This window comes from uncultured Pseudoteredinibacter sp. (genome assembly GCF_947500695.1).
GTDB lineage: Bacteria > Pseudomonadota > Gammaproteobacteria > Pseudomonadales > Cellvibrionaceae > Pseudoteredinibacter.
The window spans coordinates 1-57671 of sequence record NZ_CANMSS010000004.1 but is presented as its reverse complement, the minus strand read 5'-3'; the positions used below and the strand labels follow the sequence as shown (position 1 = coordinate 57671).

Here is a 57671-nt window from a genome sequence, read left to right as displayed (position 1 = left end):
TCGAGTTATAACCAAAACCTTTCTGAAAGGCGTGCAGCCTCCGTTAAAACTTATCTATCACAAAAAGGAATTGCCTCATATAGGGTCAGCACCGAAGGCCGAGGCGAAGACGAACCAAGAGCCAGCAATACCACAGCTGAAGGGCGTAGCTTGAATCGCCGCGTTGAAGTATTTGTAACTAGCACTGGCGTGTAGGTTTATATCTGTTTTCTGGCGACTGCCTATTCCCTGTAATTCGTCCCTCTTAATCTCCCCCTTGATTAAGAGGGTACGCTAGCACTGTATTCTCTCCGAGCAGTTGCTTAGCTACCCTTCAATCGTTTTACAATGGCAGCCGCCAGACTTTAATTTACCATAAGAAATTTCGATTCAAGACATCAGCACGACTCTATTTCTACCAAGACTCTTAGCTCGATAAAGTGCCTCATCTGCCTGATTGATCCAATTATCATAACTGTTCGCCAAACTACAACACACGGCCCCGACACTTGATGAAGTGCCGATCACATCACAGCTCTCTATTCGTGCTCGAATTCTCTCCAGCATCTCCTGCGCCTGTACAATACTGACATCACGAATCAACAATAGCATTTCATCGCCCCCCAAGCGAAACACCATATCACTCTTGCGACTGTTTTCTTTAATGAGCTTCACCAGTTCCACTATCGCCACATCGCCTGCCTGATGCCCTCGCTCATCGTTTATCTTCTTAAAAAAATCAATGTCAAATATAGCAACCACCGAACGTTTAGCATTGCGTTCATAACTGCCTAGGGATTCATTTAGGTAATCGTCCAACAAACGTCGATTGAGCGCACCTGTCATTGCATCTTTGTTCGCCAGCTCGCTAAGCAGGAACTGAGCTCGCTGTATTTTTCTCGCCAATAAACTTACCAAGTAAAAATTTACAACGAGTGCAATCAAGACTCGTATCGCCGGATAAGGCTCTAAGCTATAGATGCTCACCCCGCCATAACACAGCAGAACCACCAGCGACATTGCGAAGGCCAACTGCCTTGAAAGCAAAAAGTAGAAGGCTGTAGTGATGGTAAAGGCCCACAAAACCGATACCAAGCCGTGATAAGCAATGGGAATTGAAGTCGCCAGTACCAGCAGAGTCGTCACCAACACTATTACCCACGTAGGTAGCGGCTTACCCTCTCGAAACATGTACCACATGCTCGGCACAAAGGCTGCCAGAAAAAGAAGATTAATGATCAGCAAGGGCCAACGTTCATGAAGGTAATTGTGAATAGAGAAAGGTATGAATATCAATAAACAAAAGACTGCCAGGCCTTTTACAAGCCGCTGCTTGTGAATATTTGCCGCCGCCAGATTATCGCTTGATTCCCACTCTGAAAGATCTAGGTCGTATAGTATTTTTCCCTGTGACACTCAGCAGCCCCATAGCTAAAGTCGAGTTTAGTTCGCGATTGTTGTTCTTCAACTCTAAATCGAGCTGGGCTAAGCGCCATTTTTCTCTGCCTCCTAATACAACATGGCAAGAACGCTGCAATGCCAATCTTACTAAAGCCATACCGTCTAATAGAGCCGTATGCTAAGTATTGAAGACGAGGAAATTAAGAACTTCCTAATACTTTAACCAGAGTTGAGCCAGCAATGAATCACACTATAGTTGTAATTTTCAGGGTTTCAAAAGATTAAATGAGATTATTATTTAGACTTTCAGCAGCGGGCAATCAACAACTTTTGGGCAATTATATTGTAGATGAAGTTTGAGGCGCTCACGTAATGTTCTACTTTAAGCGCAGCTGTAACCCAAACACCGCTAGATTTTCGCCATGGAGGCTAAGGAAGTTTTCGGTTTTCTCTATAATTTCAAAACCCTGCTTTTGCAATATATGTAAAGAAGCGGGGTTATTCTCTAAAACCTTCGCCTGTAATAGCTCTAGGCCCAATTCTTTTCGGGCCACTTGAAGCAAACACTCTAAGCAATAACTGGCCAAGCCTTGGCCGGTATAACTCTTCGCAACACGGTATCCAATCTCTCCTCTACCATTATCAATGCTCTTAATATTGGCTCGGGCTATGATGTTGTTAGAGTGACAAAGCACATAGGATCGCCCCCGCCCTTCTTTGAGCATATATATTGCCTGCTGAATATGATCAGCAACGGCATCTATTGAATAAAAACTTACAGGACGAGCCTCGATAAGCGATTCAAACCAAGAACGGTTTTGAAGCTCAAACTGTAGTAAGGGCTCAACATGATTGGGAGCAAGGGCTTCAAATTGGTAATCAGCACTCATAGCAATGGAAACATATAATCGAGAAAACAGTGGGCTAGGCTTAACTTGCACCAGCCCCATTATTATCGACCGCTTACTAGAGATTAACAACCGAATTGGGCGCCCATTTACCCTGCCAAGGTAAAGCCGCTTCGAGCTCATAAGCTAAGGCCAACAGCTTTGCCTCTTGACCATAGCCTGCGGTGAATAGGCTACCTATTGGCAAGCCGGCATCACTCCAATGTAGGGGCAATGACAGTGACGGTAAGCCTGTGGCATTCGCTGTTGGCGTATGGCTAACATAGGCGACGCTGCTTTCTAATAGGTTTTTAGGATCGACCTTAGGGCCATGCTCACCCAGTTTAACTGCCACTTGGTTTAATACAGGGCTTAAGTACACATCATATTGTTGATAGAACTTAGCGGCGCTTTCGGCGAGTGTTTTAAAATAGGCCACTGCCTTTTGGATGCTACCTTCGGGGCGGTTTTTATACATCTCGATCAGATAAAAACTCATAGGCTCAAAATCACGTGAATCAATGGCACGCCCTAGTAATGCTTCCGCTTCTACTTTTTTGGTAGCCGGTGATGAAGACCACAAACTTAAGAAGTGGTACATCAACTCTTCGCCATTGAGCTCAAATTTTTTCTCTTCAACATGATGCCCCAAGCCCGCCAAAAGCTTCGCGGTTGATTCAATAGCCTGCTTGACCTCGGCATGGGGTTGTAAACCATTAGCATCCTCAGTGTGGTAGGCAATTCGTAAACGCTGCTTACTGGCAGCCGTTACATAGCCAACCTTACCGCCTTTGAAATCTGGTCTTTCAGTAACGGCTAAGAAGGCTGCGGTGTCTCTTACGCTATGACTTAAACAACCTTTAGAAGATAAAAAGCCAGTTTTTAAACTGCTGTATTCACGATAGCGACTGTACTTTAAACCCACCAAGCCACATTGACAGGCCGGCACTCGAATAGAGCCACCACCGTCACTGGCCGTAGCAATGGGTACAAGACCAGCCGCAACAGCAGCTGCAGAACCACCACTGGAGCCACCAGGGCTGCGAGTTAAATCCCAAGGGTTATGGGTAGCGCCATATAGCATCGGCTCTGTCGTTGCCACTAAACCAAATTCAGGGGAATTGGACATCCCCATTAGCACAGCGCCCGAGCCATCAATGGATTTTTGCAAATCATTAGCTGTTTTTGGAATACGATTTACAAAAGCCCGAGAACCACCCGTAAAAGGGACATCTTTATAGGGTGCAAGATTTTTATAAACATAAGGAACCCCAGCAAAAACACCTTGAGGCTTGGCCTTCGACGCTTGCTGCCTAGCAATATCGACTGTTTTGATCACCACCGAATTGATCTTTGGGTCAAGTGCTTCAATACGAGCGATGGTGTCATCAAGCACCTCTAACGCACTCACCTGTCCTGACCGGATGGTTTCTGCAAGACCAAGCGCATCCAGTTTAGCCAGTTCTGAGCTGGCAAGTTTGGGCTGACTCTTTGCCAAAGCATTCGCTGCAATCCCTGTACTCGCGCCAGCAGCCATTGTCGCTACTGCACTGTGTCCTAAGAAATCTCTACGTTTCATCATGGTCCTCGCTTAACTCTATTATTCTCGGCAGCTCATCGATACGCCGGTTGATTTGTCACCACAGATATTGCTGCAAAAACACACAACATGAGCAATTGCTCAGATGTTAAAATGCAGCTAAGCTAAAGTCAATCTTTCGAGCGACCAGAGCGCGAGGTACACTAGCGATTGAACGCTATTGGATAAAATGATGAGTAAGAAATCTACCGCCGTTGTGCGCCGAAGCCCAAGCACTCCAAGAGGCGAAGAGTCAGTCGCAAAGATTTTGGATGCCTGCCGCGAACTATTAGCAAGCGATGGCTTTGCCAAACTCACCACCAATCACGTCGCCCAACAGGCTGGACTGAGCATTGGCACTCTATACCAATATTTTCCCAATAAAGAATCCATGCTATACGCCTTGGTAGAACGCTGGTATCAGGCCCTGAACAAGGAGTTCGAAAGTGCCGTTGCCAGCACTGAGGAAAACGGAAAAGAAAGTGATGACATCTACGAGCTGATGCGTCGCATTTATATTCAGATATTAGAGCGGCAATACCAGCACTATAGAGCCTACGCCGACATCGATAAGATCGCCGCCTCTATTCCCGAGCTAGCGGATCTACAGCGCAGTCATAATCAGCAGTTCGCAGAAAGATTACTCGCTCTTTTTGAGCGCTTTGGTTACAGCAGCAACAAGCAAAACCTTAAGCAGCTCAGCGTTTTCTTTCATCAACTAGCCGTGACTATGCTGAATCAAACCGCTTTACAAAAAGGAAAGGCTCGTGAAATCAATTTAGAACTTTCACTGAGATTGAGTGATGAAATGGTTAAAGCGGCGATTGAAATGAGCCAGGAATAATAAGCGTGTAGCAGAGCGGTAAAAACACCAAGACCAACTAGCAAGCATCACTCAGGTCTTTTTGCATAACATCCAGTGGGTAGCCTTTATAATTACAGCCTTGCAATTTAATCCAGCCAAGTTTTTCATAAAGTGGGCCGGCATGCTCCGTCGATAAGTACAATGTGCTAAGCCCTAAGCAACTGGCCTCCTGCTCGCAATGTTGCACCAACAAACTAGCTAAACCTCTGCCGCGAGCTTGTTCTTTTACATAAACGGCCGCAAGCCATGGGCCCATATGAGCAAAACGCTCATCTAGATCAGACTCTACTAAGGCTGCCGAACCTAATAACTCGCTGCCCTCTATCGCTAAATATAGCGACGGGATACCACTTTCTTTCGCAGAATCCATTAAAGACTGCTTTTGATCGGCTACGGTTGATTCCGGGCTAAAATGACGCCACTCCTCGTAATGCAAAGCCGCAAGCTCATCAATAAATTCTAAGTGATTGGAAAGTGGAACGATTTGAATCATTGGGTAGACCTTCTTCCAATAAAAAGGGCTCTTGCCACTAACAAGAGCCCTTATTTTAGAGCCAAATTACTTAAATTTCTCAATAAAGTAATCTGTAATTTCAGTAAACACGTGTGTACGCTGACCATCACCGGTAATGCCATGTTTTTCGCCCGGGTAAGTCATCAAACGGAACTTAACACCGTTTTTCTGCAGCTTGGCCATCAAGGTAGTGGCGTGGGTAAACAGCACATTATCATCCGCCATGCCGTGGATCAGGTATAAATCTGAGCTTAAGCCATCTAAGTGCGGGAAGATCGCACTGTTTTCATAGCCCGCGGCATTTTCCTGAGGCAAGCCCATATAGCGCTCGGTGTAGTGTGTATCGTATAGCATCCAGTCAGTAACAGGCGCCACTGAAACACCGGCCGCAATTTGATCAGAGGCTTTAGATAGCATCATTAAAGTCATGTACCCGCCGTAGCTCCAACCAAAAACACCGATACGTTCTGGATCAACAAATGACAGAGTTTTCAGATATTGAATACCCACTAATTGATCCACCACTTCTGGATCACCCATATTTTCGTAAATTGGATCTTCAAACTTTTTACCACGACGCTCAGAGCCACGGTTATCTAGGGTAAACACCACAAAGCCCTGCTGCGCCATATATTGATCGGTCAAACCCCAACGGCCATCCCAGCGACGCTGCACCTGCTGCGAACCTGGCCCACCATAAACACGTAGGAACACTGGGTACTTTTTGTTTTTGTTTTGCGGCTCATCAAAACCTTCAGGCTTTAACATCTGGTAATAAAGATCACCACCCAAGCTGGTATTTAGCTTGCCATATTCAGGCTGTTGCAAACCTTTAAAGTAAGGAAATAGGGCATGGCCATCCTTCACTTGATTCGCCGCTAGATTAGTAATCAATTTACCGCTGGCTTCATGCAAACTCACCTGACTTGGAATCAAATCGTCTGACCATGAATCGATATAAACGCTGGCATCTTTAGCAAAGCTGACATTATGCCAACCGCGCTTGCGACTGATAGACGTTAGGTTTTCACCATTGAAGTCAACACGGTATAGCTGTTTTTCCAAGGGTGAAGATTTAGTCCCGGTAAAGTAGATTTGTTGCTGCTTTTGATCAACGGCCTCGATCTCATCAACCTGCCAGTCACCTTGGGTGATGGTATTTTTCAACTTACCTTTAGCATCATACAGATACAGATGTTTAAAGCCGCTACGCTCACTGGCCCAAATAAAATCACCATTTTTAAGAGGGCGTAAATCTTCATGTAGATTTACCCAAGTCGTTGATTCCTCACTCAATAGAGTTGTCGGCTTACCGCCTTTTGCGGAATACAGCAATAAATCAAGACGCTGCTGCTTACGGTCCTGACGTTGAACCAAAACACCTGATCCATCGGCCAACCAGTTCACTCGAGCTAGGTAGATATCTTTGTTTTCACCAAGATCCAACTCAATCGGGGCACGCTTATTTTCTGGATCTAAAATCGCCAGGCTGATTAATACATTGTTAGTACCAGCTCCTGGATAGCGCTGTGAAATAACCTCAGTGCGATCGGCATAGATTTCTGAGCGCTTGGCAATTGGCACAGGTGACTCATCAAACTTGGCCGCAACGATGGCATCTTCATTTGGAGACCACCAATAACCCGTCATGCGCTTCATTTCTTCCTGGGCAACAAACTCTGCCATTCCCCAAGCTTCATCCTTGTTTTTTGTACGGGTAAGTGGTCTGGCCTTGCCACCTTTAGTATCTGCAACCCATAAGTTGCGCTCACGAACAAAGGCAACATATTTACTTTTCGGTGACAGCTTTGGATCAGTCGCAAAGCCCTCGCCATTGGTTAGCGCTCGGGTATTCTTCTTGGCAATATCGTAAAGGTATAGATCACCTGATAAAGGAAAGAGCAACTGCTGGCCATCGTTTGAAAATTGATAGCTAACAATGCCCGACAAGCTAGAAATACGAGCACGCTCGCGACGAGCCTTCTCTTCATCCGACAGCTCTTCTTCAGCTCCACCACGCAGCTTTAAGGAATCCACCAACATATTGGTTTCACCACTGGCGATATTGTATTGCCAAAGATCCATTCGGCCGGCATCATCTTCCCTACCCTGTAGAAATGTGGCTCTTTGGCCATCAGGGGAGAGTTTTAAGCTTCGTGGTGCCGTACCCGATAAGTCAGGGTCGTCAAATAGACGCTCGATGGTCAAAGGCTCAAACGCCATGGCCTGCACACTGCTCATTAAGCCCACCCCCAATAGCAACTTTTTCATAGCTTTTCCTAGTAATAGATTAACTGGCCGAGCATAGCGCTTGGGGTTTTGGCAGGCAAGCTCCTAGGTAACTTCAGTAAACAAGTTCGTCAAATTTTGGAATCGATACCATTTCTGGCAGATCCGACCGGCTGCAATGGCTAAGGTAGGCTCTGCTGGGTACGCAAAAAGCTGGGTCCGTCCAAGCTCGCCTCCTCCTGGATTCGCACCGTCCAGGTGCTCAGCCTTCGGTCAAGCCCAAAATCCCTCCAGGGGATTTGGTCAAGTCGGAGACGCCCCAGCAGAGCCTACCTTAGCCATTACAGCCTACATATGATTTAGATAGCCAGTTACGACGGTTATACCAACAAGGGATAGCAAAGTGGCTTGCCTAGAGGAAGGTTCTTTGTGGAACAATAAAGAGCGAGCGCTGAGTGAGCTAAAAAGACAAGCGTCTTTTTGCTTGGCTTTTTAGGGAACGAAGGTAGCCGGGAGGGCCGCCGCTCGTGGAACAAAGGACCTTCCTCTAGGCAAGCCGCTTCGCGGTTCAATTCACCTCCGCTCCTCGTGCAACAATGCTTCATGATGGGGAGAACAAACTGAGGCTCAGAAAACAATAACCGTCATATCTACTGAAATGCCATTAATTCCAAGCTGTATTTACAGAGATATTGCAAGCTAGCCCAAAACAGGCCAAGCTAAGCGCCGAATTAACCTAGGATGTGCCATTTAGTGGCCACTCTAGCGGGCCCACCGAATTGGAGACCATTATGCAACTGACATTACGTCATACCTGCCTGGCCGCACTTGTCGCGGTAGGCGTAGGCTGTACAGAAAAAGATCAAACACCAGCCACCGTAACTGTTGAAGACAACCAAGCTGCCGAACAAGCCGCCACCACAGCGACAGCAGCCATGGAAGAAAAGGCTATCGAATCTGGCGTCGATTATCACTCCTACGCCAACATGCAGGACTATCGCGTACAGCATATCGCCCTAGACCTAGATGTAAATTTCGACAACAAAAGCATCTCTGGCACCGCAACGCTGGATATTGATGCCTTAAACGACAGCGGCAAACCATTGCTGTTGGATACTCGCGCACTGAGCATCAATGCCGTAGACGGTTTAGATGGCCCACAAACCGCCGCCCTAAAATTCAACATGGGTAAAAAAGACGATCACCTGGGTACCCCACTATCCATTGATTTGGCCGGCCAGAAGAAAATCCGCATTAGCTACAGCACCGCCCCAGAAGCTTCCGGTGTGCAATGGCTAACTCCTGAGCAAACTGCCGGTAAAAAGCACCCCTTCCTATTTACCCAGGCTCAAGCTATCCACGCACGTAGCTTTGTACCGCTACAGGATTCACCAAAAGCTCGTATCACCTATAGCGCCACCATCCGTACACCAAAAGATTTGCTAGCGGTAATGAGCGCCAACAACGACCCTAAAACCGAGAAAGATGGCGAATACCAGTTTGAAATGCCACAAAAAGTGCCTTCCTATTTGATCGCACTGGCCGTTGGCGACCTGGAATTTAAAGCCATGGGTGAGCGCACTGGCGTTTATGCAGAGCCAAGCGTTTTAGAAGCCGCCGCCAAGGAGTTTGAAGACACCGAAGCGATGCTGATCGAAACCGAAAAGGTTTATGGCCCATATCGCTGGGATCGCTACGACCTATTGATTTTGCCACCTAGTTTCCCATTTGGCGGCATGGAAAATCCACGTCTAAGCTTTATTACACCTACCGTAATTGCTGGTGACAAAAGCCTTACCGCTTTGATTGCACACGAACTGGCACACTCTTGGTCTGGTAACTTAGTAACCAATGCTTCTTGGCGCGATCTATGGTTAAACGAAGGCTTCACCACCTACTTAACCAATCGTATCATGCAGTTAATTTACGGTGATGACCGCTACCGCATGGAAATGGCTCTAGGCTACGAAGATCTAAAGTCAGATATGGCCGACCTGCCAGATTCTGCCGAGATTATGGCGATTGATTTGCGTGGCAAAGATCCAGATGCAGTATTCTCAAACGTACCTTACGAGAAAGGCTCGCTATTTCTATACGAGTTAGAAAACACCATCGGCCGTGATAACTTCGACAAGTTCCTACGCAGCTATTTCGATCACTTTGCATTCCAGAGTATCACCACAGAAGACTTCTTAGCCTATGTGGAATCAACGCTGATTGCTCAGTACCCAGACAAGCTTTCAAAAGAGCGTTTCGAACAGTGGATCTTCCAGCCAGGCTTATTGGCTGATGCACCGAAGCCTCAATCACCAGCTTTCGACAATGTCGATAAGCATCGTAATGGTTGGTTAGAAGGCAAGCAGGAGCTAGCCGCTATCGACATTAGCAAGTGGACCAGCCACGAGTGGAAGTACTTCCTAAATGGTATGCCTGAGACGCTAAGCCAAGAACAAATGGCAGCGTTGGACGGTGCATTTAATCTAACACAGGCAGGCAACAATGAAGTCGCCCACAGCTGGTTAATGTTGGTTGTGAAGAATGACTATCAGCCGGGCTTTGAACGCGTACACAGCTTCCTAACCAGCATTGGCCGTAACAAATTCTTGCGTCCTTTATACCGAGCTTTAAAAGAGAACGGTAAGCTAGAATTGGCCCGTGAGATCTTTAACGAAGCTAAAGTGGGTTACCACCCACTAAGCGTTAAAGTGAACAGCGCGATTTTGTATCCAGAGCAGTAAAACTACTCAGAAATCGTTAACAAAATACCTAGAAGATTAACAATAAACCCCAGTCAATTGACTGGGGTTTATTGTTTGGGGTACTTGTATTCGCATCAGCGTGCTGAAAAGTTGAAACTGGTTGTAATGCAATTTATGGATTACCCCCATTCCTGACGGTCATTAAACATAGTTCTCTATCTAAGCCACGGATGTAAGAGTCTAGCGTGGAGCAGTGATTTGGAGCGACTAGGCTCCTGGATGGAACGGGTGGCTGCATGGATGCAGCGTTGGAGCGGAAAAGCACTGCTCCACGCTAGAATCTGGTCAGATAGCAAAACATAAAAGCGGACGCGTATTAATCAATCTTCTCAATCGTAGTAGTAGCAATAGGCGATTGCACCATACGCTTTTTGCCATCTATGGTGGCGTAGAATACGTAATAGCCTTTTTCTGGAACAGATGTCACCTTACCATTGCGCACTAAGTAGACCTTATCATGGCCCGCAATATAGACCTTAAAATCACCGCCTAGCATGGTATCCATAGTGCGATTGGCATTGTTGATTTTATCGCAAGCTGCCAAGGTCAAAACGGTTATTGCTACCAAGGCTATTCGCTTAAAGTATGTGTTCATATCCTAATCCCTTCCTGTATAGATTCTGTTATTTGATCGTTAGCTCTATTAAAGACTACGCTTCGGGTTCACCAGCAAATTAGAGAAGATAAAACCTGCAACTAGAGACATCAGAATTAAAAAAGCCTGGCTGCCAATTTGATCGGAAGGCACGATCTGCTGCCCACTAACCACAGTATTAATACCAATATAAATCTTACTGCCGGGTACTAAGATCACCATGCCTTGCAAGGTCACGACAATAGCGGGCGACTTTAACCAGCGAGCATAAATGTTGCCGTAAATACCCACTGCTAAAGCACCAAAGAAAGTCCCCAATGCCACACCAAAAACTTCAGCCGCCATGATACTAACGCCATAGGCAATGATGCCCGATAAAATACCCCAAACACCATCGCGCAAACGTGCTTTAAACATAATAACGAGACTGGCCGAAAGCATCAGTACCGCCGTCCAAGAAGTCCACCATGGCAGTGGTGCACTGGCTTGATAGCTTACTTCTCCCCAGCATACATAGGCCAAAGCCATACCTAGTACCGCACCGAAATACAGCTTAAACATTAGCATCAGGGCATCCATTACCCTAGCTGTTCCAGAGGTGAGTTCTCTTACGGACAATTCAGCTAAGCCCACGGTTAAAGCCAAGCCCGGTATAAAGGCGATGATGCTGGCCAAGACCACCAAAGATGCATTGAGATGAAAATCGAGTTGGGAAATACCAACAGCAATAAAGGCCGCCAACATGGCAGATAATGGTTCGAGTGCGTCCGCTAAGCGTTTTGAAAACTGGGCAGCGTAGATCAAACCGTAAACCAATAGGCTGATGCAGAAGGCGACGACTACATCGTCCCAGCTGGTACCCATTAGCATTGCAAAAGCACCACCAGATACGCCAAAGGCGATGAGGTTTAACCAATGGGGGTACGGAGGTGGCCGGCTGGTAATATCTTCCAAACGCGCTAAGGCATCCGCTAAATCGCGTTCGCCATTAATTAACTCATCGACCAATTGATCGGTACGCGCCAAAGAACCCAAGTCGAGCTCACCGGGTTTTACCCGAACGGTGTAATGATACTCTTGATTGCCCCGCTCGCCCTTCGGCCACAATACAAAGGTTAATGCCGTAGGGGCCACCAGGAAAGAACCCTCTAGTTCCATCGCGGCTGCCAGATTATTAAGGTGAGCCTCCAAACGATGGGCAGGCGTACCAAATTTGTGCAGCGCTTTTGCCAAGCGGATCAAAAACTTACGTTTGTTTTTAAACGAAGCGGACGTCATAAGCTAACTCAAACTGATTCTTGCAAGGTTTTGCGAAAGACTAAAACCCCACATTCGCTGCTGTGGGACCATTGTAACAGTGGCGGCGATTGTAACGAGTTTGCTATAGGGGTCAATGTACTAATGAAAAATCACTGACTAAGGGCCTATTAATACTAGTCAAGTATCAATCGTCAGTGAGCCATCCATTAGCTAAAGCTAAATCTATCTGCTCTAGGGCATATGCCCACAAGCGTGGAGCGCTATGCTCTAAATACTGATTGCGCTTTAAGACTTTGCTGCGGCTCACTTGATGGCGGCGCCAACTGCCGCCTTCATTGTTCATATTCTGAATCAATGGCAGCAAGCAATCCATCGCTTTCGCAAAGCGCGCATCTGCCGATTCGGCATCTTCATACTCTTGCCATAGAGCCCGATAATCCATGGCTTGTGAGCTGGGTAGCAAGCCAAATAAGCGATCGGCGGCCTCACTTTCTTTATCAGCTTTGGCCGCAATATCAGCGGCGCTGGCGAAGGCAAAGGTATCGCCAGCATCGATTTCAACAATATCATGCAGGAGCAACATCAAGCAGGCTCGATTGATATCAACCGGTTCACCCACTAAGGGCGCAAACACATGTGCCATTAACGCGATATGCCAGCTATGCTCGGCGCTGTTTTCAAAACGATCACCATCTTCCTTTACCGTCGTTTGACGATACACGGCCTTTAGACGATCCATCTCTGCAATAAAGGCTAGCTGTTGCTGTAATTGTTGTTGAAATTGTGGTTCTTGCATAAATCAGGGTCCATAAATAACACTGCCTACAGTGTAGCTTATTTAGCCTACAGATTTCTTACGCTTTGCTAGATTTCAGTTAGCTTTCATCTAGCTTAGGGCTAGGTAAACTTCGGCGTAACACGAAGAAACCTAAGAGCCCCGAAAGCAGTGAACCAAATATAATTCCTAAACGCTCATCAAACAGTAGGTTTACACCCGTTTCTTCGAAGGCTAAGGAGCCAACAAATAAACTCATGGTGAAACCCACGCCACATAAACAGGCTGTGCCGTACAGTGCCCACAAATTCATACCCTGGGGAAGCTTCGCCAAGCCGGATTTTACCGCTAACCAACATAGGCCAAAGATGCCGAGCTGCTTGCCCGCAAATAAGCCCAGAGCGATACCCAGTGGCACAGGGTGCAGGAGCTGCTCAAAGCCAATACCTGCTAAGGGCAAGCCAGCGTTGGCGAAGGCAAAAACCGGCAAGATAAAAAAGGCCACCGCACTGTGCAGATCATGCTCTAGATCTTTCGCCGGAGAGCTTCCGTCTTTTGCCGTCATGGGAATAAAGAAGGCCAGCAATACGCCAGCAATACGCCAGCAAGAGTGGCGTGCACACCAGACTTTAGCAAGGCCACCCACATCACCAAACCGATAGACAAATAAATACTTTTGCTCTCTACGCCCGATTTATTCACCGCGTATAAAATAACAAGGCATACAGCCGCAATAATTAATGCTGTAGCTGAAATTTTTGCGGTGTAGAAAAAGGCGATAATTAAAATCGCACCAATATCATCAATGATCGCCAATGAGCTCAGAAATATTTTTAAGCTAAGGGGCACTCTAGGCCCTAGCAAGGCTAGGATACCCAATGCAAAAGCAATATCGGTAGCGGCGGGAATAGCCCAGCCTTTCAATGCGATAGGATTCTGCCAATTTATCGCGGCATAGATTGCTGCTGGAACCAACATCCCACCTATGGCGCCAAGTGCCGGTAAAAGAATATTAGCCGGCTTTGAAAGCTGCCCTTCCAGTAACTCTCGTTTTAACTCCAGCCCTACCATAAAGAAGAAAACCGCCATCAGACCATCGTTGATCCACAGCAATAAAGGCTTGGCAATGCCGTACTCACCTAACTGGACACTAAAGGGTAATTGCAAAATACCTTGATAGTATTCATTCAGTGGCGAATTAGCGGCCACCATTGCCAGCACGGAAGCCCCCATCAGCAGTAAACCTGCTAAAGCCTCCATGGAGATAAAGGATTGATCGTCTTTTAAAGAGTTATAGCTGTTGTGTTCCATGGCTTTCCATTCATTAGGCATATCACTTCATAGAATGCCTGAAGTTTATGCTTCAGCAGAGGAAAACCGGGCAAATTTTTGTAAATTGGCCCTACTGCTTATTTGGTTTAATTCAGACCAGTAAAATGATTGCGCTAAGCCCGCCATGCTAGGAAGTTCGGATGAGTTTTCTTGGACTTAAATGACCAAATTTTATCCTACTCGGCCATACTTCAATGAGTTCAAGCTTGTTAGCATAAGGCTATCTAGGAGAGCCCCCTCAGACAACTATAAGAAAAGCACGATATGAAAACAGCTTGTGAAAGTACAGTAAGGCAGCTCAACATAGATGGCCGCCAACATTCCTTTATCGACCAAGGTGAAGGCCCTGTCGTTATTCTCTTGCATGGCTTCCCGGATATTGCTGCCACCTGGCAGGCACAAATTGATGCGCTGGTGCTTGCCGGCTATCGTTGTATCGCACCGACTTTACGTGGATATGAAGAAAGCTCGATAAGCCAGAGCTATTTCGTTTTGGATTCCGTGGAAGATATTCGTGCCATACAAAATCAGCTGCACATCGGCAAGTTTCATCTCATTGGTCACGATTGGGGCGCAATTATTGGCTACGCTTTTGCGGCGCAGTATCCAGACGCCCTTCTTAGCTTAAACTGCCTAGCCATTCCTCATCTCTCGATTTTTAATCAGGGGCTAAAAGAAGTCCCTAAACAACGCCGAAACAGTGCTTACATTGCTTTCTTTCAGCTACCATGGATATCTGAGTGGTGGTGCCGTCGTAACAATTTTGCATTTATCGAATGGCTATGGCGACGCTGGTCGCCCAGTTGGGATTTTTCTCAAGATGATATCGAGCCTGTAAAGCAGGCACTGTCACAGCCAGGCGTACTTAAGGCAAGCCTGAACTATTATCGGCATTTATATCGCAAAGGCCGTGAAGCTAGCCAAGTAGCCAGCGTTAAAAAAGTGTCCGTCCCCTGCCTAGTTCTCGCCGGGGAAAACGATGGCTGTATGGACGTGCGATTGTTTGAAATTTTACAGCGCAAGAAGCCATTTTGGGCGGACTATCAATTGCATATTATCGATGGCGCTGGGCACTTTATGCAAAGAGAACAGCCTGAGAAAATCAACCGCTTAATTTTAGAGTGGATCAGAAAATTTCAAACTTAAGCACTCGAGGAATTTAGAATCAGCCACCGAAACAATATTGCTAAAAGAACCACATCCATAAAGCCACAGCGATCATCAAACTACCTGAGATTCGATTGAGATATTGCGCCCCATTATCCCTCTCTAAAAGATACCGCAAACTGCGCCCGCCGCTGGCATAAATAGTCATAGAGACAAACTCACAAATCGCAATTAAAACCAACATAGTGAGCAACTGAAACGTTATTGGGCGATCGAAATCCAAAAACGGCGGTAGAATAGAGATATTAAAAGCCCAAGCCTTTGGATTGGAGCAGGCGGTCAGTAAACCCTGCATAAATAGATCGCCCCGCCCGGGTGAACGCGCTTCGCCCTGCACAAAAGCTAACTTGCCTTTGGATAGCCAGCATTGAAGTCCGATATAAAAAAGATAAGCTCCACCGGCAATTTTAATCAGCGTAAAAGCTGTGGGCCAGCGCATAAGCAACTGAGCAACCCCTAACACTGCCAACGCTGCCACAGAGATCACACCGAGCAACTCACCGGCCATCATCCACATAGTACGACGCACACCAATCGCCATGCCCAAAGTGAGGGCCAGGGTCATACACATTCCTGGGCTAATCGACACCAAGAAAAAGGTGGGTACAAATACCGCTACTAGCGCCCATTCCATCGTATTGAACTCTCGAATTCTGTAGTCTTAAGCACGCTGCAATTGATAATAGCCATTGTGCTGATGCAACTGCAATGACAGGCCATAAAGCTCACTTAATAGTTCAGCCTTAAGTACTTCGTTTTTAGGAGCATCGGCTATAATTTCTCCATTACGTAAAAGAATGACGCGCTCTATTTCAGGGATTATCTCTTCAATATGGTGGGTACAAAGCAATATACCCTGCTCTAATCCAGCTTCGTTTGCTGGTCCGTTTTTACAAAGCGCTGACAGCTGGTCTAACAACTCATAGCTGGCCTTTACATCAAGGCCGGCGGTTGGCTCATCCAACAATAGCGTTTTGGGCTGGTGAATCATGGCTCTTGCCAACAATACTCGGCGCTGCTGGCCGGTGGATAAATGGTGAAACTTACGTTCAGTCAACTCCTCCAAACCTAATAACTTCAAGCTCGCCAGAGCTTGCTGATAATGATGTTCTTCCAATGGATAATGTTGGTATAGCAATCCTATAGCCCCCACAAAACCAGAAACCACCACCTCCAAGGCAGTACTCACTACATTATAGGAAGCCTGAAGATCGTGAGAGACCATGCCTATTTTCTGACGGAGCTCGTCAACCTTAACGGTTTCGCTACCATTGATTTTTACATAGCTACCCGCATTCACTTTTGGGTAAATCTCTCGGCTTAGTAGCTTTAATAGGGTAGATTTCCCCGCGCCATTTGGGCCCAAGATTGCGATTCTTTCGCCTTCTTCAATGGTTAAGTTTAAATCGGCAAACACCTGATGGCTGCCTTGATAGGCGCTCACATTTTTAATTTCTAGCAAGGCGGGCATTGAAGACGTGACCTGAATCGTTTTAAGCAGGCCGCATAGTAACGAATTTTGAAGCTTGCGAACAGCCATCGAGCGCTTACTCTCTAGCAGCGATGGCTGTGCTTGTAGTTGTGATTGTAGTTGTAGTTATAGCGAGCACATAAGCTGATGCCGACTTACTGCTGAGCTGACTTAATTTTTTGCGTCAGCATCAGCATGTCCCAACCCTTAATCAATTCAAATTTCATAAATGCCAGCACCCCATGCATTAGAACCAGAACTCGCTCATAGTTCTTCGCTGGCTGAGAAAGACGATCGATAGCAGCCTGGTAACCCTGCTTTTCATATACAGCCAATAAATCTACTGCATGCTCCTCAGCGGTTCTAACACGCGCTACAGGCTCATAGCCTAAGGCTTCCACTGTCGCTTCTGCCAAGGTCCATACCGACCAGGGGTTCTGCCCGGAAATAATCTGACCATCTCGCACAACCAACTCCAGATAGTCCGCACCGGCGATAAAGTTTGCACCCTGTTCGACTAACTTTGATTCCAATAAAAATGGAAATATTTCACGAGCCTCCGGGATCAAAAACAACTCTTCACTATTAGTAAAGCTGCTGACTTTCTTATCAGCTATCAGCCAGCTGCCATCGCTAAGCTGCACATTAAGCAAAGCCGCTGGGCCATGACATACGGCGGCAATGACTCGGCCAGCTTCATAGAGATCTCTAACAAGGTTTTTTATGGCTTTATGGCCAGGAAAATCAAACATAGTGCCCTTGCCACCGACAAAGTAGACCGCTTGATAGTCAAGTGGATTGATATCATCAATGCGCAGGGTATTTTCCAATTGCTGTTGCACTGAGCTGTCATTGAGAAAGGCATAATCAAATACCCCCATATCATCACCATCTAAAACTTTTGGGGCATCGCCACCAAGAGGGCTGGCAATGTCCACCTCAAAGCCATTCGCCTTAAACACCCAGTAAGCACGAGCCAGCTCGGTCAATTCATACCCCGTAGATTTCCCACTCGCACCCATCTGATCAACACTGGTCACTACCGCTAGAATCTTCCCTCTGTTTTCCGGCTGAGCTTGATTTAAATAAGGAATATCTTTCACTTCAGCTGTTTTAACTCCCTCGTAATGGGAGGCATCAGGCAATAGGCTAAAAAACCACTTACCGGCTGCAAATACGCTTGCTATCAAAATAGCTAAGATTATCAAAATTTTCTTTAGCATGATTTAGCTCTCTCTTTTCGATACTTCACTTGGCGATCAGTGAAGAAGAATGAATACGATAGAGACAGCTTAAAGAGGGGAAAGTGAAATCAGAGTGAAATTTTTACGCTAAATAGACCATCAGCCTGCTGAATTTGATAAGTCATTTTCATAGCCTCTAAAATTCTAGCCACTAAATACAAGCCTTGGCCAATGCCCGGACTATCGTCACCTTTTACACCGATATCTAAAAGGTTAGCTGGCATCGCTTTATTACTTTGATTCTGAAATATCAACATACCGTCATCCACAATAATGCTTAGCTGATTAGAATCGCCGTGATACAAAGCATTATTGATTAGGTTTGTGAATAACAAAGCCAGCAAACTGGAGTTTGCGTTTATTGCTAAACGCTCTGGGACCGCCATGTTTAGATCAAGCTCTTTATTGGCCGCCAAGCTGCAATCCATCAACGTTTGCTCCAAAACAGGCGCAAGGTAAATAGATTCTTCGTGCAGGCTTTCCTGACGAGCCAATGCCAGCAAGGTATCGACAGTCTGCTGCATTTGCTGATCAATATGACGCAACTGCTGTATATCGGATTCCGTCAATGGTCGCCGCTCTGCCAAGGTTAAGGTATTACTCAACACCGTCAATGGCGTACGTAACTCATGGCTAACATCACTGCTAAAGTCTCTTTCCCGCTGCAAGGCCCTAGCCTTTTCCTCAAAAGCTTCTGACAAGGTTTGCGATAAATAACCCAGCTCATACTGTAAGCTTGGCAATGGCTGCTTCTCCTTTACCGCCCCAGCCAATTGCAATACCGGCTTTACTGTTTTCGATGTCATCTTTAGAGCGAGTAAAAAGGCCAACAATAAGGTAATCACAAAGCCCGCAAGAAATAGCTGCAGTAATACCGGGCTTTTACTCACTACCAGTAATGCGGAGACTTCAGCAATAAGGTATACCTGCTGCCCGCCTTCCAGTTGAATCAACTGGTAGTGATAGTGCTCATCATCGCTCGTAAAAATTTCATTATCATCAGCAGCCACTTCGACTATCGCTTTGCCGAAGTTGTTTTTAAGAACTTGCTCTAATTCTGCAGCTACATCCAGACCAGAACTGGGGTGAATGCTCCCAAAACTTAAGCGGCTTTCCGGTAATTTCCCCGTCGACTTGTGATGTTCTTGAACATAGCTCGCTTCTATTTTTAGCAAACTATAGATCATATGATCTTCCACCACATATGCGATGATCGTAGTTAACGCCAAGTACAGCAGCCCCATGCCAACGGCATAACCCATGAACAGCAAAAGAACCTGTTGACGCATACTCTTAATCACCGTCATTTGCTAACTCCAGTTTGTAGCCAAGATTCATCACGGTTTTTAACATCGGTTTATCAAAGGGCTTGTCGAGCGCTTTGCGTAATGAATAAATGTGCGATTTCAACGCATCGCTATCAGGAGGAGAATCGGACCACAATTTATGGCTCAATAGCGAGCGGCTGACTGGCTGAGGATAACTCTCCACTAAGAGGCTAAGTATTTGAAAGCCTATACTTGTCAATTTTAAACTTTGGCCTTCACGACTAGCCTGCTGTTGACCTAGGTCCAGCTGTAGGCTGCCAAGATTTAACTGTTGGCTACGATGCAGTTGATTGCGTCTGGCCAGAGCTTGACAGCGCAAAAGCAACTCCCGCAAATCAAAGGGCTTACTTAGGTAGTCATCTGCTCCCAGCCCAAAACCCGCCGCTTTATCCGCGTAGCTGTCGCGGGCCGTTAGCATTAGAATTGCTGGTATCACTACCGCTTGTTGCTTAATCTGTTCGCAGACCTGCAAGCCATCGATGTCTGGTAAATTTAGATCTAAAAGAATGACATCAAAAATCTCATTCAATGCCAGTTCAATGCCATGCTTTCCACGCTCGGCGTAATCTACATCACAATCATGCGCAGCCAGAAACTCCATCAACTGAGTGGCGATAGCCTTGTTATCTTCAATTAACAGTATCTTCACAAGTCTGCCTTTCTACTCTTTCAAGTTTTTCCATCACACGGCGCGGCTTATAGGCATAGCATCACCAAACGTCGTGATACTATGATATCTACATAGCCAAGCGTTACAAGAATAGAAGATAAGAGGTGAAATTAGGGTGAAATGCCCCTGCCCAAATGATGGCAGAGGCATTCTTTCACAAGTAACGGCACTTAAGCCGCTATCGAGGAGAAAAAGATAGTTAGTATGATAAGCGGGCAAACATACTTCACATAGTTAGGCCAACAACGCCAAAACGCACTATTTGCAATATTTGGGCTACCTTTTTGCAACTCACTCAAGAGCAAATGACGCTGCCATAGCCAACCGAGATAAATACAAAACACTAAGCCCATTAAGGGTTGCCCAAACTCGGTACTAGCGCTAACAGCCAGGCCAAATAAAACGTCTCCCTGCCAGATGAGCAATAAACTCACGCTTGCAATCACCAGCAAACTCAAAATTGCAGCCTGCCGACGGCTGCAACCGCTCTGCTCAGATAAGGTCGCCACTGGTACCTCCAACATCGATATTGAGGAGGTCAAAGAAGCCAATACCAACATGGCAAAGAATAAACTGCTTAGCACAATGCCAAAAACACCTAAGCTTGCAAACAGCTCGGGCAATACGACAAAGACCAGCTGAGAACTAGCCAAGAGCTCACCTTGTGAGTCATAAATTTGCACACCATTATTCATAGCTACATACATAGCAGGAATAATGAGTAAACCGGCCAAAAAAGCGATGGCAACATCCACTAAGGTTACCCAAGCACCTAACTTTGGCAGCGACTCTTTTTGCTTAACATAAGAGCCATAAATTAACATTGTGCCGACACCCAATGATAAAGAAAAAAACACCTGCCCCATGGCGCTAAGCAATAAATCCCCCTGCCATATTTTACTGAAATCTGGCAAAAGATATGCTTTTAAGCCCTGCTGGGCGCCAGCCTGACTCACTACGATCGCAATCAGCAATAGTAGTAAAACAATCAACATTGGCATTAAGCGGCGTGACCAAGCCTCAATGCCAGAGCTGACGCCTCGCATTACAATAGCAAAGGTTAAAGCCATAAATAGCAGGGTAAAAAAAGTGCTGGCACCAGTGCCGGAGAGCAATCCGGTCTCTATTCCAAACAAGCTCAATAGAGATTCTAAGCACTGGCCCAGCATAAGCCCTGCAATTACCCCATAGAAACTTAGGATAAGGCCGGCAACCACTACACCAAGGTAACCAAATAAGTAGCTTGCGCGGCGACTAATAGGCCCCCGGGAAAGCTTTTCAAGTGCGGCTAAGGTATTGGCCTTCGCAAATCGCCCAATAGCAAGCTCGGTCATGAGTACCGGATAGGCGATTAAAAAAGCCAACAGCAGATACACCAATACAAATGCTGCGCCACCATTAGCTGCCACTTGAGAAGGGAAGCCCCAAATATTTCCTAGCCCAACAGCTGAACCGGCAGCCGCTAGAATAAAACCCATTCGAGAACTGAACTCGCCACGAGAAGCTGCCACGCCATCTACTCCTCTTTTGCTGCTTTGCTTCGAACAAAGGGCTTTTGCCAATTAGGAAAATATTGCTGGTAGAATTCGTTACGCCCGCCATACTCCAAAACAGCCCTGCCAGTGCCACCTTTCCATACATCGAACTCTGGGCTAGCATGGCGATCGAAAAAATCTCGTAACTTCTCCGTCAACTCTGTGGCTTTGCTTTGATAAGCCGCTTGCTCGATTAAATTATGGTATTCCCCAGGATCACTACTTATTTGATAGAGCTCGTTTGGACCACCAGGAAAGCGCTTTACCAGCTTCCAACCGTCACTTCGAATGGCCCGCGTGCGCATATATTCGAAGATAATATCTGCAGGCTTAGCCGGTTTTGCCTGCCCTTTAAAAAAACGACTGAGATCGCGACCTGGAGACGAAGCCAACTGTTTTGCATCCAAGCCTACATAAGCCAATAAGCTAGGCGCTAAATCAAATTGATTGACAGGCTCCTTGCTTTTTTTAACTTTGATTTTTCCAGGGTGGCGCAAAATCAATGGTACATTCATATTTTCATCGTAGGCCGCGGTAGGTAGAGAAGCTGAGCTATTACCCCATAAGCCGTGCTCACCTAAAGAGGCACCTTGATCCGAAGTAAACACAATCAAGGTATCTTTATCTAAACCTTGGGCTTTTAAGGCTTGCATCACCCGGCCGATGCCCTCATCCACCATGCTTAGTTCTGATGCGGCGTGACGCATCGCAGTGGGATTGTTTAAGGATTTCACCATCCCCCAGGCGACTTCAGCCCAACGGCTTTTGTGTCCCTCTTCTGCTCGCCAGCCCTTTAAGAATTCGCCGCCACCATCATCGCTTTGCAAGGCTCGGCTGACAAAGTTTTCTAGATATGGATGCAAGGGGTCTTTGGCTGTTGGAACTGGGTTTCGACGATAATAATCGGCGTATCTATTTTGCGGTTCTTCCAATACTAAGGGCGGAAGCAAGTAAGGTCCGTTATACGATAAATATAAAAAGAACGGCTGCTGCTTATCTTGTTGAGCGATAAAATCTACGGCCTTATCAGTCCAATAGTCAGTGAGGTGTTTTTCACTGCGATACTGCTTACCATTATCGATAACCGCCATATTGTGAAAGCTGCTGGTATGACCACTGGCGAAGGTTACCCAGTGATCGAAAGACATTTGGGCCTGCTCTGGTGTTCCTAAATGGTATTTCCCAATTAGAGCTGTCTTGTATCCCGCCTTGGACAGCTCGCCCGGCAGACTTGGATATTCAGCCAAAGCTGACCACTCTTTTAAGCCAACCTCAGAAGGTAGTGCATTATGCACACCGTTTTGCGAGGGCATTAAGCCACTTAGCAAGGTGGCTCGCGTAGGCGAGCAAACACCGCTACTGGCGAATGCCTGATCAAGTTGCAAACCTTCATTAGCCAACTGATCGATATTGGGAGTAGCAATATATTTATTGCCATAACTCCCAATCATTTTTGCTGGAACATTATCTATCACCACCATGACAATATTATCTGCTGCTTGCACGGCGACATAGGCAGGGCAAAGCAACAGCGCAAGCAATGCTTGGCAGACTCTTATCAACATAATTTCACTCACTAAAACTTGGCCGCCGAAGCGGCCTAAAGAAGGGTTTGCAAATGTTAAGGGGCTATAGTTCCCAATCGATTTTCAGACCAAACTCCCTAAATCGACCCGGCTCAATCTGGGCAATGCCCACTGGGTTTAATACGGCAATACCACTGACGAGATACTGCTCGTCAGTAAGATTGGTCCCGTAGAGGCTGAGCTTCCAAGCGCTATCTTCTGGCTGGTAGCTGATATTGGCATTTAGCAAACCGTAGGCTTCTTGCTGAATAAAGTTGGCATCCGGTGTAACCGAGCGAAACTCGTCCTTCCAGCCATAGTCAATACGCGCTATCGTCTCACCCCAATCAGCTTCCAAGCCCAGGGAATAAGACAACTCTGGAGCCCGTGCGAAATCACTGTTTAAGCCAACGCTTGCGCTGTCCGAATCAATACGGGTGTACTCTGTATCCAATAACCCAAAGGCGCCATCAATACTAAAAATATCATTTAGCACGAGGGTAAACTCCCCTTCCAGACCACTAATTTCTGAAGCACCGATATTCTGAATCACATTGCGAGTAGTACCCGGTAGCAGTGAGCTGATCTGCATATCATCGTATTCACCATAAAACAGCGTCACATTAAAGCGTAGGCGCTGATCGAACAGTTCACTGCGAAAACCCAATTCGGCAACATCTAGAGTTTCTTCATCGAAGGCCGTAATACCAAAAAAGTTATCGGCGCCAAGGTCAGCACGAATACGATCGTTGAAGCCCCCGCTACGATAACCACGTGCCAAGGATGCAAACAAAAATATATCGTCCTCGAGTTGATACTCTAAACTGACACGCCCGGTGAGTGCATTCCAAGTGTCAGTATTGCGAACGTCTTCTGCGACCTTATTATTGCCAGCGGCATTGAGCTCATTAGCGACAATACTCTTATCGTCATAGGTGTAGCGCAGCCCCGTGGTCAGCGACCATTGATCATTCAAATCAAAACTGGCCTGGCCAAAGACAGCATAACTTTCAACTTCGTACGGATTCACAATTCGCGTTGAGGTTCTATCGCGCGAGTTTTGAGTGGTTAGCACATCGCGATGATCACTGGCCTCCTCACTATAGTAAAAGAAACCCGCTAACCAACTATGGGCATCACCTTCACCCGAGAACTGAATCTCTTGAGAAAGCATATCAATGCCGCGCTCAAATCGCTGTTCAAATAGGGAAGCTGGAGTACCATCCGTATCATAGGCACCATTGACATCGATTTTTCGCCAAGAGGTAGAGGACTTGAAATCCACGGCATCACTCAATGCCCAATTGAGTGTCAAATTACTGCCACGATTATCACTTTTATAAAAGTTATCCCCGGTTTGATAGGACTTACTGTAGTCCCCAGCTAAGGGAATAGTACTGATATCAAATCCTGCGCCAGCTTCCCCCTGGACGAAAGGCGCATTATTATTGCGGCCTACTAAAACGCTTGCTCCGCCGTTGGTATTTCCTCGCGTGATATCGGCAGACCACAAAATTTCCGCGTTTTCATTCAGCTGCCAACGTAGATAGGCACGAAACAAATTACTATTGGTATCGCCATAATCAACACCGCTGAGCACGCCTTTAACATGACCATCTTGATTTAAGCTTGCGCCAGTGAAGCGTAAAGCAACATCTTCAGTTACGGGCAAATTAACAACCGCTTTGATATCACGACGATTCTCGCTGCCCACATTTAATTGCAACTTAGCCTCCAGTTCATTAGCCGGCTTTTGCGTGATGTATCGAATTGCACCTCCCGTTGCACCGCGTCCAAAAAGCGTTCCCTGGGGGCCACGTGATACTTCTACTTGGGCTACATCCAAAACACTTAGCAGGGCGCCGTCGGTTCGCCCGTAATATGCATCATCAACATACAAAGCAATTGGGGTTTCTTGGTTTACGGCATTGCGATCCGTACCTACACCTCGAACGAAAAAGGCTGCATTGCTGCCACCTAAGCCACCGGCTCCGCCGGCCGCCACATTGGGCATTTTCATTTCAATACCCTTCAAGTCAGAGATGTTTTGTTGCTCCATACTCTCGCCACCAAGCGCCACCACCGAAAGTGGTGTTTCTTGCAGGCTCTCACTGCGCTTTCGCGCGGTTACGACCACTTCTTCCAACATGCCTTCTGCATAAACAACGGGATTAGGGATAACACTGGCTATGGCGGTGGCCAGTAAGAGCTTTTTATTATTCATATGAACTCCAGGCTAGAGTGAGGCAACACCACTAGGTGCTACACAGGTTAATGTATTTTGCTTAACCCTAGTTATTTTTGTGGGTTGATATATCAATCGTAGATTCTTATGAGTTGTGATGTCAACTCACAATTTGATTTTGCTGGCAATGAGCTAGATCAATTGGTAATAAAAACCTCACTTTTGGTTTGACATCTCAAGTGTCAAACCGAATACTGAACACTGTTGCAAACCACGAGCGGTGACCGTCTTGGCCGAGATTAAAAATAGAATCGAACTGGAGTCCTACTTTCCCTATTTGCTGAGAGCTATTTCTACCCGCATTAATGTAGGAACCAGTAGCATGCTGGTTGAAGGAATACGCATAGGCATGCGAGAGTGGCGCATACTGGCATTAATGGCCGATAAAGGTATTGTTCATAACAAGCAAATCACCCTAGATAGCGGCATGGACAAGGCCTCGGTAAGTCGCAGCCTGAAGTTCTTAGAACAAGAGGGCCTGATTCATTCTGTAGAAGGGGAAAACTGGCGCAGCAAACCTTACCAGCTATCCAAGCGGGGAGTAAAAGTCTTCGAAACCATTGCCGCAGATAAAATTAGCCGAGCTGAGACCCTGTGGGAAGATCTCAATAGAAAAGAACAAAGCGAACTCATTCGACTACTGCAGAAACTAAAGGCCAATGTGGACCGGGTGCTGGACCCGGAATAATCATGCCCAAACTTAGGCTTCGCAGGCCCAGTTATGAAATTGGCATGCATCTGGCCGTGATGTGCGCCTTTGCCAACTTGCTTTCCCACGCCAACCGGCAAATCCTAGTCGTGCTGGTTGAACGTATCAACAGCGATCTACAGATTAGCGATACGCAATTTGGCCTTCTTATCGGCCCGTCTTTCGCCATCGCCTATGCCATCAGTACAATTCTTATTGCCGATCTTACCGATGCTAGATCTAAAGTACGCATGATCAGTATTGGGGTTTTTATTTGGTCTGCGGCAACCTTTGCCTGCGCATTTGTAAAGAGCTTTGAGGGCCTAGTAATATGTAGAGCTTTCGTGGGCATAGGCCAGTCTATTTTGTCGCCAGCTGCATACACGCTGTTAGCCAGTAGCTACCCTAAAAATAAACTGGGAAGAATCAGTTCTGTCTATGCTACCGGTTCTTTTTTAGGATCAGCCTCAGTGCTTATAATTGGGGGCATAATTGCAGACCAAGCCATACTGCAGCCAAATCTTGAGCTATGGGCACAATTTAATATCGCTCGCTGGCGACTGGTGTTTTTGATAGTCGGAGGGATAGGCTTAGTCTACAGTTTGCTGTTTATTGCCTTGTTTCGAAAAACCGAAAACAGACTTAGCAGCCCCAGCATTAAACAATACACCCCCTACCCCAAAGTATTACTCTACTTATGGCAACACAAAAGTTGCTATGCTTTTTACATTTTAGGGTTCTCTTGTTACTCCGTGGCAATGTTTAGCTTAATCGCCTGGGGGCCTGCTTTTTTTATTCGGCAATTACATTTCAGCCAAGGCCAAGCCGGTCTGCTACTAGCGATCATCCTCAGTACCGCCAATTTATCGGGTGTATTACTGAGTGGTTATTTTATGGATAAATTGCGCGCACGCCAGATAAATCAAGCCCCACTCATTATCGGCGCTACAGGTGCACTACTTACTGCCTTATCGGCTTTGTTTTTTTACGGAGCCTTCAGCTATCAATGGGCCTTAGCTTGGACCTTAGCTGCTTTTTTCCTCTGTGCGCATTTCTCCTCCTATCCTATTGCACCCTCGGCCAGCGCCAATCAGATCATGACGGCACTCGCTATGCGAGCACGATCCTATGCAATTTTTCTGGCCGTTAATAATTTACTTGCAATGGGTTTAGGTCTAACGGTGGTAGGCTATTTAAATGATCATATTTTCAATACTGAAGAAGCCGTGGGCAAGGCATTGTTGTGGGTAATTGTGATTAGCGCGCTCAGCGCCAGTTTATTATTGACTCTAGGCATCAAACCTTATTTAGCGAAATTAAAGTTGAATCAACAGAATCAACAACACTATCTATAGGCCTATAGCTAGTGTTGTTGATCACTCCACTTCGTCAATTAAAGCAATTCCGTCCTGAATGCCATGTAAGAACAGGTTACGAAGCCACTTATTCGCATGGTCGTCGTCTGCACTTTTATGCCAGAACAAGTGCCAGTTGAGAGCCGGAACATCGAAAGGCAGAGGTAGAATTTTAAAATCCAATTGGCGAGCGAGTCGAATAGGTAATGTCCACACTAAGTCGGTATTGGCGACAATTTTTGCGCCAACCATATAGTGTTGAACCCGCACTTTGATGTTACGGCTCATGCCCATACCGTTTAGTGCATGATCAACAATACTCTGCCCTTTGCGCCGGCTGGAAACGTTAATATGCCCCAGCGCCAAATACTGCTCCAGGCTTAGTTCATTGCGAACGGCCGGATGATCGGGACGCACCACACAAACATAGTCCTCCCCACTTAAAGGCGCATGGCAAAGATTATTATCAACCACTAAGGGCACATCGATAGCGAAATCCAAACTGCCTGCCGCCAGCTCCTTAGCCATATCTTCACGGGGTACGTAATAGCTTGTCAGTGTCATTTTGGGGGCAAGACGCTGTAAATGAGACATTATTGGCGGCAAAATCAAGGTCTCACCCAAGTCATTCATACTGCAGGCAATGACTTTCTCTGAGCTCTCAGGGCTAAATTTATCGCCTTCTTGAACGCTCATGTTTAACAGCTGTAGGGCTTCGCGAACGCGACCCACAATGTTTTCCGCTACCGGCGTGGGCATCATGCCATCTGGGGTGCGTACAAATAGCTGGTCATCAAAGGTTTTACGCAAGCGATTTAGCGCATTACTGACCGCAGGCTGGGTAATACACAGCACCTCTGCCGCCCGAGTGAGGTTTTTCTCGGTGTAGATGGCGTCAAAAACGACAAATAAATTTAAATCTACCTGGCTCAAGCGCATGCTATGGCTACCCTGTTGCTCTTCATTAGGCCCTTTTTGAAAGGTCCTTTCCATTGGAAGGACCTAATCAATAGAACTCGAATGACGAGCTTTCCCAGCTCTAAATTGAGTCCAATATGGCCAATATACTCTTTAAATTGGCCCTAGATCATAATCACTAAAATTAATAATGCAACATTAAAATAATAAACTTCAATGATAGTGACCACTTCAATATTCTCTTTTCATGGCTTTTGGGCCACTTTCAAAATGAATCTAGAGTGAGATATGTCTGAATTTTTGTTAGTACGTCACGGTCAAGCCTCCTTTGGCTCGGATAATTATGACCAGCTGTCAGATCTAGGCTGGCAACAAGCCCGCTGGCTAGGTGAGTACTTTCAACAAAAAGACCGACAGTTTGATGACATCATCACCGGTAAATTAGTTCGCCATCGCGAAACCGCACAAGGCATTTGCGAGGGTTTAGGGCTTAATCGAGACGCTTTTACCGAGCACGGCGGCCTTAATGAGTTTGACTTCCACTCAGTGGTTAGTGCTTACCTACGCCAATTCCCGCAAGAAATGCCTAGCGATAAAAGTGATGCACGCCCTTTCTTCAAAATACTCAAAAAGGCCATGGAAGCATGGCGTAATGATGAGCTAAGCGCTCCTGTCCCGGAAAGTTGGGGGCAGTTTGAGCAACGTGTAGGCGACGCTTTGGCTTTTATTCAAGATAACTACGCCGATAAGAAGCTCTTGGTGGTCAGCTCTGGTGGCGCCATCGCGATGGCCATGAAACATGTTTTGGGCTATGGCGACGATATGGTTATGAATATCAATATGCAGGTCATTAATTCTAGCGTCAGCCGTTTTGTGTTTAGCCCAAGAAATGTGCGCCTTGCCAGCTTTAACAGTATTCCCCACTTAGATGAAAATGATCGAAGTGATGCAGTAACTTATAGTTAATATCAACCTAAAGTTTTATAACGCTCTTATAAAAACAACCTGGAGAAAACCATGGATTTTGAATACAGCGATAAGGTCAAAGATCTAGTACTACGCGTTCGTGCTTTTATGGACGAGCATGTATACCCTAATGAAGGTACCTTCCACGAGCAGGTTAATGCCGGTCGCTGGAAAACTCCGCCAATTATGGAAGAGCTAAAAGCCAAGGCCAAAGAAGCCGGCTTGTGGAATTTCTTCTTACCACTTGCCTATGGTGAATACTCCGGTGGTTTAACTAACCTTGAATACGCACCGCTCGCCGAAGAGATGGGCCGCGTTGCTTGGGCACCAGAAGTTTTTAACTGTGCCGCTCCAGATACTGGCAATATGGAAGTACTCGCCAAATACGGTAACGAAGAACAGAAGAAGCAATGGCTAGAGCCTTTATTGGCTGGCAAGATTCGCTCTGCCTTTGCCATGACCGAGCCAGAAGTAGCCTCTTCTGATGCCACCAATATCGAAACCTCTATCGTTCGTGATGGTGACGAGTACGTTATTAATGGTCGTAAGTTTTACATTTCTGGCGCCTGCCGTGAGAGCTGTGAAATTATGATTGTGATGGGTAAAACTGACCCAGAGAACCCAAATCGCCACATGCAGCAATCTCAAGTTTTGGTGCCGGTAAAAACGCCAGGTGTTGAAATCAAACGCCCAATGCATGTATTTGGCTATGATGACGCTCCAGAAGGTCACGCCGAAGTTATCTTCAATAATGTACGTGTACCGGTTAGCAATATTATTTTGGGCGAAGGCCGCGGTTTCGAAATCGCTCAAGGTCGCTTAGGCCCTGGCCGTATCCACCACTGCATGCGCTCTATCGGTGCTGCACAGCGTGCCCTAGAAATGATGTGCAAACGCGCCAATGAGCGTGTTGCTTTTGGTCAGCCTCTTGTTAAAAACCAATCGGTGCGTGAAGACATTGCTATATCGGCCTGCCAGATTGAGCAAGCTCGCCTAATGACTTTGAAAGCCGCTTATAAAATGGATAGCGCTGGTAACAAAGACGCTAAAGACTTAATCGCTATGATTAAGATTGTTGCGCCGAATGTTGCACTTGACGTTATTGATCGCGCGATTCAAATGCACGGTGCGGCCGGTGTGAGCCAGGACTTCTTCCTAGCGCATATGTGGGCTGGCCAGCGTACGCTTCGCTTGGCTGATGGTCCAGATCAGGTGCACATGATGCAGCTGGGTCGCAACTTGGCCAAAGCTCACGTTTAAGCGAAAGCTGTAGAATTAAACAACCGGGGCATGCCCCGGTTTTGTTGTTAAAAGCACGTTGTTAAAAACAAGTAGTTAAAACAAATCGTAAAAAATACGAGGAAATCACCATGGCAGATGTTAGCCAATTAGATGTGGTTAAACTGGCAAGCTATCTAGAAGCCAATATCGAAGGATTCAAAGGCCCTATCAGCGCGGATAAATTTCCCGGCGGCCAGTCCAACCCCACTTTTAAAATCAGCGCCGAGTCTGGCGTTTATGTTTTACGTCGCCAGCCACCAGGCAAGTTACTGAAAAGTGCCCACGCCGTTGACCGAGAATACCGCGTGTTGGCAGCCCTTGCCGATACCGACGTGCCAGTAGCCAAGGTTTACCATCTTTGTGAAGACCGCGACATTATTGGCTCTATGTTTTACGTCATGGAATTTTGCGATGGCAATGTACATTGGGATGCCCAGCTCCCCGAAGTCGATAATGCCGCACGCGGAAAAATGTACGACGAAATGAACCGTGTTCTAGCGGCCCTGCATAGCGTTGATCTAAAAGCTGCTGGCCTAGAAGATTACGGCAAGCCTGGTAATTACTTTGCCCGTCAGCTAGATCGCTGGACCAAGCAATACCGCGCTTCAGAGATGGATAAAATCGAAGAAATGGACCAGTTGATTGATTGGCTTGAAAACAATCAGCCAGAAGACGATGGTCGAGTTTCTTTGGTGCACGGTGACTACCGCTTAGACAATGTAATGTTCGATCAAGACAATCAGAATATTATCGCGGTATTGGACTGGGAGCTTTCCACCCTTGGCCACCCTTATGCCGATCTTGCCTATCAATGTATGCAGCTACGCATGCCGGGCGCCGGTGATATGAAAGGTTTAATGGGTGTCGATCGCGCCGAGCTGAACATTCCTTCAGAAGAAGAATATGTGGCTCAGTACTGCAAGCGTATGGGTATGGATTCAATTCCAAACTGGGAATTTTATATTTCCTTTAGCTACTTCCGCCTTGCGGCCATTATTCAAGGTGTTGCCAAGCGCGCCGCCGACGGTAACGCCTCCAGCAAGAAAGCCGCTGGTATGGGTGCCTATGTAAAACCAATGGCCCAGTTTGCTCTGGATACCATTGCAAAAGCATAAGATTAAAGCCAGAAAAATAATTACAAGGAAACGAGAATGAAAGCGATTGTTTGCCACGAGTTTGGCCCACTAGAAAAACTCAGCTATGAAGACGTAGATGCACCCGCAGCAGGTGCAGGTAATGTCGTTCTGGATATTAAAGCGGCTGGCGTAAACTACCCAGACGGCTTAATGGTACAAGGCTTATATCAAATGAAGCCGCCCTTCCCTTTTACCCCAGGCTCTGAAGTTGCTGGTGTTATCAGTGAAGTAGGTGATGGTGTAAGTCATGTAAAAGCGGGCGATCGTGTTATCGGTTTTGTCGGTGTTGGCGGCTATGCTGAAAAGGCCCTTTGCCCTGCCACACACCTTATTCCAATTCCAGATGGCATTAGCGATGAAGAGGCCGCAGGCCTAACCACTGCACACGCTACCGCACACCACGCCCTAAAACAGCGTGCCAACATCCAGCCAGGTGAGACCCTGTTAGTAACTGGTGCTGCCGGTGGTACCGGTTTGGCCGCCGTGCAAATTGGTAAGGCTATGGGCGCTACTGTTATTGCCGCTTGCTCCAGCGAAGAGAAATTGCAACTGGCTAAAGAAAACGGCGCCGACATTCTTATTAACTACAAAGAGAATGACTTAAAAACCGAGCTAAAAGCGATTAACGATGGCAAAGGCATTGATGTGGTATACGACACCGTTGGTGGCGATGCCTTTGATGCCAGCAGCCGCTGCATGGCTTGGAACGGCCGCCTATTAATTATCGGCTTCGCCTCTGGCGAGATCCCTAAGTTCCCGGTGAATTTAGCCCTAGTAAAAGGTTACTCTGTAATTGGCGTTTTCTGGGGTTCATTTACAGCTCACCAGCCAAAAGACTTTGCTGACAATATGCGCGAACTATTAGGTTGGTACCTACAAGGTAAAGTTAAAGTAGTTGTCGATGAGGCGCTGCCACTAAGTGATGCCAAAGCCGCCCTAGAGAAAGTTATGGGCCGTCAGGTAAAAGGCAAAATGGTCCTAGTACCGTAATCACAGGTAAAAGCACCATAATCACAAATTAAAAGTGCCATAGTCACACAAGAAAAAGCTGCAATATTAAAAACAACTCCACCCGCGATTTTTGGAGCGCAACATGAGTACAGAATTATTTAATTTAAACGGCAAGATCGCCCTAGTAACAGGCGCCAGCCGTGGCATTGGTGAAGAGATAGCCAAATTATTAGCTGAGCAAGGTGCTCACGTGATGGTAACTTCTCGTAAAAAAGAAGGCTGCCAAAACGTAGTTGACGCCATTACTTCAGCTGGCGGCAGTGCCGAAGCTTTAGCTTGCCACGTAGGCAACATGGAAGACATCAGTAATACCTTCGATTACATTCGTGAGAAGCACGGTAAGCTGGATATTCTGGTGAACAATGCCGCAACCAATCCTTATTTTGGCCATGTCCTAGATACCGATTTAGGTGCTTACAATAAGACAGTCGATGTGAATATCCGCGGCTACTTCTTTATGTCGATTGAAGCTGGCAAGTTGATGAAGGAAAACGGTGGCGGCGCCATTGTAAATACCGCCTCTGTGAATGCCATTCACCCTGGCCCTGCACAAGCTATTTACTCCATCACTAAAGCGGCGGTTGTCAGCATGACCAAAGCATTCGCCCGTGAGTGTGCTGAACATGGCATCCGCTGTAATGCACTGCTACCTGGCTTGACCAAAACCAAATTCGCCGGTGCCCTGTTTACCCACGATGAGATCTACCAGATGGCCGTAGATAAGATTCCAATGAAACGACACGCCGAGCCTCGTGAAATGGCTGGTACCGTTTTGTACTTGGTATCGGATGCATCAAGTTACACCACTGGTGAGTGTATCGTCGTCGACGGCGGTATGATCGTTTAATTTTCAGGCCCGCCGCATGGCTGGCCTTACTAAGAAGATAAGCTATGGATTCATTACTAGATTTTAACGGTAAAGTTGCCTTAATTACCGGCGCCGCCAGTGGCTTTGGCGCCGTATTAGCGAAAGGTTTGCACGAGCGTGGCGCAAAACTGGTGCTTGGCGATATTAATATTGCCGGCTTAGAAGAAGCCAGTGCAGCCTATGGCGAAGATGCCGTATTACTGCGCAGTGACGTTAGCAAAGAAGAAGACTGCCAAGCACTAGTGCAGGCCGCTGTAGAAAAGTTTGGTCGCTTGGATATCGCGGTAAACAATGCCGGCGTTGGTCATGAAATGCTAGCAACCCACGAGCAAACGGGTGATATTTTTGATCGTCAGTATGAAGTTAATTTGAAGAGCGTTATGTTGGGAATGAAGCACCAGATTCCCAATATGCTAAAAGATGGCGGCGCCATTCTAAATGTTAGCTCTATGGCTGGCATCGGCGGCGCACCTAAGCTTGGCCCCTACGCTGCAGTAAAACACGGCGTAATCGGCCTTACCAAAACCGCTGCGGTGGAATACGCCTCCAAAAACGTACGCGTAAATGCCATCTGCCCATTTTTCTCGCCAACCAATATTGGTGCAGGCATGCTAAAAGAAGATGGCGTGGAAGATATGCTAGTGCGCGGCTGCCCAATGCGTCGCTACGGTACCGTTCAAGAAATGGTAAATGCCATGATGCTGATCCTATCCCCAGGTAACAGCTATATGACCGGTCAAGCCATCGCTGTAGATGGCGCAGTATCTGCTATCTAACTACTCAAAACGGGGTCAGATCCCAAGGGATCTGACCGCACATCGAAGCCGATTAATCCAATAAGCCCACCATTCTTTCCAACTGTTCGATCACCACCCAAGGATCCGTTTCATCATAGAGGTGCGAGGCATACCTCATCTCGATCGAATCAATATTCTTACCAATTAATTGAAGCTTCTCCTGCGACCGATCCCAGGAATCACTATACGCATCAACATCTTTATAGCTCACCTTGATCTGCCAAATAAGCTTCGGGGTCAGATCCCTTGGGATCTGACCCCACTACAAGCCTAGAAGTAGCGCAAAGCAGTCGCCTTCCCCCAAAACACTCGATAAGAATAAGCCGTATAAGCCAGAATTACCGGCACTACAATCACCGCGCCCCAGAAAATAAAGCCCAAGGCTTCTGGTGCAGCCACCGCATCAAAGAGGCTCAAGCGCCCGGGTATAACGTCAGGGTAAAAGCTCACCACAATACCTTGAAAACAGTTTAGAAAAAGTACAACGGCTAAAACAAAGGGGATCCAACAGCCATAATCATTTTCGGCTGGCACGCGTTTTAGTACCTGATCAGCAAAAAGAAATATCGCGGCACTAATAATCGGGATTACCCACAATAAAAGATTATTAGGAAAGCTAAACCAGCGATCATAAACTTCGGGATTTATCCAAGGATTTACAATACACACCGAGGCAATACCAAGTGCCATTAATAGCCCACTTAATCGAGCTGCCTTGGCACTGTATTTTTGCAATTCGCCTTCGGTTTTCATCACCAACCAGCAAGAGCCGATATAGCTGTATGCCGCGGCCACGCCAAAGGCACTAAGCAGTGAAAATACAATCGTCAAACTATCATCTGAAAAACCACAGATATATTGCCCCAACATATAGCCCTGGGAGAGAGCAACAATCAAGGAGCCCGCTCGAAAAATATGATCCCAAAGGTTTTTATTTTCCATGGCTACCTTGGCTCGAAAATCGAAGGCAACTCCACGTAGAATTAAACCACCCAGCATAATGGTTGCCGGCACATAGAGCTCTTGCAGCAAAATATTATAGGCCTCAGGAAAGGCAATCAGCATCAAGCCAATGGCGAGCACCAGCCAGGTTTCGTTGGCATCCCAAAAAGGCCCGATAGAAGCAATTTGGGTATCACGCATAGCTTCGTCTTGGCGATGTAGAACAATACCTACCCCAAGATCATAGCCGTCTAGAATTGCATAAACCAATACAGCCAAGGCCATTAGACCGATAAATATTGGGCCTAGGTAATTTGGATCAATTAACACACCGAGTAAATTCATTTTAGGCTCCTTTATTTGCTTGAGTGTTGCTCGGGGTCAGATCCCATTGGGGGCTGCCCCCAGTTTCAATACCGCTATTATTGGTATTTGGCGCTTCCAACTTGGCCGATTTTCTCGCCATCAAAAACACCGTGTGGATATAAGCCACAAGCAAGCCGCCATACAGAACCGCATAGAGAATCAGAGAAAACAGCACATTGCCTTCATGAATAGTGGTAGCGGCCTCAGAGGTCGTCAGCACACCTTGCACCAGAAAGGGCTGCCTTCCAATCTCACTAACATACCAACCCGCCAAGGTCGCTAACCAGCCGGAGAAGCTCATTGCTACCGTCGCCCTGAGCAGCAAGGGGCTAGCCTCACCCTTTCTCCATAGCTGCCAGCTTAAGGCCCAGGCAATCAGTAACATCAGCAAACCCGTACCCACCATCACTCGAAAACTCCAGAACACCGGCGCCACTGGCGGGTGCTCACCTTTGAATTCATTCAGCCCTTTGATTTCGCCATTGGCATCATGAGTGAGAATCCAGCTGGCCATATTGGGAATACCAAATTCAAAATGGTTTTCTCGTTTTTCCTCATCGGGTAAAGCAAACAATAATAGATCGGCACCACGCTCGGTATCCCACACACCTTCCATCGCGGCCACTTTTGCAGGCTGGTGCTCTAGGGTGTTTAAGCCATGCAGATCCCCCACAAAAATCTGCACCGGCACGGCCACTGCCGCTACCATGGCAGCCAGCTTTAGAGTGATTCTAGGCGCAGGCTTGTGATCACCTTTTAGCAATCGATAGGCCGATACACCCATCAATAGAAAACAAGCGGTAATCAGAGAGGCCAATAACATATGGAAGAATCGATACGGAAAAGATGGATTAAATATCACCGCCCACCAATCCACAGGGAAAATAACACCGCCTCGAATTTCAAAGCCCGTAGGTGTTTGCATCCAAGAATTTAACGCCAATATCCAAAAAGCCGAAGCTGTGGTGCCTAGGGCAACAATCGCAGTGGCAATGGTATGCATACGAGGTGATACACGATCAATACCAAATAACATCACCCCTAAGAAAGTTGCCTCTAGAAAGAAGGCCGTCAGTACTTCGTAGCCCAGTAATGGGCCCGCAATATTGCCGGCCTTTTCCATGAAGCCCGGCCAATTGGTACCAAACTGAAAAGACATGGTAATACCGCTAACCACACCCAAAGCAAAAGTTAAGGCAAAGATTTTTACCCAAAAGCGATAACAGCGCATCCAAACTTCATCGCCGGTTTGGTGTAAGCGAATTTTAAAAAACAGCAGCGCCCAACACAGTGCGATGGTGATAGTGGGAAACAAGATATGAAAGCTGATATTCAGGGCGAACTGAACCCTCGATAACATAATCGTATCGATCACAATATCCATGATGTACCTCGTGGATTGAAAAAAGCGAGATTTGAAAAGCTGTGGCTTAGAGCGAGAAGGCTACAAAGCCAATCTTAGGAAAGACGTCAGATATCCGGGCTACGCAAGGTAAGCTTATCGGTAAACTCCAGAACCTTGCCCATACCACTACCTAGCTTCATTAAGGTCTTCAACTTGTTAGGGGGCATGGTTAATAACTCATCAGCCCAACCACCACAAAGCTCTAGCAAGTCGTGAATTTCTTGCATTTTCTCTTGGGCATAGACTTCTTGCTCGTTACTGGGCTTTTCAAGCAAGGTATCGCGCAGCAGGCTGAGCGTTGGATCCACCTCTCTACGACGACGCTCTTCCAACACCCGAATCGCCATATCCCAGATACTGCCAGCGGCGGTGAAGTATTCCTTACGATCGCCAGGAACGCGTTTTTCCTGCAGCAAACGCCAGGATTGCAGCTCCTTTAGGCCCATACTGACATTACCCCGGGAGATATTCAGGGCTTCACTCAAGTCATTGGCGCATAGCGGGTGCTCACTCAGCACAATCAAGGCATACATCTGCCCCACCGTGCGATTAAAGCCCCAACGACTACCCATCTCACCAAAGTGATAAACAAAGGCCTCTATTTGCGGCGTCATGGTCATAAATCAAATCCTTAACTCGACTAATTTCAGCAGGTTCTGTATTTTCAGAAATTATTGAAAGTTTAGAACTTTAATTGCCCTAGATCAAGTCTTAAGGGGTAAATGATTTATGTGTGAGGCTATCTATCTACATATGATCCCGTAAACCGAAAGTAACCGGCTTACAAGTTCTTCCTCAATTGTTTCCCGCCTATGCTGGATAATTAACCCAGAGTATGGCAAATTTGCACGCCTAAAAATTGATTAGTTTTCTACACAGAGGAAGTGTCATGATTCGCTATTTGAATCTAAAATTATCTTTGACCTGCGTCTCCCTTTTCATACTGCTCTTAAGCAGTTGCGCTAGCCGAGTGACCACTATTCAAAATGATGAAAACCGCACTATTGAACAGGGGCAAGGTTATTTGTTACTGGGCTTATCGTCAGACCTCTATCTAGAGTTCATCGTCATTGATGGCGAAAAAAAGATTATGTTTACCAAGGACGATGTACGATACAACGAAGATTACCTATTCACCCCTCTTCCGCCTGGAGACTACAGAATTAAATCTGTCAAAACAGGCCAATACACCGGATACGAATTGTTAGGTGATATCTGGTCCTTTTCTGTTTCTCCTGGAACGGTAAGCTATGTTGGAGATTTTCAAATAAACCGTAAAAACAGATCGAACGAGATGCAAATCATAAATCGATCGTCTTATGCTTACAGCTTTATGAAAGCCAACTTTCCAAACTTGTTGTCAAAGAACCCCATGACATACACAAAGGAAAAGGAAGACAGATTTTTCGAACTGATGCAATCAGGCGAAGATAATTCACACAAAGGGGTTAAACGATGAAAAACTTACTAATTACTTTTCTATTACTCCTAAGTCTATCGACCATAAGCACTATTGCGGCAGCTGGCGTTATTCCTTATCAAGACATTTTAAGAAACTTTGATACTCAAAAGGCAACACTGAGTCCTAATGGCAAGTACATTGCTATATTTAAGCATGCCGACGACAGGACACTAATTGAATTAGTATTGACTGAAAACATGAGTAAACACGAAATTATTTCATTCTCGTTCAAAAAGACCGCAAGACTTCTTAGCTTGGAGTGGTTAGACAAAGAAACAATACTGATTGATTACCGACATAAGAGTAATAATATCCGCCTTCAGGCTATTCTCCCCATCAAACTCAAAGAAGATGGCACCCCATACACCAAAGCAAAGCGCATTTGGGCTAAAGGTCGTATTGTGGACAATCTTGTAAATAGACCTGGAGTTGTCTTATTTTCAATCAATACTGGAAGTGAAACCGAACCAAATCAAAAACTATATTACGCTAGTTTCGAATCACTGATGAAAAACAAGGTTAAAGAGACCGGAAAAATATTTCACCGACAACCAAAGTCTTCATTTTTTGTTTTTTCCAGCGACTCTGATAAGGAATTACTATCCACCAGTATAAACAGAGGTAGCAAAACTGTAGATGTTCACTACCTATTAGAAGGGATGAGAAAGTGGCAGCTAGCAACCACATTTAAACTCGAAGACTTTAAATTCAACCCTATTGGATTAATAGACAAAAACACTCTAGCAGTATTAAGCAACGAAAATTCGGACTTGGTTGGCCTATATAAATATGATTTGAAAAGCAGGTCCCTTGGTGATTTAATCTACTCGCACCCCAAATACGACTTAACACAAGCAACCCTAAATCCTACCAGCAAAAAATTAGAAAGCGTTTCATATATCGATCACGGGCAACTAGTTAACAAGTACTTCTCCAATTCAAACATACGTTTAAAGAAGGATCTCGATGAAACATTCAAAGGCCAACAAATAGCAATTACTGATTCCGATCAAAACCAAAGAAAGTTATTACTATTGGTTTTTTCAAGCGACAATCCAGGCCAGTACTTTTTGTACGATAGAAAAACATCTGACTTAAGGTTAGTGGCTGACTTTTTCGATAATATTGACAGGGACTCATTTACCAGATCCGAAATCTTCAGCATTACTAATGAGCAAGGCCAACAAATTGAATCTATACTCACTCACCCCGAGGATAGCAATGGAGTCCTGATTGTTAATCCACACGGAGGACCGATCGGCGTACGTGATAACGATTACTTTGATCGACAAACACAATTTCTTTCTAATAGGGGATTTTCCATATTGCAAGTTAACTTTCGTGGCTCATGGGGGTATGGGAAGAAATTCCTAGAGTCAGGAGTGGCGCAATTCGGAAAGGCTATTGAGGCTGACATCAGTGGTGCGGTGAAGCACGTAAAAGAAAAATATCAATTTAACAACTTTTGTGCAATGGGGACCAGCTATGGAGGGTATTCATCCGTAATGCTCGCTATAAAAGACCCTAATCAATACGACTGTATTGTAGCCGCTTTTGGGGTTTATGACTTACCACTTATATTCAACAGCAGAAATTTAGATGAAATAGATGGTACTGCCGAAGGCTTCGAAAAAATCCTCGGCAGCATGCGGGAAGAACTTTGGGAGCTATCTCCACTGTATCAGGCGGAGCAAATCAAAGCCCCGACTCTCTTGATCGCTGGTTACCAAGACGAAATAGCACCCATTGAACAAAGCAACCGTCTTAAAATGAGGCTTGAACAATTAAACAAACCCGTAGAAACGCTGTTCTACACTGATAGCGCTCACGGGCACAACTCATGGTTTACCGGCCAACATCAACTACTATATATAGACCACTTCATTAGGCGAACTCTTGGTATTCCTATGCCACACAAAGAGTCTGATCAAGTTCAATTAAGAGAGGAATATGTCAAAATAGCCGATGGGCTTGATGTAGCGAAGATCATGGACAAACGTAGCCAACAAGCACTACAAAACTACCAGAAAGCCGCGAAACTTGGTGATGCTCGATCACAATTTAATATTGCCTCACACTACCACAGGGGAGAAAAGATCGAAAAAGACCTGGACGCAGCCGCCGACTGGTATGAAAGGTCGGCTCAAAATGGATACCACAATGGGTATCTTCGACTTGCTCACATGCACCGCGAAAAATCCATATCAAGTGCCAGTGAGCAACAAGCAATGAAATTCTATCTAAAAGCTGAAGAAAATAATATTGGTGCAGCAAAGGTATATATTGCGAGAGGTCACTGCCTTGGCGAAGGCACGAATAGAAATATTGATTTTTGTCTCTCAAAGCTAGATGAGCTAAGCAAAAATAATTTTACCAATGGAATTAATAAGAAGAAGTATGCAAGGACTGTTAGCAACATTATTTCTGAACTTACCTGGAAGGTTAAATTTGACCAAAACCAAATGATGAAGCTCAAAGCAATTTTGAAAACAATTAGCGGAGCATCTATTTTCGACGCACGGGTAAAGGAGAAAGAAAGCGGAGTCTATCTAAAAGATAGCAAGGGCTATTATAGTTTCGACCGTTCAGATACAACAATTTCTTTAAGAAAAGGAATTTCCTTTGGAAGCGTAGTCGAAACAAGAGGCTATAAGAGCACGAGCTCTGACAAATGGGGCACTACGGCCCTGAAGGCGAAATGGACCCACGCCGCAAAGCATAGCAATAAAGAGGATTCAGAGGCCCCACATTATTTTATGCATTTTTCTTCCAGTACAATAGGTTACTATTTAATTCGAGACACCCCCGAGGACAAGCAACTTATGCCTGGAACTTGGACCCTTGAAATGGAGACATTAGATGGAAAGCCGCTGTACAAACGAGAATTTAACTTCGTAGAAGAATAAGAAGCCAAGTTGACAAGCGCCGCCCTTATGGGCGGCAGCATTGAAGTAGATACGCAAAAACACTAGAAATTATACCGCGCACCCAAGCTCACCGTTCTAGGTGCCAAATACTGATTACTGGTCATTCCCAGCGCATAGGTATCGGTATGACGAGATGAGATCGCATCCTTATCAAATAAATTTTGAATGTTTAGCTCGGTATTCCACTGTGCGCCATTGGGCTGGTAGCGGAAGTTTAAGTGGCTGATATTGTAGGAAGCCACTACATCTCTTTCTGGTGAATTAAATACGCGAGCGAAATACTCACCGCGATAGGTGTGGCTAAAGGTTGTTGTTAAGCTGCCCAATTGATCTAAATCCAATCGGTGGCTTAAACGAATATTGGCCACTAAGTCTGGAATCTTCGCTAATTCATTACCCGTTAAATTAACCGCTGTTGCCTCACGGGCAGCATTCACCTCTTCAGTGGAAGCACCGCTAATTTGAAGGCCAGTGGTCGCGTTTTCTGCTGTGGCTCGGTCAATGGCATCACGCCCTTCGGTAATTTCTGATTCCATCGCCGTTAGGGTAATAGCTAAATTTAGACTGTCACTGAGCGCCGCATCGGCTTCAATTTCTAGGCCGTAAATTTCTGCCTTTGGCAAATTAGATGCGCCCGCTGCGAACCGTCCAATACCGCTGGATTCAAACAGGTAATCTTCATAATCGTAGTAAAAGGCCGCGGCATTTAAGCGCACACGATTATCCCACCACATATTCTTAGAGCCAATTTCATAGGCGGTTACTAACTCTTTATCAAATACTTCTGGAAAGAATCGAGTATCGCTACTGCTGTTAGAGCCGGCCGGCTTTACACCTGTGGCAATTGATGCATAGAGTAAGTTGTCATCGCTATGACGATACTCCAAAGCAATCTTACCAGTCACATTATCGGTTTTATTTGCTGGGCGACTAGAGATCTTGGCGCGATCAGGTACACAGTTGAAATTACAACGCTCATCTTGGAACTCATTATTGGTGTGGCGCAGGCCTGCTGTGATCGCGAAGGACTCGCTAATATTGAAGCTAAGCTGTCCAAAGATCGAACGAGATTGAAAATTACGGTAGTCCGCATTAATAAAATCCAAATCCGGGTTATTTGCGAATACATTGGGCCCCGCAATTACCTGGCTAATTGGGTTACCGTCGCGGCCGGCATCAAAAAAGTTACTGGTATTACTGAATACCGTAGTATCTAAGTAGAAGGCACCTAAGACCCAACGCAGTGAGCTATCGTCATTTGAGGTGATATTGATTTCTGCGGTTTTTGATTCATCTTGCTGCTTAAGATCGCTGATAAACTGTGGCAGCGGTGCCTCACCCAGAAGATCCAAGCGCCCTTCCAATGGTAAAGGTGCAGGATCATTAGCGGTCAGAGAGGTACGATCCACATCCAGCAAGCGCTTCATATCGTATTCTTGATAGCTAAAAACACCACTGACATTAAACAACTCGCCATCCCAGTTTAAATGCAAACTGCTGATGTCGTTGTCCAGTTTGTAGAACTCTCGAGTGTCATGGGAGACCTTGCGAGGATCACTGGATACGGTATCAAAAGTCCCTTTTAATGCTGGGCCGTTGGTATCACTGCGGTAAATTTGATGCTGCAGAAGCGCCGAAAAGTTATCGCTGATATCCCAAGCCAACTGCACCTTTACGGTGTTATCGTTTTCGTCATCCAAGTAAAAGTCATCGAAGTAGGCATTTTGCGTATAGCCTTCATGCTCTCGATGAGCCGCCGCCACACGAATTGCGACACTATCAGATAGAGGAACATTGACAGCAGCACGGATATTTCCCTGATCAAAGTTACCCACAGTGGCATCTACATAGCCGGAAAATTCTTCAAAGCCTGGCTTTTTAGTAACAACGTTAATCGCACCGCCTGTAGAACTATTACCAAATAAGGTGCCGTCAGGGCCCCGTGTAATTTCCACGCGCTCCACATCAATCATGTCTGCATTTAGAGCATAGTCATTCGCTAAAAACACGCCATCAACATGAAAAGCTACCGCAGGCTTGGTACCGGCATTATCGGGTATTTCATTACCTACCCCGCGAATGGTGACAGTGCGACGATAACCTTGCACCGTACTAAACACCACACCTGGAACCTTATCACTCATATCAAAAGGATCTGAGATATTCATAACATCCAACTGGTCGCCTTTTAAGGCGGTAACAGCACTGGCAACATCTTGTAGGTTTTGGCTGTGTTTTTGTGCAGTTACGATAATCTCTTCGTAAACAGGATTATTGCTCGCGCTATTCTCTGCGGCAGCTTGCATAGCAATGGCAGAAATGGCACTACTTAATAACAACTTAGAAAAAACGGATGACGGCTTCACTAGATTAAGTCCTTTGTTAGGGTGCGATAGCGTAAAACGCAAAGCAATCTAACAAGGCTTTATGACGGAGCGGTGATGTAAATATGACAATGCAAGCAAGTCACCCTTAATGAGAGCGACATCACGATAGCGGTAGAATTAATAAAACCTTAAAAGAAACTCAATAATATTGAGATAAGGCCAGCGCTTAGCTACTTTTAGCGCGCATGGATTTAAAAGCACTGATTTTTTTCAGCAATCCTTCCTTTGTCTGCGGCCCCAAAAAAACAGGGCTCAACTGTGCGGATTTACCGGAAGCTTGCGTAGGTATTGTTATTAAATAGGTCATCGGCAAAGCTTTTGCCTGTCTGCTGAGCTCGGGGTGAATCGCATTGGGCTCTAGATCACCGGCCAGCACAGCAAAGTCGATCTTCATATCCTCAATCAAATCATCCAGCTGCTGCCCCTGATGTTTATCAAAGTCGATACCGATTACAGTGATGCCTTCTTCTTTATCAAGCTGATTGAGCTCTGGAATTTCATGGCGACAGGGTTTACACCAATCGGCCCAATAGTTAATCACTAGGGTTTGCTCGGCTTGCAAATCTATAGCCTCGCCATTGGCCAGTGGCAGCTTGTTAGCGCTATCACAGCCGTTCAATAGCAGCCCGGCAAGCACAAAGGCGCCAGCCAGTAGGTTTTTAGAAAATCGCTTAGCTTTCACAAATCTACCTAACCCTTTCACCCGATTGCTTACTCTACTACTGGGTATCATTAGAGCCATTACCATGCTTAGCTTGATGAATAGGAAAAACACCTTCATCGCTGATCAAAGCATCCTCTTCAGGTAACTCTAAAGTTTGTGGAACTGTGTCGAACACCTCGGTTAAACAAACATCATATTCCAACTCTGTTTTTTGATCGATAGCCAACATTCTAGCGGCCACCGAAGGAAACCAAGGTAAAGATTGCAAGAAACGAGATTCGCCTGGTAACTGGCTTTCTATTCCAACCATCCCTGCCAAGCTACGCAAACGTACACGGGAAAGATCTTTACTTAATACATAGTCGCCATTGCTCGTCGCAGCGATTATTTGCTGCTGAATTAACGATTCACGAATACCTGCCCATTGACGGCCATCCACCCCCACTTCGGCCGCATGCCTATCGGTCAAACTCTCACCTTGCTGCCAACGCTGATGGAAAGCCCACAAAACCAACAACGCCGCGACCAAATCTGGATAGTGCTGCCCTTCTGCTCCCTGAGAAAAAGTAGACAAAACTCGCACCAAAATAGCACCCGATAGCACCAGCATCCACATGACGTAGATCCACACCAGAAACAAAGGCACAACCGCAAAAGCGCCATAAATCACTTCCAAGGAGGTCATCCCCACAACAGTGGCGAACAACTTTTTAACCAGCTCAAAAGCAATCGCGGTAAGCAGACCACCTATCGCCGCATGCTTTAGGTTTACCTTGCAATTGGGCACCGCCACAAACAAAAGCGTAAACGCCGCGGTCGCCAGCACAAAAGGTAAAAAGCCCAGTAAGCCCGCAAAGAAGCCTTGAGTTTCTACCCCTTCAAACAATTTTAAAGACAAAAGATAGGTGGTTACGGCTAGGCCCATACCCAACAATAGAGGGCCAAGGCTTAGCACGGCCCAATACAGTAAAAAGTTCGCCAGGCCTTTACGCCCTTCTTTCACTCCCCAGATGGAATTGAAATTGCCCTCAATGTTTTTCAACATTAGATAGGCGGTCACCACCAGCATGATTACACCAACCGAAGTTAAGCTGCGGGCCTGGGAGGAGAAGCCGGATAAGTACTGCTGCACCTCTTGCCCCGTGGAGGGAACGAAATTATTGAAGATCAGTGCTTGCAGCTGGGATTCCAAGCCAGAGAAAGCGGGAATCACCGAAAACATGGAATAGCTCACTGTCATCATCGGGACAATGGCAAATAAGGTCATATACGTCAGGGCTGCAGCGCTCTTTTGGCACTGTTTATCCTGGTAGTGAAATATGATTTGCTGGATAAAACGCTTTACCGTCTCAATCGTAATCATATTGTCCTCAGTAGTCGTTGTCGTTGGGTATTCACCCCATCGACGGGTAATTGAATAATATCGTTTGCAAATTCCCTTTTTCTAAGCGCCCTTTATATCATGGCAATCTAGTTTTCCCTATGCATGGCGTACACTTAGCACCAGCATTTAGGATTAGTCTTAACTGCCTCATCGACATACAATAGGCAGTTTAGTCCATTAAGCGCAAGCCTACTGAAGCTAGGTGAAGCCTACGTGAGAACCATGTCGCGATTATTGAAGGAATTCGCTATGTACACCATTTATCACAACCCACGCTGTTCAAAATCTCGTCAAACTTTGGCCATTTTGGAAGAAAAGGGCATCAGCCCTGAAATTGTGCTTTATCTAGAGAATACTCCGAACGAAAAAGAGCTGGCCGATATCCTTGCCAAATTAGCAATAAGCCCACGCCAACTGCTACGCAAGGGTGAGGATGCCTATAAAGAGCTAAAGCTGGCCGATGATAGCCACAGCGATAAAGCCTTAATTGAAGCCATGTGCAGTCACCCCAAGCTCATCGAGCGCCCAATCGTGGTTAAGGGTGACAAAGCCGTATTAGGTCGCCCGCCGGAAAATGTCTTAGAGCTGATCTAAACAGCGTCATTTACCCTATAAAGATAACGTTTTAGCCTAAAGCCCACAAAGAGACAGTTATGAGTAAGCCTTATATTCTGGTTTTGTATTACAGTCGCCAAGGCGGCACTTTACAGCTTGCCCAGCAGATCGCACGCGGTATCGAAAGCGAAGGTTTTGAAGCCCGCTTAAGAACCGTGCCAGCGGTTTCGGCCACCTGTGAAGCGACAAGCAGCGATATACCAGACAGTGGCGCCCCCTACTGCAGCAAAGAAGATCTCCGTAACTGCGCAGGTCTTGCTTTGGGCAGCCCCACCCGCTTTGGCAATATGGCAGCGCCGCTAAAGTACTTTATCGATCAGAGCAGTGACCTTTGGTTGAATGGTGACTTAATCGACAAGCCGGCTTGCGTGTTTACCTCAAGTGCCAGCCTTCATGGTGGCCAGGAAAGCACCCTGCTAAGCATGATGCTACCGTTATTACACCAAGGCATGGTGTTATTGGGTGTTCCTTACTCTCAAAATGAGTTGAGCACCACCCAAACTGGTGGTACTCCTTATGGCGCATCTCACCTAGGCGGTGAAGAAGGCCGTAGCCTAAGTGAAGACGAGGGCCAAATTGCCAAGGCCCAGGGCCAACGCCTAGCCAAACACGCGATAAAGTTATTAGCTAAATGAGTGCGCAAATGAGTGAAAACACCGTCAAAGAAGTTAAGCGCATTGCTAATTTGGATAACAAACTGAACTGGGGGCTACGCCTACATTGGTTATGCTATGGCGCTTTGATTGCCCTATACAGCTGGCTAAACCTGACCCATGAAAATGGTGCCTGGGGAGTTTGGTTGTTTCAGGTAGTGCCCTTATTACTGCCCCTATGGAGCATGTTAAAAGCAAATCACAAAGCCTATAGCTGGTTTTGCTTTATTATTTTGTTCTATTTCACGGCAGCTGTGGTCAGTGTTGGTATGCCAGCGGAGCATGTAAAAGGCTACCACTGGCTACAAGTGATACTGAGTATTACGCTGTTTTTTACGGCGATGATGTGCAGTCGCTGGATTCAATACCAAAAGTATTGGCGCGAACACGATAAAAACAGCGCAGCAGAGTAAGCCCTAACAAAGCTTTACTAGAAAGCGCTTGCAGTTAAATTAAACCATTGGCCTGATAGAACAACGTTTGATTTAAGAGATACTTGCCCAAAAGGCAGCCGATTAAGAAGGATCGCATATGACTGAAACCGCTAAACGCCCATTGATACTGCGCCTACTATCAGGGCTCTGGGATGCCATTAATGGCTTTCGCCGGATCGTCCTGAATATTCTATTTTTATTTTTATTGATCGCCTTTTTTGTGGCCTTACAACCCAAAGGGCCCAAACCCCTTACGGAGAAAACAGCTCTGGTCATTGCACCATCTGGCTACCTGGTTGATCAGCTCAGCTCCCAAGACCCTTTTGCTCAACTAATGGGCAGTAATAGCCGCAACGAGACCCGCCTGCGCGATCTTCAAAAGGCTATCGAAAAAGCCAAAGACGACGACATGATCAACTCAATGGTATTGGATCTCGGTGGCATGGCTGGCGGTTTAAGTAAGCTCGATGAACTTGGCCAAAGTATTGAAGACTTTAAGAGCAGTGGCAAGCCAGTCTATGCGGTTGGCGATTACTACTCACAAAGCCAATATTATCTAGCTGCCTTTGCTGACGAGATTTATCTCAACCCAATGGGCGGTGTAAGCCTGATGGGCTTCGCGTCTTATCGCAATTATTATAAAGATGCGCTGGATAAACTTGCCGTCAATGTGCATGTCTTTAAGGTTGGTCAGTATAAAGATTTTCTAGAGCCCTATATGCGCAATGATATGTCCGAAGCATCGAAAGAGCACAACGGACAATGGCTAAACCAATTGTGGGCGCACTATACCCAGCGCGTAGAAACATTGCGTGAATTGGAAAACGGCAGTATCAATGCTTTGATCAACAATATGGATACTCACCTAGCCGAAGCTAACGGTGATTCCGCCGCATTGGCACTATCAGCAGGCTATGTAGACGAGCTACTGCCACGCCATAAGCAACTTGCCAAGCTGCAGGAAAAAGTCGGCAAGAATGAAGAAGGCGATGGCTACCGCGGTATCGATAGCGACTCTTATCTCGCCCTTGAGCTTCCCAACTTTAATAGCAAAGAAGACAAAGTCGGCTTAATTGTTGCCAGCGGCACCATCTTAGATGGCGAGCAACCTGAAGGCACCATTGGTGGCGATACCCTGGCAGAATTGATTCGCCAAGCTAAGGAAGAAAAACTCAAAGCCCTGGTACTGCGTGTAGATTCTGGCGGCGGTAGTGCCTTTGCCTCTGAAATTATTCGCCAGCAACTGCTCGACTTGCAAGAAGACATCCCGGTTATTGTTTCCATGGGCAGTGTTGCCGCCTCTGGTGGCTATTGGATCTCGGCAACGAGTGATGAAATTTGGGCAACACCTACTACTATTACCGGCTCCATCGGTGTGTTTGGCGCCTTCCCTACCCTCGAAGAAAGCTTAAAGCATTTGGGCATTCATACGGACGGCTTAGGCACCACTTTGCTTGCTGGCAGTATGCGTGTTGATCGCACTCTAAGCCCATTGGCCGAGCGTGTTGTGCAACAAGGTGTTGAGCAGGTATACAAACAGTTTCTCGATATCGCAGCCGAAGGCCGTGAAAGCACCCCGGAGGCAATTAATGAAATTGCTCAAGGTCGTGTTTGGAGCGGCGAGCAAGCCTTAGCGAATGGTCTAGTTGATAAACTGGGTGGGCTAAACGATGCCATTAAAGCCGCCGCTGAGCGCGCCGAGATCAGCGATTATGATGTTATTGAGATCAAGCGTAAATTAAGCCCAAGCGAACAATTTATGCAGGAGCTTGCCAACAATCTTGATGCTAAAGCCAGCATTAACCCTTGGTTGAAACCTATCAATCAAAAATTAGCGAGCTGGTTTAGCCCAGTGGTTGAAGCGATTGATGAGCTTAATAGTTTAAATGATCCGAAAGGTATGTATGCTCGCTGCGTAGCTTGTGCAGCGCCTTAAAAGTAGTATTTATCCGGGGTCAGATCCCTACAACAGCTGGGCATAGCTAAAGCTATACCCAGCTGTTGTAGGGATCTGACCCCATTTTTTGCAGCTGCTGTAGGGACCTGGCCCCATTTTTTACATTTTGTTATTGGCAAAAAGGATTTTGATATGCGTTTTTACAAGAACAATAAACAACGCAATAAACAGAGCTGTAAGCACTCTCTACACAAATCAATTCAGATCACTATCGCCAGCTTTCTATTAGCTACCCCCACTCAAGCACTCTTCGCAGAAATACTACCTTCCGAATTCAAAAACAATTTGGTGTATCTCACCCCCACACTAACTGACGGCACTAAGATTCGTTTTTATACAGATACCGGCGGTGGCTGGAACGTCATTAGTCAGGAGCTTTTTGATAAATATCAGTGGCCAAGCATCGAGAAAGCATCTAAAAGAGGCCCAGTAAAGTTAAGCAGCATGCCAAATTTTTCGAAAGGGAAAGCGATACCTAAGGGAGGCTTAAACAACTTTATGGAAGGTCACCTTTTTATCGCGCCCAGCAGCAAAATTGACGATGGCAAGCTCGGCTATGATGGCTTTTTGGGTGGACGTTGGCATGCGGAGAAAATTATTAATATCAACTATCCAGAACAGCAGTTTGCAGTGCTGGATCAGTTACCCAAAAGTTCAGCAAGAATGGAAGCTTTGAATCTAGGCTTCCAAAAAGATCAACATGGCAACTACACGACGGCCTTCCCCCGAATGCCAGTTACTGTCGATGGGCAAAGCCTTGATTTGCTGCTGGATACCGGCGCACAAGCGACACTCAGCAGCAAGGCCAAATCAATTATAGATATAGCAGGCAATACAATGGCCGCCTCTTTTATGGTCGCTTCAGTATTTGATCAATGGCGAGCAAAACACCCAGAATGGAAATACATTGAGGCCGGTGACGATTATATTAAAGAAGCAATGATACAGGTTCCCGAAATTAAAATAGCTACGTTTAGTGTCGGCCCAGTTTGGTTTGCACGCCGCACCGATGACAACTTCCACAAACACATGTCCGCTATGATGGATAAGAAAATAGATGGCGCCTTGGGTGGCTCAGCTTTTCAATATCTCAATATGATTATCGATTACCCTGCCGAAAAGCTATACCTAGAGAAAGCCAATTAGCCTGCAGAATGTTGGTAGAACTGCGCCCTAGAGCAAGGAAGAAGCAGACGGGGTCAGCTCAAAACAAGCTACATACCCAAAACTTGCTTGGCAAAAGGAATGGTCAACTTGCGCTGCTCGCTTAAAGAAGCTCTATCAAGACGGTCCAGGATTTCAAATAGCTCGCCAATATGTCTTGGGGCTCGATTCAGAATAAACTGCGCCACTTCTTCAGGCAAATCCAAACCTCTTGCTTTGGATCGCATGGTTAAAGCTTCTAGTTTTTCCCGGTCAGCCAATAAGGGCACCTGAAAGCTCAAGCCCCAAGCTAGACGTGAAGATAAATCTGGTAATTTAACAGGCAGCTCAGAGGGATTTGCATTGGCGCTAAAGATGATTTTGCGCCCTCTATCTTTACTGCGATTAAAGCAGTTAAACAGCGCCTGCTCCCAATCAGCTTTGCCGGCAACATGTTGCAAGCCATCAAAACATAGCAGGTCGAACCGCTCCATGCCTTCGAGCAAAGCCTCTGGGGCAAAGCCCACTAAATCAGCAAGAGGTAAATACTGAGCACTTTGGCGCATTTGATTGGCTTGATGGCAACTAGCCTGCAATAGATGACTCAAACCACTACCGCTGCTACCCCAAAGGAAAAAGCCATGCTCACTTGGGTTCTGCAAGAATGTCTGCAATGCGAAAACAGCCTGGGCAGCACCAGAACCTTCTATGGTATAGAAGTTCTCGAAGGTGGCGCCATCAGCAAGTGCTACGCCCAAGGACAATTGTTGGGGGTTCGACTGTTCCACAGGTATCGGATCTAGCAAAAAATAAGCGCGAGCTTAACCTTTTGCTCTTTATGGAATCAAGCCCCAGATCGATTTTGGGGCTAAATTTTCAGAGAATTAATTTAAGAATCAATAACTTGGCAGGCAATAAGACCTATAAATGTCTTATTGCGGAGGCTTCGGGCGCTGCGAGGCATCAATTGCCGTAGCCTCTGATTTAAGGTCAGCACGGATTGGGGAACTGGCATCTGTGCGAATAACTTGTTCAGCAGAGCCTTGATTTAAACTCGCGCCCTCTTCTGCGAGCCCAGAGCCTTCGCCTTGTAGGGGCAAGGCCTGTAAGACATTATCTATCTGAGGTAATTGATAATACAGCACGCCCTGCTGACTGGCCTCGCCAATGGCCTGATTCGCCTGCAACACCTTATCCAAGGCAATCGCATCGACCAACTGCTGCAACTGTCCATCAATAAACAAACGCAAACGCAGCTGTTCGCCAAGTACCAGATCCGGCTCAGCGTGACGCACCATGGCCAAGCTATTGAGATAATCCAAGACCTTACGGTAAGACTTAAAATTGGCAATATTATCAAGCTGCATATAGTGGGGCTTGCTATCCACTGGGCTGGCAATAATTGCGTGCTGGGCAGCTAAGTAATCAGCTACTTGGCTTAAACCATCTTGAACTAACTCTTCAGCGGATGCGGCGCGGCCATCAAACAACTGTAATTTGCCACGATCCGCCAACAACCATGACGCCAGCCATTGGCCACTACCGGTAATACTCAGACGCCCTAGTACCGCTACATCACTTTGATAACGGCTAGAAGCGGCCATTAAGCTCTGCTCGTTTAGAGACCAAGCCTGGGCAAGCGGAAAAGCCAAGCGATCATCCAAATCCATAACCGGCAAAGAAATAGGCAAAGCTCGCTCAGCTTCGACCTGCTGCACAGCTTCAAGCAGCAACTCTTGTTCGGCGACATTGACCATTTGACGCTGCTGGAAATCATCCTGCGCTAACCATAACAGCACCTGGGGGCGTTTATCCGGCCAAATGGGCAGATCCAGTTTACGCAATAAAGTATCGACCGCAGACTTGGCATAATCCAAGTTAACAACATAGCCCTCTTCGGCATTTTCATAGCTAAACTGCTGCATATAGCGGTTGGCTTGGGCCAACACACTTCTAAGCTGCTCGCTGTCAGGAATTTCACGTGCACCGCTAGCCCGCACGATCACACGGCTCAAGCCAGTAGCGGCAAGCTTGTCACGGCTTTCTGGGGTTTGATCGGCGACCGGGAAACTAGCACGGTACAGATTTTCTACTTTTACGGCATGACTTAACGGCGACAGCAATGCCACACAAAACATCAGCATCCAGGTGGTGTTTTTGCCCACTACTTTGCCCACATATCCCCCAATCTTCTCGGTATTCAAAATTTTATTTCAGCTATGTACGTTTCTATTTTCAGCATCTTGGAAAGCAAGCCATTAATATTAAGCCTATTGATGCCCAAATGCTGCGCCGGTTCCAACAGCTACGAACTTTTATGCACTATAGCGAAAACGGTATGAACTCGGGCTAAACCCCAGCCCAAACCGCAGCATTTGGCTAATTCTGGCTCCGCTCCCGCCAGATAAGTGGCTCATTGTAGCTTCGCCACTAGCAAATGGCAGCAATCACTAAAAGAAAATGCAAATTAGGCAATAAAACTAATGAGCTTGGCGAGCTTTCAAGCTAAAATACGCGCCCGTTTTTTAGACTACTCGAAGACCTTAGCCATGACAGATAAACAGCCTTCCTTAAGTTACAAAGACGCCGGTGTGGATATCGACGCTGGTAATGCCCTGGTAGACCGCATTAAGCATGTAGCCAAGCGTACCCGTCGCCCGGAAGTGATGGCAGGTCTTGGTGGTTTTGGCGCCCTGTGCGAGCTGCCAAAAGGCTACCGTGAGCCGGTACTGGTATCTGGCACCGATGGTGTGGGCACCAAATTGCGCCTAGCAATGGATTTAGGCCAGCACGATACTATCGGCATCGATTTGGTAGCCATGTGTGTTAACGATTTGGTGGTTGCCGGTGCAGAGCCACTATTCTTCTTGGACTACTATGCCACAGGCAAACTTAACGTCGATGTTGCCGCTGCGGTTGTCGACGGTATCGGTACAGGCTGTGAGCAAGCTGGCGCCGCGCTAGTAGGTGGTGAAACCGCTGAAATGCCAGGCATGTACGAAGGCGAAGATTACGATCTAGCGGGCTTCTGTGTTGGCGTTGCTGAAAAGAGCGAGCTAATTGACGGCAGCCAAGTTAAAGCGGGTGATACCTTAATTGGTTTAGCGTCTAGCGGCCCACATTCAAACGGTTATTCTTTGGTTCGTAAAATCATTGAAGTATCCGGCGCCGATCTGCAACAAGATCTTGCTGGCCAGCCACTGGCTAAAGCGCTAATGGCCCCGACTCGTATTTACGTTAAATCTTTGCTGAAGCTGATCAAAGAAAACCAAGTTAATGCCCTATCCCACATTACTGGCGGCGGCTTGTTGGAAAATATTCCACGCGTACTACCAGAAGGCGCAAAAGCTGTTATCGACACCCAGTCTTGGCAAATGCCTGAAGTGTTCAATTGGCTGCAAAGTGCTGGTAATGTAGATGCCATCGAGATGTATCGCACCTTTAACTGTGGTGTAGGCATGATCATCGCGGTACCTGCCGATAAAGCTCAAGCCGCGATCGAGCTATTAAAAGCCGAGGGCGAAGATGCCTTTATCGTTGGTGAAATTGCCCCAGCGGCTGAAGGCGAAGAGCAAGTAGAGCTAAAAGGCCTGTAAGCATCAAAATGAACAAGCCGAAAGCTCGAATTGTTGTTCTGATTTCAGGCAGCGGTAGTAATTTACAAGCCATGATCGATTGCCAGCAGGCAAACGCATTAGGCGGCGAGATTGTGGCTGTTATCAGCAATCGTCCTGCCGTTAAAGGCTTAGAGCGCGCCGATGCCGCAGGTATTGAAGCGCTTTGCTTGGATCACAAAGGTTTTGCCGATCGCGAAACCTTTGATCAAGCCCTACAAGCTAAAATCGATGAATATCAGCCCGATCTTGTGGTATTAGCGGGTTTTATGCGCATCCTTACCCCAGCCTTTACGGAGCATTATTTGGGGCGCATGATCAATATTCACCCCTCTTTATTACCCAAGCACCAAGGCCTCAATACCCATCAGCGCGCGATTGATGCAGGCGATGCCCAGCACGGCGCTACCGTACACTTTGTCACCGCTGAGCTTGATGGTGGCCCGGCGATTGTGCAAGTGGCTGTCGATATTGAAGCCGATGACAGTGCCGAAAGCCTCGCTAAAAAAGTGCAGTATCAAGAACACTATATGTTCCCGATCGCCGTTCAGTGGTTTTGCGAAGGTCGCCTAAGACTACATAAAGAAAACAAAAACCATGTTAGCCTTTTTAATGGTGAACCTTTGCCTATAAGTGGTCGTCTAATAAAGGCCCGTTAAAGGGCACTTTACTGAACAAATATCGACCATAGCCATTGCAAGCAAAGATTTATGTTAAAAATACTGTGTCCCCTGCTGCTTAATTCAAGCCGACTGCTGGCCATTTGCTTAGCCAGTACTGTGGCATTTGCACAAAGTGAGAATGCTACTGAACAGCCTACTGCAGCTGCCGAGCTTCCTAATACAGAAGCCGTTATAGAAAGCACGCCTGAAACGGTAACGCTAGCTACTCAAACTAGCCAATTGCCCAAGCCTTTTCACGCTACCTATAAAGCCAAGTTTTCTGGCTTTACCATTGAAGCTACTCGCGAGCTTGGTACACACCCAAACGGTGAACATGAACTGATTTTCAGCGCTTCCACTTGGCTAGCAAAGTTACGTGAAAGCTCACGCTTCAACTGGGCCGAAGGCCAATTGGTGCCAAATCGCTATCAGTATCACCGTGAAGGATTAGGTCGCAGTCGCGATGCGGTCTTAGAATTTGATTGGGCGCAGCATAAAGTCGTCAACAATGTGCAAGATAAGCCTTGGCGCATGGATATCCCGGACGGAGCGCTGGATAAACTCAGCTATCAGTTACAGCTTCGTAGCGATCTACTTAATGGTAAGCGTACACTTAAATACGATATCGCCGATGGCGGCCGCCTAAAAACCTATTTATTCGAAATGGTAGGTGAAGAGCTATTAGATACACGCCTAGGCAAGATAGCCACCGTTAAAATTAAAAAAGTACGCGCCACTGGTAAAAAACGCGTTACTTATATCTGGATGGCCAAACATTGGGATTACCTGCTAGTTAAACTGCAGCAAACCGAAGAAGACGGCAAAACCTACGCTATCGACCTGCTGCGTGCAGAGGTTGACGGCAAAACTGTAACTCCTCGTTTAGGGCAAAGCCAAGAGTTATTACCGACCCAACTGCCCGCAATCGAGGCTGAATTAAGCAGCCTTGGTCAATAGATTACTGAGGAACTTATGGAAATTAAAAACGAGCTAGTGGGCATTATTCACTACACTTTGAAAAATGATGATGGTGCCACTATCGATAGCTCTGAAGGTGAAGCGCCGCTGGAATACCTGCATGGTTTTCAGAATATTGTGCCTGGCCTAGAAGCCGAACTTAACGGCAAAAAAGTTGGCGACAGCTTTAAGGTGAGCGTTGAGCCAGAGCAAGGCTACGGCGACTTAGATCCAAACCTAGTGCAAGAACTACCAAAAGAAATGTTCCAAGGCGTAGAACAAGTTGAAGTTGGCATGGCCTTCCACGCCGAAACTCAAAACGGCATGCAAACGGTAGAAGTTATCGAAGTTGACGAAGACACCGTAACCATCGACGGCAACCACCCGCTAGCGGGACAAACTTTAAACTTTGAGATTGAAGTAGTTGGTATTCGCGAAGCAACCCCTGAAGAGCTGCAACACGGTCACGTGCACAGCGCTGAAGGCTGTGGCCACGAGCACTAATACTCGCAGCCAGCATCTCGGCTTCGAGGCGGGGTCAGACCCTATAGGGTCTGACCCCGTTCGCTCATTAGTGCATTCATGGCAGTATAATCAAGCTCAGATTCAGAAGTTTGCCGCCTTGAGAATTTTCCAAGCCCTTCATACACAGCTAAGAAACTAGCGGGCCCATAGCTAATTCGTTTTACACCTGCCTCAATATAATCAGCCTGCTTAGTTTCGCTTGAAGATAGCATTACATTGAGTGGTAGCGTCAATTCTCTGGATAGTTCATTGATAAGCGCCAAGTCTAATAAGCCCGGCACAAACAAACCATCGGCTCCCGCTTGAGAATAGATCTCTAATCGTCGCTTTAGCTCTGTGAAACAACTGTCTTTTGGGTGCAATCCATTTAAATACACATCACTGCGGGCATTGATAAATAAACGCTCGCTCCCGAAGTGATTTCGAATCGCTTGTATCTTCCTTTCCAACACCTCCGGCTCAGATTGGCCATCTTCGATATTAATCCCAACAACACCCAGACTAAGCAGCCCTTCTAGTAGTTGAAGAATATCGCCTTCAGAATCGCTATAGCCAGCCTCAATATCAACGGTTAACGGAACCCTGCAAACTCTAGAAATATTCCCAACGGCCGCAACAAGCACTTCCACCGGCATAGCGTTTCCGTCTGGGTAGCCATTCGCCCAAGCTAAAGAAGCACTGCTCGTTGCTATAGCCTCAGCACCCTGCGCTTGAACTATCGCCGCGCTAGCCGCATCCCAAACATTAAGCAATACTATGCCATCTGCACGGCCGTGCATTTCCCTAAACTTTAAAGCCTTTTCTATATTCATAACATCCTCGCGAACTCAAAGAGAAGTAAGAATGACAGCCTTAAGCTAAAAGGGCTGGCGGAATTCGGATCTAAACGTTTATTTACCACCAAGCCGGGGTCAGACCCTATAGGGTCTGACCCCAATTCGGAGCCGCGTTACTAATTGCATTCCACTCCCCCAATCGAACGCAATAACAAGCTACAACACTCACCGACTAGTCAAAACCCCAGGTCGGCGCATGCATATCCACAGCAAGTCTAAAATTCTGTAAATGCCATTAGGGCGGGGTCAGACCCTATAGGGTCTGACCCCAATTCGGAGCCGCGTTACTAATTGCATTCCACTCCCCCAATCGAACGC

52 protein-coding genes (1 of these 52 running past the window's edge) are annotated in these 57671 nt (G+C 46.4%); 23 read left to right on the top strand and 29 right to left on the bottom strand.

Going from position 1 to position 57671, the window contains the following annotated elements; all coding sequences use genetic code 11:
• A protein-coding gene (locus tag Q1A08_RS08925) for an OmpA family protein (RefSeq protein WP_299771997.1) crosses the window boundary here: on the top strand, positions 1–195 show its end. The gene continues 486 nt to the left of window position 1, outside the view; the window shows 195 of its 681 coding nt (coding positions 487–681); its start codon lies off the left edge, out of view; it ends in the stop codon at positions 193–195.
• A 174-nt stretch (positions 196–369) separates the two neighbouring features.
• On the opposite strand, the gene Q1A08_RS08920 is transcribed toward Q1A08_RS08925, so the two are convergent.
• The 3 genes from Q1A08_RS08920 to Q1A08_RS08910 form a co-directional block, all read right to left on the bottom strand.
• Positions 370–1395, bottom strand: a complete 1026-nt coding sequence (locus Q1A08_RS08920) for a GGDEF domain-containing protein (RefSeq protein WP_299771996.1) — start codon at positions 1393–1395, stop codon at positions 370–372.
• A gap of 362 nt (positions 1396–1757) precedes the next feature.
• On the bottom strand, positions 1758–2330 hold the full coding sequence (locus tag Q1A08_RS08915) for a GNAT family N-acetyltransferase (protein WP_299771994.1): 573 nt from the start codon (positions 2328–2330) through the stop codon (positions 1758–1760).
• A gap of 16 nt (positions 2331–2346) precedes the next feature.
• Positions 2347–3849, bottom strand: coding sequence for an amidase family protein (locus tag Q1A08_RS08910; protein ID WP_299771992.1), 1503 nt, complete (start codon positions 3847–3849; stop codon positions 2347–2349).
• A 190-nt stretch (positions 3850–4039) separates the two neighbouring features.
• Between Q1A08_RS08910 and Q1A08_RS08905 the strand changes: the two genes are divergently transcribed.
• Positions 4040–4690, top strand: coding sequence for a TetR/AcrR family transcriptional regulator (locus Q1A08_RS08905; protein WP_299771990.1), 651 nt, complete (start codon positions 4040–4042; stop codon positions 4688–4690).
• A 37-nt stretch (positions 4691–4727) separates the two neighbouring features.
• On the opposite strand, the gene Q1A08_RS08900 is transcribed toward Q1A08_RS08905, so the two are convergent.
• Both Q1A08_RS08900 and Q1A08_RS08895 read right to left on the bottom strand, forming a co-directional pair.
• Positions 4728–5204 (bottom strand): GNAT family N-acetyltransferase, encoded by a 477-nt coding sequence (locus Q1A08_RS08900; RefSeq protein WP_299771988.1) that lies wholly within the window; start codon positions 5202–5204, stop codon positions 4728–4730.
• Positions 5205–5270: 66 nt separating this feature from the next.
• Positions 5271–7496, bottom strand: coding sequence for a S9 family peptidase (locus Q1A08_RS08895; protein WP_299771986.1), 2226 nt, complete (start codon positions 7494–7496; stop codon positions 5271–5273).
• A 749-nt stretch (positions 7497–8245) separates the two neighbouring features.
• Between Q1A08_RS08895 and Q1A08_RS08890 the strand changes: the two genes are divergently transcribed.
• Entirely contained in the window at positions 8246–10192 is a 1947-nt protein-coding gene (locus tag Q1A08_RS08890) for a M1 family metallopeptidase (protein ID WP_299771985.1), read from the top strand.
• A gap of 337 nt (positions 10193–10529) precedes the next feature.
• On the opposite strand, the gene Q1A08_RS08885 is transcribed toward Q1A08_RS08890, so the two are convergent.
• The 5 genes from Q1A08_RS08885 to nhaA all read right to left on the bottom strand — a co-directional run bounded on the left by Q1A08_RS08885 (position 10530) and on the right by nhaA (position 14175).
• Positions 10530–10808: a hypothetical protein gene (locus Q1A08_RS08885; protein WP_299771983.1), complete on the bottom strand. Its 279-nt coding sequence runs from the start codon at positions 10806–10808 to the stop codon at positions 10530–10532.
• 48 nt (positions 10809–10856) lie between these two features.
• A complete protein-coding gene (locus Q1A08_RS08880; RefSeq protein WP_299771981.1) occupies positions 10857–12086 on the bottom strand; it encodes a threonine/serine exporter family protein in 1230 nt (409 codons plus the stop codon).
• Positions 12087–12252: 166 nt separating this feature from the next.
• On the bottom strand, positions 12253–12864 hold the full coding sequence (locus tag Q1A08_RS08875) for an HD domain-containing protein (RefSeq protein ID WP_299771979.1): 612 nt from the start codon (positions 12862–12864) through the stop codon (positions 12253–12255).
• Between the two features lie 79 nt (positions 12865–12943).
• Complete coding sequence (locus tag Q1A08_RS08870) at positions 12944–13408, bottom strand: Na+/H+ antiporter NhaA (RefSeq protein WP_299771977.1); 465 nt, start codon at positions 13406–13408, stop codon at positions 12944–12946.
• On the bottom strand, positions 13405–14175 hold the full coding sequence (nhaA, locus tag Q1A08_RS08865) for a Na+/H+ antiporter NhaA (protein ID WP_299771975.1): 771 nt from the start codon (positions 14173–14175) through the stop codon (positions 13405–13407). The genes Q1A08_RS08870 and nhaA overlap by 4 nt, the downstream gene beginning before the upstream one ends.
• Before the next feature lie 264 nt (positions 14176–14439).
• On the opposite strand from nhaA, the gene Q1A08_RS08860 reads away from it, so the two are divergent.
• Positions 14440–15321: an alpha/beta hydrolase gene (locus tag Q1A08_RS08860; protein ID WP_299771973.1), complete on the top strand. Its 882-nt coding sequence runs from the start codon at positions 14440–14442 to the stop codon at positions 15319–15321.
• Positions 15322–15361: 40 nt separating this feature from the next.
• Here Q1A08_RS08860 and Q1A08_RS08855 read toward each other — a convergent pair whose 3' ends face one another.
• From Q1A08_RS08855 to Q1A08_RS08820, 8 genes are all read right to left on the bottom strand, one after another.
• Positions 15362–15976 (bottom strand): LysE family translocator, encoded by a 615-nt coding sequence (locus Q1A08_RS08855; RefSeq protein ID WP_299771971.1) that lies wholly within the window; start codon positions 15974–15976, stop codon positions 15362–15364.
• 27 nt (positions 15977–16003) lie between these two features.
• A complete protein-coding gene (locus tag Q1A08_RS08850; protein WP_299771969.1) occupies positions 16004–16882 on the bottom strand; it encodes an ATP-binding cassette domain-containing protein in 879 nt (292 codons plus the stop codon).
• An 86-nt stretch (positions 16883–16968) separates the two neighbouring features.
• Positions 16969–18036: a type 1 glutamine amidotransferase domain-containing protein gene (locus Q1A08_RS08845; protein WP_299771967.1), complete on the bottom strand. Its 1068-nt coding sequence runs from the start codon at positions 18034–18036 to the stop codon at positions 16969–16971.
• A gap of 89 nt (positions 18037–18125) precedes the next feature.
• Positions 18126–19364 (bottom strand): HAMP domain-containing sensor histidine kinase, encoded by a 1239-nt coding sequence (locus Q1A08_RS08840; RefSeq protein ID WP_299771965.1) that lies wholly within the window; start codon positions 19362–19364, stop codon positions 18126–18128.
• Positions 19351–20034: a response regulator transcription factor gene (locus Q1A08_RS08835; protein ID WP_299771963.1), complete on the bottom strand. Its 684-nt coding sequence runs from the start codon at positions 20032–20034 to the stop codon at positions 19351–19353. Before Q1A08_RS08835 ends, Q1A08_RS08840 begins: the two co-directional genes overlap by 14 nt.
• Before the next feature lie 191 nt (positions 20035–20225).
• Positions 20226–21566, bottom strand: coding sequence for a sodium-dependent transporter (locus Q1A08_RS08830; protein ID WP_299771961.1), 1341 nt, complete (start codon positions 21564–21566; stop codon positions 20226–20228).
• 5 nt (positions 21567–21571) lie between these two features.
• Positions 21572–23155, bottom strand: a complete 1584-nt coding sequence (locus Q1A08_RS08825) for a sulfatase-like hydrolase/transferase (protein WP_299771959.1) — start codon at positions 23153–23155, stop codon at positions 21572–21574.
• A 64-nt stretch (positions 23156–23219) separates the two neighbouring features.
• Positions 23220–25379, bottom strand: coding sequence for a TonB-dependent receptor (locus tag Q1A08_RS08820; protein WP_299771957.1), 2160 nt, complete (start codon positions 25377–25379; stop codon positions 23220–23222).
• Between the two features lie 250 nt (positions 25380–25629).
• Here Q1A08_RS08820 and Q1A08_RS08815 point away from each other — a divergent pair, with 250 nt between their 5' ends.
• Both Q1A08_RS08815 and Q1A08_RS08810 read left to right on the top strand, forming a co-directional pair.
• Positions 25630–26088 (top strand): hypothetical protein, encoded by a 459-nt coding sequence (locus Q1A08_RS08815; RefSeq protein WP_299771955.1) that lies wholly within the window; start codon positions 25630–25632, stop codon positions 26086–26088.
• Positions 26089–26090: 2 nt separating this feature from the next.
• Positions 26091–27443 carry an MFS transporter gene (locus Q1A08_RS08810; protein ID WP_299771953.1) on the top strand — a complete coding sequence of 451 codons (1353 nt, stop codon included), beginning with the start codon at positions 26091–26093 and terminating at the stop codon, positions 27441–27443.
• Between the two features lie 21 nt (positions 27444–27464).
• Here Q1A08_RS08810 and Q1A08_RS08805 read toward each other — a convergent pair whose 3' ends face one another.
• Positions 27465–28436 carry a LysR family transcriptional regulator gene (locus tag Q1A08_RS08805; protein ID WP_299771951.1) on the bottom strand — a complete coding sequence of 324 codons (972 nt, stop codon included), beginning with the start codon at positions 28434–28436 and terminating at the stop codon, positions 27465–27467.
• Between the two features lie 213 nt (positions 28437–28649).
• On the opposite strand from Q1A08_RS08805, the gene Q1A08_RS08800 reads away from it, so the two are divergent.
• The 6 genes from Q1A08_RS08800 to Q1A08_RS08775 all read left to right on the top strand — a co-directional run bounded on the left by Q1A08_RS08800 (position 28650) and on the right by Q1A08_RS08775 (position 34399).
• Positions 28650–29327: a histidine phosphatase family protein gene (locus Q1A08_RS08800; RefSeq protein ID WP_299771949.1), complete on the top strand. Its 678-nt coding sequence runs from the start codon at positions 28650–28652 to the stop codon at positions 29325–29327.
• A 51-nt stretch (positions 29328–29378) separates the two neighbouring features.
• Positions 29379–30587, top strand: coding sequence for an acyl-CoA dehydrogenase family protein (locus Q1A08_RS08795; protein ID WP_299771947.1), 1209 nt, complete (start codon positions 29379–29381; stop codon positions 30585–30587).
• A 110-nt stretch (positions 30588–30697) separates the two neighbouring features.
• Positions 30698–31723, top strand: coding sequence for a phosphotransferase family protein (locus Q1A08_RS08790; protein WP_299771945.1), 1026 nt, complete (start codon positions 30698–30700; stop codon positions 31721–31723).
• 36 nt (positions 31724–31759) lie between these two features.
• On the top strand, positions 31760–32734 hold the full coding sequence (locus Q1A08_RS08785; protein WP_299771943.1) for an NADPH:quinone oxidoreductase family protein: 975 nt from the start codon (positions 31760–31762) through the stop codon (positions 32732–32734).
• Between the two features lie 103 nt (positions 32735–32837).
• Positions 32838–33602 (top strand): SDR family oxidoreductase, encoded by a 765-nt coding sequence (locus Q1A08_RS08780; protein ID WP_299771941.1) that lies wholly within the window; start codon positions 32838–32840, stop codon positions 33600–33602.
• 44 nt (positions 33603–33646) lie between these two features.
• Entirely contained in the window at positions 33647–34399 is a 753-nt protein-coding gene (locus Q1A08_RS08775; RefSeq protein WP_299771939.1) for an SDR family oxidoreductase, read from the top strand.
• Between the two features lie 52 nt (positions 34400–34451).
• On the opposite strand, the gene Q1A08_RS08770 is transcribed toward Q1A08_RS08775, so the two are convergent.
• The 4 genes from Q1A08_RS08770 to Q1A08_RS08755 form a co-directional block, all read right to left on the bottom strand.
• A complete protein-coding gene (locus Q1A08_RS08770; RefSeq protein ID WP_299771937.1) occupies positions 34452–34631 on the bottom strand; it encodes a hypothetical protein in 180 nt (59 codons plus the stop codon).
• A gap of 59 nt (positions 34632–34690) precedes the next feature.
• Positions 34691–35707, bottom strand: coding sequence for a cytochrome d ubiquinol oxidase subunit II (locus tag Q1A08_RS08765; protein ID WP_299771935.1), 1017 nt, complete (start codon positions 35705–35707; stop codon positions 34691–34693).
• A gap of 1 nt (position 35708) precedes the next feature.
• Entirely contained in the window at positions 35709–37103 is a 1395-nt protein-coding gene (locus tag Q1A08_RS08760; protein WP_299772603.1) for a cytochrome ubiquinol oxidase subunit I, read from the bottom strand.
• Positions 37104–37198: 95 nt separating this feature from the next.
• A complete protein-coding gene (locus tag Q1A08_RS08755; RefSeq protein WP_299771933.1) occupies positions 37199–37753 on the bottom strand; it encodes a MarR family transcriptional regulator in 555 nt (184 codons plus the stop codon).
• Positions 37754–38022: 269 nt separating this feature from the next.
• On the opposite strand from Q1A08_RS08755, the gene Q1A08_RS08750 reads away from it, so the two are divergent.
• Positions 38023–38592, top strand: coding sequence for a hypothetical protein (locus tag Q1A08_RS08750; RefSeq protein WP_299771931.1), 570 nt, complete (start codon positions 38023–38025; stop codon positions 38590–38592).
• Positions 38589–41501, top strand: a complete 2913-nt coding sequence (locus tag Q1A08_RS08745) for a prolyl oligopeptidase family serine peptidase (protein WP_299771929.1) — start codon at positions 38589–38591, stop codon at positions 41499–41501. The genes Q1A08_RS08750 and Q1A08_RS08745 overlap by 4 nt, the downstream gene beginning before the upstream one ends.
• A 62-nt stretch (positions 41502–41563) precedes the next feature.
• On the opposite strand, the gene Q1A08_RS08740 is transcribed toward Q1A08_RS08745, so the two are convergent.
• The 3 genes from Q1A08_RS08740 to Q1A08_RS08730 form a co-directional block, all read right to left on the bottom strand.
• On the bottom strand, positions 41564–43888 hold the full coding sequence (locus Q1A08_RS08740) for a TonB-dependent receptor (protein WP_299771927.1): 2325 nt from the start codon (positions 43886–43888) through the stop codon (positions 41564–41566).
• A gap of 187 nt (positions 43889–44075) precedes the next feature.
• On the bottom strand, positions 44076–44591 hold the full coding sequence (locus Q1A08_RS08735; RefSeq protein ID WP_299771925.1) for a TlpA disulfide reductase family protein: 516 nt from the start codon (positions 44589–44591) through the stop codon (positions 44076–44078).
• A gap of 37 nt (positions 44592–44628) precedes the next feature.
• Positions 44629–45936: a YihY family inner membrane protein gene (locus Q1A08_RS08730; RefSeq protein WP_299771923.1), complete on the bottom strand. Its 1308-nt coding sequence runs from the start codon at positions 45934–45936 to the stop codon at positions 44629–44631.
• Between the two features lie 270 nt (positions 45937–46206).
• On the opposite strand from Q1A08_RS08730, the gene arsC reads away from it, so the two are divergent.
• The 5 genes from arsC (at position 46207) to Q1A08_RS08705 (ending at position 50762) form a co-directional block, all read left to right on the top strand.
• Positions 46207–46551 (top strand): arsenate reductase (glutaredoxin), encoded by a 345-nt coding sequence (gene arsC, locus Q1A08_RS08725; protein ID WP_299771921.1) that lies wholly within the window; start codon positions 46207–46209, stop codon positions 46549–46551.
• Between the two features lie 59 nt (positions 46552–46610).
• A complete protein-coding gene (wrbA, locus tag Q1A08_RS08720; protein ID WP_299771919.1) occupies positions 46611–47207 on the top strand; it encodes an NAD(P)H:quinone oxidoreductase in 597 nt (198 codons plus the stop codon).
• 8 nt (positions 47208–47215) lie between these two features.
• Positions 47216–47638, top strand: coding sequence for a DUF2069 domain-containing protein (locus Q1A08_RS08715; protein ID WP_299771917.1), 423 nt, complete (start codon positions 47216–47218; stop codon positions 47636–47638).
• A 118-nt stretch (positions 47639–47756) separates the two neighbouring features.
• Complete coding sequence (gene sppA, locus Q1A08_RS08710) at positions 47757–49595, top strand: signal peptide peptidase SppA (RefSeq protein WP_299771915.1); 1839 nt, start codon at positions 47757–47759, stop codon at positions 49593–49595.
• Positions 49596–49748: 153 nt separating this feature from the next.
• Positions 49749–50762, top strand: a complete 1014-nt coding sequence (locus tag Q1A08_RS08705; protein ID WP_299771914.1) for a hypothetical protein — start codon at positions 49749–49751, stop codon at positions 50760–50762.
• 68 nt (positions 50763–50830) lie between these two features.
• On the opposite strand, the gene hda is transcribed toward Q1A08_RS08705, so the two are convergent.
• Together hda and Q1A08_RS08695 are read right to left on the bottom strand one after the other, a co-directional pair.
• Entirely contained in the window at positions 50831–51547 is a 717-nt protein-coding gene (gene hda / locus Q1A08_RS08700; RefSeq protein ID WP_299771912.1) for a DnaA regulatory inactivator Hda, read from the bottom strand.
• Positions 51548–51691: 144 nt separating this feature from the next.
• On the bottom strand, positions 51692–52936 hold the full coding sequence (locus tag Q1A08_RS08695; protein ID WP_299771910.1) for a DUF2066 domain-containing protein: 1245 nt from the start codon (positions 52934–52936) through the stop codon (positions 51692–51694).
• A 372-nt stretch (positions 52937–53308) separates the two neighbouring features.
• On the opposite strand from Q1A08_RS08695, the gene purM reads away from it, so the two are divergent.
• Genes purM through slyD form a run of 4 tightly spaced genes read left to right on the top strand, consistent with a single transcriptional unit; the run spans position 53309 to position 56496 of the window.
• Positions 53309–54355 (top strand): phosphoribosylformylglycinamidine cyclo-ligase, encoded by a 1047-nt coding sequence (purM, locus tag Q1A08_RS08690; RefSeq protein WP_299771908.1) that lies wholly within the window; start codon positions 53309–53311, stop codon positions 54353–54355.
• Between the two features lie 8 nt (positions 54356–54363).
• Entirely contained in the window at positions 54364–55032 is a 669-nt protein-coding gene (gene purN, locus Q1A08_RS08685; RefSeq protein ID WP_299771906.1) for a phosphoribosylglycinamide formyltransferase, read from the top strand.
• A gap of 51 nt (positions 55033–55083) precedes the next feature.
• Positions 55084–55992 (top strand): DUF3108 domain-containing protein, encoded by a 909-nt coding sequence (locus tag Q1A08_RS08680; RefSeq protein WP_299771904.1) that lies wholly within the window; start codon positions 55084–55086, stop codon positions 55990–55992.
• A 15-nt stretch (positions 55993–56007) separates the two neighbouring features.
• On the top strand, positions 56008–56496 hold the full coding sequence (gene slyD / locus Q1A08_RS08675; protein WP_299771902.1) for a peptidylprolyl isomerase: 489 nt from the start codon (positions 56008–56010) through the stop codon (positions 56494–56496).
• A gap of 41 nt (positions 56497–56537) precedes the next feature.
• On the opposite strand, the gene Q1A08_RS08670 is transcribed toward slyD, so the two are convergent.
• Complete coding sequence (locus tag Q1A08_RS08670) at positions 56538–57329, bottom strand: isocitrate lyase/phosphoenolpyruvate mutase family protein (protein ID WP_299771901.1); 792 nt, start codon at positions 57327–57329, stop codon at positions 56538–56540.
• Between the last annotated feature and the right edge of the window lie 342 nt (positions 57330–57671).

What these genes read in the sequence shown, in the direction of transcription:
- Q1A08_RS08915 (WP_299771994.1), bottom strand. Translation starts at nt 2,330, where the DNA reads ATGGGGCTGGTGCAAGTTAAGCCTAGCCCACTGTTTTCTCGATTATAT.
- Q1A08_RS08910 (WP_299771992.1), bottom strand. Translation starts at nt 3,849, where the DNA reads ATGATGAAACGTAGAGATTTCTTAGGACACAGTGCAGTAGCGACAATG.
- Q1A08_RS08905 (WP_299771990.1), top strand. Translation starts at nt 4,040, where the DNA reads ATGAGTAAGAAATCTACCGCCGTTGTGCGCCGAAGCCCAAGCACTCCA.
- Q1A08_RS08900 (WP_299771988.1), bottom strand. Translation starts at nt 5,204, where the DNA reads ATGATTCAAATCGTTCCACTTTCCAATCACTTAGAATTTATTGATGAG.
- Q1A08_RS08895 (WP_299771986.1), bottom strand. Translation starts at nt 7,496, where the DNA reads ATGAAAAAGTTGCTATTGGGGGTGGGCTTAATGAGCAGTGTGCAGGCC.
- Q1A08_RS08890 (WP_299771985.1), top strand. Translation starts at nt 8,246, where the DNA reads ATGCAACTGACATTACGTCATACCTGCCTGGCCGCACTTGTCGCGGTA.
- Q1A08_RS08885 (WP_299771983.1), bottom strand. Translation starts at nt 10,808, where the DNA reads ATGAACACATACTTTAAGCGAATAGCCTTGGTAGCAATAACCGTTTTG.
- Q1A08_RS08880 (WP_299771981.1), bottom strand. Translation starts at nt 12,086, where the DNA reads ATGACGTCCGCTTCGTTTAAAAACAAACGTAAGTTTTTGATCCGCTTG.
- Q1A08_RS08875 (WP_299771979.1), bottom strand. Translation starts at nt 12,864, where the DNA reads ATGCAAGAACCACAATTTCAACAACAATTACAGCAACAGCTAGCCTTT.
- Q1A08_RS08870 (WP_299771977.1), bottom strand. Translation starts at nt 13,408, where the DNA reads ATGACGGCAAAAGACGGAAGCTCTCCGGCGAAAGATCTAGAGCATGAT.
- nhaA (WP_299771975.1), bottom strand. Translation starts at nt 14,175, where the DNA reads ATGCCTAATGAATGGAAAGCCATGGAACACAACAGCTATAACTCTTTA.
- Q1A08_RS08860 (WP_299771973.1), top strand. Translation starts at nt 14,440, where the DNA reads ATGAAAACAGCTTGTGAAAGTACAGTAAGGCAGCTCAACATAGATGGC.
- Q1A08_RS08855 (WP_299771971.1), bottom strand. Translation starts at nt 15,976, where the DNA reads ATGGAATGGGCGCTAGTAGCGGTATTTGTACCCACCTTTTTCTTGGTG.
- Q1A08_RS08850 (WP_299771969.1), bottom strand. Translation starts at nt 16,882, where the DNA reads ATGGCTGTTCGCAAGCTTCAAAATTCGTTACTATGCGGCCTGCTTAAA.
- Q1A08_RS08845 (WP_299771967.1), bottom strand. Translation starts at nt 18,036, where the DNA reads ATGCTAAAGAAAATTTTGATAATCTTAGCTATTTTGATAGCAAGCGTA.
- Q1A08_RS08840 (WP_299771965.1), bottom strand. Translation starts at nt 19,364, where the DNA reads ATGACGGTGATTAAGAGTATGCGTCAACAGGTTCTTTTGCTGTTCATG.
- Q1A08_RS08825 (WP_299771959.1), bottom strand. Translation starts at nt 23,155, where the DNA reads ATGTTGATAAGAGTCTGCCAAGCATTGCTTGCGCTGTTGCTTTGCCCT.
- Q1A08_RS08820 (WP_299771957.1), bottom strand. Translation starts at nt 25,379, where the DNA reads ATGAATAATAAAAAGCTCTTACTGGCCACCGCCATAGCCAGTGTTATC.
- Q1A08_RS08810 (WP_299771953.1), top strand. Translation starts at nt 26,091, where the DNA reads ATGCCCAAACTTAGGCTTCGCAGGCCCAGTTATGAAATTGGCATGCAT.
- Q1A08_RS08805 (WP_299771951.1), bottom strand. Translation starts at nt 28,436, where the DNA reads ATGGAAAGGACCTTTCAAAAAGGGCCTAATGAAGAGCAACAGGGTAGC.
- Q1A08_RS08800 (WP_299771949.1), top strand. Translation starts at nt 28,650, where the DNA reads ATGTCTGAATTTTTGTTAGTACGTCACGGTCAAGCCTCCTTTGGCTCG.
- Q1A08_RS08795 (WP_299771947.1), top strand. Translation starts at nt 29,379, where the DNA reads ATGGATTTTGAATACAGCGATAAGGTCAAAGATCTAGTACTACGCGTT.
- Q1A08_RS08790 (WP_299771945.1), top strand. Translation starts at nt 30,698, where the DNA reads ATGGCAGATGTTAGCCAATTAGATGTGGTTAAACTGGCAAGCTATCTA.
- Q1A08_RS08785 (WP_299771943.1), top strand. Translation starts at nt 31,760, where the DNA reads ATGAAAGCGATTGTTTGCCACGAGTTTGGCCCACTAGAAAAACTCAGC.
- Q1A08_RS08780 (WP_299771941.1), top strand. Translation starts at nt 32,838, where the DNA reads ATGAGTACAGAATTATTTAATTTAAACGGCAAGATCGCCCTAGTAACA.
- Q1A08_RS08775 (WP_299771939.1), top strand. Translation starts at nt 33,647, where the DNA reads ATGGATTCATTACTAGATTTTAACGGTAAAGTTGCCTTAATTACCGGC.
- Q1A08_RS08765 (WP_299771935.1), bottom strand. Translation starts at nt 35,707, where the DNA reads ATGAATTTACTCGGTGTGTTAATTGATCCAAATTACCTAGGCCCAATA.
- Q1A08_RS08755 (WP_299771933.1), bottom strand. Translation starts at nt 37,753, where the DNA reads ATGACCATGACGCCGCAAATAGAGGCCTTTGTTTATCACTTTGGTGAG.
- Q1A08_RS08750 (WP_299771931.1), top strand. Translation starts at nt 38,023, where the DNA reads ATGATTCGCTATTTGAATCTAAAATTATCTTTGACCTGCGTCTCCCTT.
- Q1A08_RS08745 (WP_299771929.1), top strand. Translation starts at nt 38,589, where the DNA reads ATGAAAAACTTACTAATTACTTTTCTATTACTCCTAAGTCTATCGACC.
- Q1A08_RS08730 (WP_299771923.1), bottom strand. Translation starts at nt 45,936, where the DNA reads ATGATTACGATTGAGACGGTAAAGCGTTTTATCCAGCAAATCATATTT.
- arsC (WP_299771921.1), top strand. Translation starts at nt 46,207, where the DNA reads ATGTACACCATTTATCACAACCCACGCTGTTCAAAATCTCGTCAAACT.
- wrbA (WP_299771919.1), top strand. Translation starts at nt 46,611, where the DNA reads ATGAGTAAGCCTTATATTCTGGTTTTGTATTACAGTCGCCAAGGCGGC.
- Q1A08_RS08715 (WP_299771917.1), top strand. Translation starts at nt 47,216, where the DNA reads ATGAGTGAAAACACCGTCAAAGAAGTTAAGCGCATTGCTAATTTGGAT.
- sppA (WP_299771915.1), top strand. Translation starts at nt 47,757, where the DNA reads ATGACTGAAACCGCTAAACGCCCATTGATACTGCGCCTACTATCAGGG.
- Q1A08_RS08705 (WP_299771914.1), top strand. Translation starts at nt 49,749, where the DNA reads ATGCGTTTTTACAAGAACAATAAACAACGCAATAAACAGAGCTGTAAG.
- purM (WP_299771908.1), top strand. Translation starts at nt 53,309, where the DNA reads ATGACAGATAAACAGCCTTCCTTAAGTTACAAAGACGCCGGTGTGGAT.
- purN (WP_299771906.1), top strand. Translation starts at nt 54,364, where the DNA reads ATGAACAAGCCGAAAGCTCGAATTGTTGTTCTGATTTCAGGCAGCGGT.
- Q1A08_RS08680 (WP_299771904.1), top strand. Translation starts at nt 55,084, where the DNA reads ATGTTAAAAATACTGTGTCCCCTGCTGCTTAATTCAAGCCGACTGCTG.
- slyD (WP_299771902.1), top strand. Translation starts at nt 56,008, where the DNA reads ATGGAAATTAAAAACGAGCTAGTGGGCATTATTCACTACACTTTGAAA.
- Q1A08_RS08670 (WP_299771901.1), bottom strand. Translation starts at nt 57,329, where the DNA reads ATGAATATAGAAAAGGCTTTAAAGTTTAGGGAAATGCACGGCCGTGCA.